56 protein-coding genes, 1 tRNA gene and 5 pseudogenes (1 of these 62 cut by a window edge) are annotated in these 55,066 nt (G+C 68.9%); 43 read left to right on the plus strand and 19 right to left on the minus strand.

Annotated elements, in window-relative coordinates; all coding sequences use genetic code 11:
* The first annotated feature begins 268 nt into the window (after positions 1-268).
* A complete protein-coding gene (locus ACIRO3_RS34305; protein WP_404143359.1) occupies positions 269-1,468 on the plus strand; it encodes a hypothetical protein in 1,200 nt (399 codons plus the stop codon).
* 156 nt (positions 1,469-1,624) lie between these two features.
* Here ACIRO3_RS34305 and ACIRO3_RS34310 read toward each other — a convergent pair whose 3' ends face one another.
* Entirely contained in the window at positions 1,625-2,647 is a 1,023-nt protein-coding gene (locus ACIRO3_RS34310) for a phosphotransferase (protein WP_404143360.1), read from the minus strand.
* Positions 2,648-2,832: 185 nt separating this feature from the next.
* Here ACIRO3_RS34310 and ACIRO3_RS34315 point away from each other — a divergent pair, with 185 nt between their 5' ends.
* The gene (locus ACIRO3_RS34315; protein ID WP_404143362.1) at positions 2,833-3,318 is read left to right on the plus strand and encodes a hypothetical protein; all 486 of its coding nucleotides are present in this window, start codon (positions 2,833-2,835) and stop codon (positions 3,316-3,318) included.
* A gap of 87 nt (positions 3,319-3,405) precedes the next feature.
* Positions 3,406-3,621: a DUF6233 domain-containing protein gene (locus tag ACIRO3_RS34320; RefSeq protein WP_404143364.1), complete on the plus strand. Its 216-nt coding sequence runs from the start codon at positions 3,406-3,408 to the stop codon at positions 3,619-3,621.
* A gap of 119 nt (positions 3,622-3,740) precedes the next feature.
* On the opposite strand, the gene ACIRO3_RS34325 is transcribed toward ACIRO3_RS34320, so the two are convergent.
* Positions 3,741-4,175, minus strand: coding sequence for a hypothetical protein (locus ACIRO3_RS34325; RefSeq protein WP_404143365.1), 435 nt, complete (start codon positions 4,173-4,175; stop codon positions 3,741-3,743).
* Between the two features lie 254 nt (positions 4,176-4,429).
* On the opposite strand from ACIRO3_RS34325, the gene ACIRO3_RS34330 reads away from it, so the two are divergent.
* A tRNA-Gly gene (locus tag ACIRO3_RS34330) sits at positions 4,430-4,549 on the plus strand.
* 710 nt (positions 4,550-5,259) lie between these two features.
* On the opposite strand, the gene ACIRO3_RS34335 is transcribed toward ACIRO3_RS34330, so the two are convergent.
* Positions 5,260-6,033, minus strand: a complete 774-nt coding sequence (locus ACIRO3_RS34335) for a glycosyltransferase family 2 protein (RefSeq protein ID WP_404143366.1) — start codon at positions 6,031-6,033, stop codon at positions 5,260-5,262.
* Between the two features lie 66 nt (positions 6,034-6,099).
* Between ACIRO3_RS34335 and ACIRO3_RS34340 the strand changes: the two genes are divergently transcribed.
* Positions 6,100-6,933 (plus strand): nucleotide sugar dehydrogenase, encoded by an 834-nt coding sequence (locus ACIRO3_RS34340; RefSeq protein WP_404143368.1) that lies wholly within the window; start codon positions 6,100-6,102, stop codon positions 6,931-6,933.
* Here the strand turns inward: ACIRO3_RS34340 and ACIRO3_RS34345 are convergent.
* Entirely contained in the window at positions 6,896-8,926 is a 2,031-nt protein-coding gene (locus ACIRO3_RS34345; RefSeq protein ID WP_404143370.1) for a DNA/RNA helicase domain-containing protein, read from the minus strand. The genes ACIRO3_RS34340 and ACIRO3_RS34345 overlap by 38 nt on opposite strands.
* A 218-nt stretch (positions 8,927-9,144) precedes the next feature.
* Here ACIRO3_RS34345 and ACIRO3_RS34350 point away from each other — a divergent pair, with 218 nt between their 5' ends.
* From ACIRO3_RS34350 to ACIRO3_RS34385, 8 genes and pseudogenes are all read left to right on the plus strand, one after another.
* Positions 9,145-10,110, plus strand: a complete 966-nt coding sequence (locus ACIRO3_RS34350) for a DUF3883 domain-containing protein (protein ID WP_404143372.1) — start codon at positions 9,145-9,147, stop codon at positions 10,108-10,110.
* A gap of 381 nt (positions 10,111-10,491) precedes the next feature.
* Positions 10,492-10,695, plus strand: a complete 204-nt coding sequence (locus ACIRO3_RS34355) for a hypothetical protein (RefSeq protein WP_404143374.1) — start codon at positions 10,492-10,494, stop codon at positions 10,693-10,695.
* A gap of 53 nt (positions 10,696-10,748) precedes the next feature.
* Positions 10,749-10,949 (plus strand): hypothetical protein, encoded by a 201-nt coding sequence (locus ACIRO3_RS34360; protein ID WP_404143376.1) that lies wholly within the window; start codon positions 10,749-10,751, stop codon positions 10,947-10,949.
* Positions 10,950-11,206: 257 nt separating this feature from the next.
* Positions 11,207-11,398 carry a hypothetical protein gene (locus ACIRO3_RS34365; protein WP_404143378.1) on the plus strand — a complete coding sequence of 64 codons (192 nt, stop codon included), beginning with the start codon at positions 11,207-11,209 and terminating at the stop codon, positions 11,396-11,398.
* A gap of 7 nt (positions 11,399-11,405) precedes the next feature.
* A pseudogene (locus tag ACIRO3_RS34370) lies at positions 11,406-12,223 on the plus strand (IS5 family transposase).
* 11 nt (positions 12,224-12,234) lie between these two features.
* A pseudogene (locus ACIRO3_RS34375) lies at positions 12,235-12,378 on the plus strand (DDE-type integrase/transposase/recombinase); the annotation flags it as partial.
* A gap of 87 nt (positions 12,379-12,465) precedes the next feature.
* Entirely contained in the window at positions 12,466-12,636 is a 171-nt protein-coding gene (locus tag ACIRO3_RS34380) for a hypothetical protein (RefSeq protein ID WP_404143380.1), read from the plus strand.
* 536 nt (positions 12,637-13,172) lie between these two features.
* Positions 13,173-13,907 carry a hypothetical protein gene (locus ACIRO3_RS34385; protein WP_404143382.1) on the plus strand — a complete coding sequence of 245 codons (735 nt, stop codon included), beginning with the start codon at positions 13,173-13,175 and terminating at the stop codon, positions 13,905-13,907.
* Here ACIRO3_RS34385 and ACIRO3_RS34390 read toward each other — a convergent pair.
* On the minus strand, positions 13,843-14,721 hold the full coding sequence (locus ACIRO3_RS34390) for a transposase (RefSeq protein ID WP_404143384.1): 879 nt from the start codon (positions 14,719-14,721) through the stop codon (positions 13,843-13,845). The two genes, ACIRO3_RS34385 and ACIRO3_RS34390, sit on opposite strands and share 65 nt — an antisense overlap.
* 38 nt (positions 14,722-14,759) lie before the next feature.
* A pseudogene (locus ACIRO3_RS34395) lies at positions 14,760-15,473 on the minus strand (ISL3 family transposase); the annotation flags it as partial.
* A 91-nt stretch (positions 15,474-15,564) separates the two neighbouring features.
* On the opposite strand from ACIRO3_RS34395, the gene ACIRO3_RS34400 reads away from it, so the two are divergent.
* Positions 15,565-15,897 carry a hypothetical protein gene (locus ACIRO3_RS34400; protein WP_404143386.1) on the plus strand — a complete coding sequence of 111 codons (333 nt, stop codon included), beginning with the start codon at positions 15,565-15,567 and terminating at the stop codon, positions 15,895-15,897.
* Between the two features lie 421 nt (positions 15,898-16,318).
* Positions 16,319-17,047: an NUDIX hydrolase gene (locus ACIRO3_RS34405; RefSeq protein ID WP_404143481.1), complete on the plus strand. Its 729-nt coding sequence runs from the start codon at positions 16,319-16,321 to the stop codon at positions 17,045-17,047.
* A 15-nt stretch (positions 17,048-17,062) separates the two neighbouring features.
* Here ACIRO3_RS34405 and ACIRO3_RS34410 read toward each other — a convergent pair whose 3' ends face one another.
* Positions 17,063-18,436, minus strand: a complete 1,374-nt coding sequence (locus ACIRO3_RS34410) for a hypothetical protein (RefSeq protein WP_404143388.1) — start codon at positions 18,434-18,436, stop codon at positions 17,063-17,065.
* 199 nt (positions 18,437-18,635) lie between these two features.
* Between ACIRO3_RS34410 and ACIRO3_RS34415 the strand changes: the two genes are divergently transcribed.
* From ACIRO3_RS34415 to ACIRO3_RS34460, 10 genes are all read left to right on the plus strand, one after another.
* Positions 18,636-19,427 (plus strand): 2-keto-4-pentenoate hydratase, encoded by a 792-nt coding sequence (locus ACIRO3_RS34415; protein ID WP_404143390.1) that lies wholly within the window; start codon positions 18,636-18,638, stop codon positions 19,425-19,427.
* A 61-nt stretch (positions 19,428-19,488) separates the two neighbouring features.
* The gene (locus tag ACIRO3_RS34420) at positions 19,489-20,352 is read left to right on the plus strand and encodes an acetaldehyde dehydrogenase (acetylating) (protein WP_404143392.1); all 864 of its coding nucleotides are present in this window, start codon (positions 19,489-19,491) and stop codon (positions 20,350-20,352) included.
* Between the two features lie 14 nt (positions 20,353-20,366).
* The gene (dmpG, locus tag ACIRO3_RS34425) at positions 20,367-21,395 is read left to right on the plus strand and encodes a 4-hydroxy-2-oxovalerate aldolase (protein ID WP_404143394.1); all 1,029 of its coding nucleotides are present in this window, start codon (positions 20,367-20,369) and stop codon (positions 21,393-21,395) included.
* Positions 21,392-22,372, plus strand: a complete 981-nt coding sequence (locus tag ACIRO3_RS34430; protein ID WP_404143396.1) for a beta-ketoacyl-ACP synthase 3 — start codon at positions 21,392-21,394, stop codon at positions 22,370-22,372. Before dmpG ends, ACIRO3_RS34430 begins: the two co-directional genes overlap by 4 nt.
* On the plus strand, positions 22,369-22,599 hold the full coding sequence (locus ACIRO3_RS34435; protein WP_404143398.1) for an acyl carrier protein: 231 nt from the start codon (positions 22,369-22,371) through the stop codon (positions 22,597-22,599). The genes ACIRO3_RS34430 and ACIRO3_RS34435 overlap by 4 nt, the downstream gene beginning before the upstream one ends.
* Before the next feature lie 7 nt (positions 22,600-22,606).
* A complete protein-coding gene (locus ACIRO3_RS34440; RefSeq protein ID WP_404143400.1) occupies positions 22,607-23,452 on the plus strand; it encodes an HpcH/HpaI aldolase/citrate lyase family protein in 846 nt (281 codons plus the stop codon).
* Entirely contained in the window at positions 23,449-23,979 is a 531-nt protein-coding gene (locus ACIRO3_RS34445; protein ID WP_404143402.1) for a MaoC family dehydratase, read from the plus strand. Before ACIRO3_RS34440 ends, ACIRO3_RS34445 begins: the two co-directional genes overlap by 4 nt.
* A 12-nt stretch (positions 23,980-23,991) precedes the next feature.
* The gene (gene eis, locus ACIRO3_RS34450; protein ID WP_404143404.1) at positions 23,992-25,164 is read left to right on the plus strand and encodes an enhanced intracellular survival protein Eis; all 1,173 of its coding nucleotides are present in this window, start codon (positions 23,992-23,994) and stop codon (positions 25,162-25,164) included.
* Between the two features lie 367 nt (positions 25,165-25,531).
* A complete protein-coding gene (locus ACIRO3_RS34455) occupies positions 25,532-26,446 on the plus strand; it encodes an IS982 family transposase (protein ID WP_404143406.1) in 915 nt (304 codons plus the stop codon).
* A 117-nt stretch (positions 26,447-26,563) separates the two neighbouring features.
* Entirely contained in the window at positions 26,564-27,274 is a 711-nt protein-coding gene (locus ACIRO3_RS34460) for an N-acyl homoserine lactonase family protein (protein WP_404143408.1), read from the plus strand.
* A 63-nt stretch (positions 27,275-27,337) separates the two neighbouring features.
* Here ACIRO3_RS34460 and ACIRO3_RS34465 read toward each other — a convergent pair whose 3' ends face one another.
* On the minus strand, positions 27,338-27,985 hold the full coding sequence (locus ACIRO3_RS34465; protein WP_404143410.1) for a hypothetical protein: 648 nt from the start codon (positions 27,983-27,985) through the stop codon (positions 27,338-27,340).
* 392 nt (positions 27,986-28,377) lie between these two features.
* On the opposite strand from ACIRO3_RS34465, the gene ACIRO3_RS34470 reads away from it, so the two are divergent.
* Positions 28,378-29,151, plus strand: coding sequence for a DUF6461 domain-containing protein (locus ACIRO3_RS34470; RefSeq protein WP_404143412.1), 774 nt, complete (start codon positions 28,378-28,380; stop codon positions 29,149-29,151).
* Between the two features lie 68 nt (positions 29,152-29,219).
* Here the strand turns inward: ACIRO3_RS34470 and ACIRO3_RS34475 are convergent, their stop codons facing one another.
* The gene (locus ACIRO3_RS34475; protein ID WP_404143414.1) at positions 29,220-29,510 is read right to left on the minus strand and encodes a hypothetical protein; all 291 of its coding nucleotides are present in this window, start codon (positions 29,508-29,510) and stop codon (positions 29,220-29,222) included.
* 118 nt (positions 29,511-29,628) lie between these two features.
* On the opposite strand from ACIRO3_RS34475, the gene ACIRO3_RS34480 reads away from it, so the two are divergent.
* Positions 29,629-29,976, plus strand: coding sequence for a hypothetical protein (locus ACIRO3_RS34480; RefSeq protein ID WP_404143416.1), 348 nt, complete (start codon positions 29,629-29,631; stop codon positions 29,974-29,976).
* A 699-nt stretch (positions 29,977-30,675) separates the two neighbouring features.
* Positions 30,676-31,716, plus strand: coding sequence for a hypothetical protein (locus tag ACIRO3_RS34485; protein ID WP_404143417.1), 1,041 nt, complete (start codon positions 30,676-30,678; stop codon positions 31,714-31,716).
* A gap of 57 nt (positions 31,717-31,773) precedes the next feature.
* Here the strand turns inward: ACIRO3_RS34485 and ACIRO3_RS34490 are convergent, their stop codons facing one another.
* Both ACIRO3_RS34490 and ACIRO3_RS34495 read right to left on the minus strand, forming a co-directional pair.
* Positions 31,774-31,959 (minus strand): hypothetical protein, encoded by a 186-nt coding sequence (locus tag ACIRO3_RS34490; protein WP_404143419.1) that lies wholly within the window; start codon positions 31,957-31,959, stop codon positions 31,774-31,776.
* 128 nt (positions 31,960-32,087) lie between these two features.
* Entirely contained in the window at positions 32,088-32,486 is a 399-nt protein-coding gene (locus ACIRO3_RS34495) for a hypothetical protein (RefSeq protein ID WP_266708734.1), read from the minus strand.
* A gap of 109 nt (positions 32,487-32,595) precedes the next feature.
* Here ACIRO3_RS34495 and ACIRO3_RS34500 point away from each other — a divergent pair, with 109 nt between their 5' ends.
* The 3 genes and pseudogenes from ACIRO3_RS34500 to ACIRO3_RS34510 all read left to right on the plus strand — a co-directional run bounded on the left by ACIRO3_RS34500 (position 32,596) and on the right by ACIRO3_RS34510 (position 35,495).
* Positions 32,596-33,447, plus strand: a complete 852-nt coding sequence (locus ACIRO3_RS34500) for an IS5 family transposase (protein WP_404143482.1) — start codon at positions 32,596-32,598, stop codon at positions 33,445-33,447.
* Positions 33,448-33,604: 157 nt separating this feature from the next.
* Positions 33,605-35,053 (plus strand): annotated as a pseudogene (locus tag ACIRO3_RS34505) (NF041680 family putative transposase); the annotation flags it as partial.
* A 70-nt stretch (positions 35,054-35,123) separates the two neighbouring features.
* Positions 35,124-35,495: a hypothetical protein gene (locus ACIRO3_RS34510; RefSeq protein ID WP_404143421.1), complete on the plus strand. Its 372-nt coding sequence runs from the start codon at positions 35,124-35,126 to the stop codon at positions 35,493-35,495.
* A 302-nt stretch (positions 35,496-35,797) separates the two neighbouring features.
* Here the strand turns inward: ACIRO3_RS34510 and ACIRO3_RS34515 are convergent.
* Positions 35,798-36,606 (minus strand): IS5 family transposase gene (locus ACIRO3_RS34515; protein ID WP_404143423.1). Its coding sequence is split into 2 segments (ribosomal slippage): positions 35,798-36,258 and positions 36,258-36,606, totalling 810 coding nucleotides; the frame shifts between segments, so codons are not numbered across the junction.
* Positions 36,607-36,714: 108 nt separating this feature from the next.
* Between ACIRO3_RS34515 and ACIRO3_RS34520 the strand changes: the two genes are divergently transcribed.
* The 3 genes from ACIRO3_RS34520 to ACIRO3_RS34530 all read left to right on the plus strand — a co-directional run bounded on the left by ACIRO3_RS34520 (position 36,715) and on the right by ACIRO3_RS34530 (position 40,651).
* Positions 36,715-37,935 carry a zinc-ribbon domain-containing protein gene (locus tag ACIRO3_RS34520; protein WP_404143424.1) on the plus strand — a complete coding sequence of 407 codons (1,221 nt, stop codon included), beginning with the start codon at positions 36,715-36,717 and terminating at the stop codon, positions 37,933-37,935.
* Positions 37,936-38,028: 93 nt separating this feature from the next.
* Positions 38,029-39,426: a hypothetical protein gene (locus ACIRO3_RS34525; RefSeq protein WP_404143425.1), complete on the plus strand. Its 1,398-nt coding sequence runs from the start codon at positions 38,029-38,031 to the stop codon at positions 39,424-39,426.
* A 289-nt stretch (positions 39,427-39,715) separates the two neighbouring features.
* Positions 39,716-40,651 carry a hypothetical protein gene (locus ACIRO3_RS34530; RefSeq protein WP_404143426.1) on the plus strand — a complete coding sequence of 312 codons (936 nt, stop codon included), beginning with the start codon at positions 39,716-39,718 and terminating at the stop codon, positions 40,649-40,651.
* A gap of 118 nt (positions 40,652-40,769) precedes the next feature.
* On the opposite strand, the gene ACIRO3_RS34535 is transcribed toward ACIRO3_RS34530, so the two are convergent.
* Positions 40,770-41,156: a hypothetical protein gene (locus ACIRO3_RS34535; RefSeq protein ID WP_404143428.1), complete on the minus strand. Its 387-nt coding sequence runs from the start codon at positions 41,154-41,156 to the stop codon at positions 40,770-40,772.
* A gap of 351 nt (positions 41,157-41,507) precedes the next feature.
* Here ACIRO3_RS34535 and ACIRO3_RS34540 point away from each other — a divergent pair, with 351 nt between their 5' ends.
* Positions 41,508-41,678: a hypothetical protein gene (locus tag ACIRO3_RS34540; RefSeq protein WP_404143429.1), complete on the plus strand. Its 171-nt coding sequence runs from the start codon at positions 41,508-41,510 to the stop codon at positions 41,676-41,678.
* Between the two features lie 10 nt (positions 41,679-41,688).
* Here ACIRO3_RS34540 and ACIRO3_RS34545 read toward each other — a convergent pair whose 3' ends face one another.
* Positions 41,689-41,904: a hypothetical protein gene (locus ACIRO3_RS34545; protein ID WP_404143430.1), complete on the minus strand. Its 216-nt coding sequence runs from the start codon at positions 41,902-41,904 to the stop codon at positions 41,689-41,691.
* Between the two features lie 23 nt (positions 41,905-41,927).
* Entirely contained in the window at positions 41,928-42,260 is a 333-nt protein-coding gene (locus ACIRO3_RS34550) for a DUF6233 domain-containing protein (protein ID WP_404143432.1), read from the minus strand.
* Between the two features lie 894 nt (positions 42,261-43,154).
* Between ACIRO3_RS34550 and ACIRO3_RS34555 the strand changes: the two are divergent.
* Positions 43,155-44,153, plus strand: a pseudogene (locus ACIRO3_RS34555) (ATP-dependent DNA ligase); the annotation flags it as partial.
* A complete protein-coding gene (locus tag ACIRO3_RS34560; RefSeq protein WP_404143434.1) occupies positions 44,150-44,464 on the plus strand; it encodes an STAS domain-containing protein in 315 nt (104 codons plus the stop codon). The pseudogene ACIRO3_RS34555 and the gene ACIRO3_RS34560, both read left to right, overlap by 4 nt.
* Positions 44,465-44,531: 67 nt before the next feature.
* On the opposite strand, the gene ACIRO3_RS34565 is transcribed toward ACIRO3_RS34560, so the two are convergent.
* Positions 44,532-45,110: a hypothetical protein gene (locus ACIRO3_RS34565; protein WP_404143436.1), complete on the minus strand. Its 579-nt coding sequence runs from the start codon at positions 45,108-45,110 to the stop codon at positions 44,532-44,534.
* 231 nt (positions 45,111-45,341) lie between these two features.
* On the minus strand, positions 45,342-45,902 hold the full coding sequence (locus ACIRO3_RS34570; RefSeq protein ID WP_404143438.1) for a DNA-binding protein: 561 nt from the start codon (positions 45,900-45,902) through the stop codon (positions 45,342-45,344).
* 687 nt (positions 45,903-46,589) lie between these two features.
* Between ACIRO3_RS34570 and ACIRO3_RS34575 the strand changes: the two genes are divergently transcribed.
* From ACIRO3_RS34575 to ACIRO3_RS34595, 5 genes are all read left to right on the plus strand, one after another.
* Positions 46,590-46,907, plus strand: a complete 318-nt coding sequence (locus ACIRO3_RS34575; protein ID WP_404143440.1) for a hypothetical protein — start codon at positions 46,590-46,592, stop codon at positions 46,905-46,907.
* A gap of 615 nt (positions 46,908-47,522) precedes the next feature.
* Entirely contained in the window at positions 47,523-47,768 is a 246-nt protein-coding gene (locus ACIRO3_RS34580; RefSeq protein ID WP_404143442.1) for a hypothetical protein, read from the plus strand.
* A 541-nt stretch (positions 47,769-48,309) separates the two neighbouring features.
* A complete protein-coding gene (locus ACIRO3_RS34585; RefSeq protein ID WP_404143484.1) occupies positions 48,310-49,044 on the plus strand; it encodes an HNH endonuclease family protein in 735 nt (244 codons plus the stop codon).
* Between the two features lie 205 nt (positions 49,045-49,249).
* Positions 49,250-50,452: a GTP-binding protein gene (locus ACIRO3_RS34590; RefSeq protein WP_404143444.1), complete on the plus strand. Its 1,203-nt coding sequence runs from the start codon at positions 49,250-49,252 to the stop codon at positions 50,450-50,452.
* A gap of 850 nt (positions 50,453-51,302) precedes the next feature.
* Complete coding sequence (locus tag ACIRO3_RS34595; protein WP_404143445.1) at positions 51,303-52,085, plus strand: IS5 family transposase; 783 nt, start codon at positions 51,303-51,305, stop codon at positions 52,083-52,085.
* Here the strand turns inward: ACIRO3_RS34595 and ACIRO3_RS34600 are convergent.
* Complete coding sequence (locus ACIRO3_RS34600; protein WP_404143447.1) at positions 52,051-52,536, minus strand: hypothetical protein; 486 nt, start codon at positions 52,534-52,536, stop codon at positions 52,051-52,053. The two genes, ACIRO3_RS34595 and ACIRO3_RS34600, sit on opposite strands and share 35 nt — an antisense overlap.
* A 579-nt stretch (positions 52,537-53,115) precedes the next feature.
* On the opposite strand from ACIRO3_RS34600, the gene ACIRO3_RS34605 reads away from it, so the two are divergent.
* Positions 53,116-54,045 (plus strand): replication-relaxation family protein, encoded by a 930-nt coding sequence (locus ACIRO3_RS34605; RefSeq protein WP_404143449.1) that lies wholly within the window; start codon positions 53,116-53,118, stop codon positions 54,043-54,045.
* A 545-nt stretch (positions 54,046-54,590) separates the two neighbouring features.
* Here the strand turns inward: ACIRO3_RS34605 and ACIRO3_RS34610 are convergent.
* Positions 54,591-55,066, minus strand: partial view of a hypothetical protein gene (locus tag ACIRO3_RS34610; RefSeq protein ID WP_404143451.1) — the 3' portion only. 1,312 nt of this gene lie beyond the right edge of the window; the window shows 476 of its 1,788 coding nt (coding positions 1,313-1,788); its start codon lies beyond the right edge, outside the window; its stop codon occupies positions 54,591-54,593.

The raw sequence follows: 55,066 nt of genomic DNA on the forward strand, positions 1-55,066 counted from the left end.
GCGGTCTTCTCACCCGCCGCGAACCGCTCGCCGGCCTGTAGCCGGATCCCCTCACGAAACGCCCGACGCTCAGCGGTCAGACCCCCACCCACCGGATAACGCATACCACCGGCATAGCGCAGGGATCATGAACCGTCACCACCCGACGACAACCCGCAATCCTCAGTAAGTTGTCAGTGGCGCCGAGTACCGTCGCCGCCGTACGACAGACTCGGAGGGGGTCGTTGACGTGTCGCGGAGGCTGTCTCCTGAGAGCGCTCGGGAGCGGATGATCAGCTACGGCATGACGCCGACAGAGCCGTATCCCGGCAGCGTCGACGAGCCATGGCCGGGGACCTGCAGGAGGTGCGGAACTCCCGGGAAGCCGACGTTGAGCAACGCGAAGCGCCAAGGGCCCTGCACACCCTGCGGCCGGGAGAAGCAAGCCGCAGCCCTCCGACTGCCTCTCGCGGACGTAGTTCGCGCCTTGGAAGCAAAAGGCCTCATCGTCATCGGGGACTACCAGTGCAACCGGGAGCGGATCGAGTCCGTCTGCCTCCGGTGCGGGGCGCTGGTGTATCCCACATACTCGAACGCGATGCGTGAAGGGGTCGGGGTCTGCGACCAGCAGTGCAAGAGGGACCGGATCAGCGACAGCAACCGCGGCGACGCCCAAGAAGCCGTCGCTGTGCTTCACGTCAACAACCTTCTTCCCCTTGCTCCATATCCCGGTACGGATACCCGATGGCCGATGGAGTGCATGCTGTGCGGCCACGTGGGTGAGAAAACAACCCTCAGCGCAGTGCGACAGCTTGGTCATGTCTGCGCGCGCTGTGGGCGGGAACGCACGGCGAACGCTCGACGGCTGGACGCGCTTGTTACCGTTCAGAGCATGAGGGATGCATTACTGGAGCCGGATGCCCCCTACCCGGGGACGGTCAGTGTCCCTTGGGCCTGCACGTGTATGAACTGCGGAACCCAACTCCGTCCAGGCCCAAGGCTCAACGACGTCCGCAACGGAGACCAGGGCGGCTGTACAACCTGCTCCGACACAAGCTTCAAGCAGACGGAGCCAGCACATGTCTACCTGGTTGTGAATCCACAGACGCGCTTCATCAAGTGGGGGAAGGCCAACAACCTCCAGAACCGGCTGGCGGAGCACGCCCGACAAGGATTTGACCAGGAGGTGAAGTGGTGGCCCTTCCCGACGGGGGCCGAGGCCACGGAGGTGGAGAAGAAAATTCGACCGCGAGTACGTGCGGTGGGAGCCACCACTCAGGCTGATAGGCGCCTCATGCGCTACAAGGGTCACACCGAAACTGCCAGCCTCACGGAGATCAGCATCGACGAGGTGATCACTATCGTCGAGCACCTGATCTCGCAAGCAGGAAGCGCCCTCAACATGGCTTCCACGATCAGCCGGACCGGCAGTATCCCCAGCCCTCAAGCCGGCCTGTCCAACCAAACCGTCCAACTGGGACTGTGGTGAAGCTGTAGCTGGAAACTGACAGCCAAGCCGACCGTTAACCCCATGGTCGGCCGCGACGAGGGCGGTGCGATAACGAGCGCGGCTACGTCCGTCTAAGCACGGCCGCAGCCGCCCCGTCCTCGTCGTCTGGTCCGAGCATGACCGACCGAACAAGTCCTAGCGGGCCGCGTAGGCGGCCTGGACCTCGTCTGCGCGGTCGGTCCACCAGTGCAGCAGGGCCTCGTCCGTCAGGAACATCACACGGAAGGTGGGGTCTTGGCGGTCGAGGTAGAACTCCAGCTGCCAGAAGTCGGTCATCCGCTTCCACCACAGCCGGGTGACCGCGTCGGCGAGGTCCGCTTCCGACAGGTTGATCACTGAGCGGTAGCCAGCGCAGAAGGCGGCGATGCGCTCGAGGTCGAAGACCCCGCCGATGCCGAACTGGACCTGCGCGGTCCGTGCGACCTCTTCCCCGTATGCGCGCACGCCAAGCCGGTCCCAGTCCAGGATCGCCACCACTTGGCCGCCGTCGCGCAGGAGGTTGCGGTATTGAAAGTCGCCGTGCGTCCACCCGAAGGGCCCGGCCGGGACATCGGTCTCCGGCCGGGCTTCGGCGTATCGGGTGATCAGGTCGCGGCGCTCGTGCAGGGCCTCCATGGCGGCTTTTGCGAAGTCGGTCACTGGGGTGGACCGGAGCCGGTCGATCAGGATGACGGCCGCTTGGTCGGCCTTGGCCGGGTCTCCGACCTTCGCTGCCGGGGGCTGTTCCGGGACCGGGCTGGGCGCATGGCGGCCCAGAGACTCGTGGAGTCGGGCCAGGACGCACCCAAGATCGCGAACTTGGTCAAGAGTGAGTCCAGTCCCCTCTACGTGCTCGCCGTCTACCCAGGGCAGGACGCAGTAGCCATGCCCGTCGATCTCCGCCACGAGATCGCCGCTGTCCGTAGCCAGCGGCGCGGGTGCCGGGATGCCGTCCCCGGCTAGGCCAGCGAGGACAGCGAGGTTTCTGCGGACCTTGGGCAGGGGGACGTCGGTGATCTCTTTCACCGCGTACGCACCTGAGTCTGTGTCCAGACGCCAGTTGCGGTTCATCAAGCCGTGGGCGAGGAACTGCCGGCGCCGTACTTCGCCCAGACCGAACACGCGGGACAGGGTCGGCAGGGCCGCCAACAGATCGTCTTCTCGAGTCGCATCCGTCACCCCCTGCACGGTACGCGGACCTCAAGCGCCGCATGGGGATTCGTCACCCGTGCGGGTCTGGGGCGGGGTCCCTCTCATCTGCCAACCTGCCTCACCCACAACGAAAAGCGTCCAAAGGGCACGCCGGAGATCACGGAGGTCTATGTTGGCTCGGGGTGCAGAAGTCTAACCAGCAGGGGGGGGTGATGGACGACTACGTGGCCGGCCTCAGAAGCCAGGATGTGCACCAGGGCCTGCGCAACATGGACCCTCACTCACCGGCGCTGGTTCCGCTCACCAAGACGCGTCTGGTCGGCAGTGCAGCCGATGTGGCTGCACTGATCCGCGGGCGGAACATCATCCAGGACGTGTCTGCACTCCAGTACATCGCGGTTCGCGAACTCGACCTGGCGCCAAGCTCGTTCGAACAGGTTCTGGACGTGCTGGAGAATGCTGGCTTCGTCGACATCAGCCGCAACTCCAGAGGCGAACCGGTCGGACTCACCGAGAACGTGCCCGTCTATCGGACACTCTACGAAGACCTGGGCAGGCGGGCGGCGGCCTTCGAGCGTCGACTGAGGCGGCTGGCCGGCCTGGTGATGGCTGACCCCTTTTGGGCGACGGTGGCGCGTGAGGACGTGGTCGAGGCGCGGATGGGACTCAAGCGCGCCCACCTGGTGCAAGGGGCGTAGTCGTGGACCTGGCGGGCGGGCCCAAGTGGCTCCCGCCGGACCTGGAGCGCCTGCGGATGGTGGAGACGCTCCTGTCGGCCCTCCTCGATGAGACCCGTGCCCGGATCGCCGCGGTGGAGGCTGAGGAGCGGGTGCGCGCGGACGCGGCCCGGCATCGGCCGCCGGTGGTGGAGCGGGTCATCGAGTACGGGCCGCTCCCGCCCGGCCACGCGCGCTCAGGCCGTCGAGGCGCTGCGGGACTCGATCGCGCGCGCCTGCGCGATCTGCCGGGTGGACTCCGCCCTGGGGCTCCTCGACGTATGAGCACACCACGGCACCGTACTAGGGCACCCCGGCGGCAGACCGAGATCATGGTCGAGGTGATCTGGCAGGCGGGCGACCCCGCCGGAGTGTCGCCGACTGTCCGGCCCGCCTCCATGACCTCATGGACGCCGGGATCCCTCAGAGGTGACAGGCGCGGGGGGCTGCCGCTTCTGAATCGCCGGGTCGGACTGCTCCGAACTGGCCTCATGAGCGGCGGCCTCGACGTCGCCCTGCGACTTGCGGCTCAGCTTCGACCGCAGGCCAGCCAAGCCGTTCCTCACGTGCGGCGCGGCCTTCGTGGCTGCCACGCCCAAGACGATGCCCGCTGTGACGCCCACGGCCGCGACCACCTTGACGACCTTGACCACGTCTTCCACGGATATCGCGTCGCCCCCAGCCGGATAGAGCACGGCATGCGTCACGAGCGCGTTGTCCTCATCGCGTACCAGAGCGCTGCGCCCCCCGGAAGTGCTCGACTGGGACAGGCGCGTATCGGTCGGATACTCGACGTACATCAGGTCCCGGGTCTTCCCGGTCAGGTCATCAGAGGACATGGCGCAACTGTAGAGATCGGTCGCGGTCCAGCGGTGGGAATGCCGCAAAACCGATGGCGCAGCAAGACTCGCGGTCGCTCGCGCCTTCACGGCGGGTGCTCGACTCATGTCTGGCTTTGTTCACGAGAACGGTTCTGGCACAACTTCTGTGGAGATGCGGCAACGGTAGCCAGCGACCTGAAAAGGATTCGTTCGCAGAGCGCGGTGTCTCTACGCTTGCCCGGAGCGGGAGTGCGCGCGTTTCCGCAGGTTGTGGTGCCGTGGCAGAGCGGTCTATTGCGATCGCCGTGGGCGAGGTCCCTCCCACGGCGACTGACGGGGACGGGGCGGACCTGCTCCCATCTGTCTCGCGGGTTCAAATCCCGTCGGCACCGCAGCCAACCAGGACGTAGTGCAACGCACGGACCTGCCACCTCACGTCAGGCCCACAGAAGTTGTGCCAGAGCCCGTTCTCGTGAACAAAGCCACATGTCTCCGGGCCGTCTCCACGTCACTCCACGACCTCGGGTCGGTCACGTCGAGCTCCCCGGCGTTCTCCATGCCGGCCGCGGTCACGTGGCGGGGTGTTCGGCGGTGAGCCGCGACGCGGCGGGGGCCCCCGCTCAGGTGCAGTCGGTGAGCACGGCCAGTCCGGTTCGCACAGCTCGCAGGTGCGGTACCGCTTGCCGCCTCGAGTGTCGGTGTGTTCCCCGATCCATGACGCGGCCTCGTGCCGCGGCAGGGCGGTGTACGGAGTCCAGAACGTGGTGGTGAGGCTGCCGTCGTGGGCGCAGTCGCGCAGGTCACGCCACACGCCAGGGAGGGGCATCCCCCGCGTTGACGCTGCGCACCTGATCCTGCCATGCCCTCGCTCCACAGTGGCCAGGAGACCGTCCCCGTCGGCGACCGGCGGCTGCTCCTCCAGCTGTTCCTGCGCGCGAGACCGGCAAAGGCTCGCCCGGGTAGCCGGCCGACGGCACCGGTGCCCGACCGAACCAGGCCCCCGAGTCACGCCGCCGAACACGCGGCACGGCCGCGGAGCGGGACCTGGTCGGTCACCGCTGGAAGCGGCCCCGCACCGGGCTCCACGGGCCCGAGCGCGGAGCTAGATGCGCGAGTTGCGCAGCGACTGCCATGCGGCGCCGACCAGCGCGCGCGCCGCCCGCGGGGCCGACAGATGCTCGTGCTCGCGGTAAAGGGCCCAGTTGTACTGCACGAGGGACAGCTTGTTGGAGGACAGCGATCCCGCCTGGTGGGCCCTGTATACCGCGAGCGGCTCAGCCAGGCCGCGGGCGTCGGCGCCGTCCCGCATGATCGACAGCCAGAGGGCGTAGTCCTGGCGCTTGCGCATTTCCGGCATCAGCCTCGTGCCCAGGGTGTTGCGGTCGTACATGGCGGTGAGAGCGCCGATGTGGTCCTGGACCAGCATCGCGCGGTAGTCCACGTGCTCGCGCGCACGGACCACCCGGCCGTTGGGGACCCAGTCGGTGCTTTCACCGTCGTAGCCTGCGTCCATCTTGAAGTACGAGGTGAACGTCAAAGGCGCACTGTCCTGCGCGGCGAAGGCGAGCTGCTTCTCGGTCTTGTCCGGAAGCCACATGTCGTCGCTGTCCAGGAAAGCGATGTAGTCCCCGCGGGCCCGCTCGATCGCGCGGTTGCGGGCCCGGCCGGCACCGCCCTGCTCGGGTGCCGACTCAGGCAGGACACGCTCGTCCTGCTCGGCAAACTCTCGGAGCAGGTCCATGGAGCCGTCGGTGGACTTGTCGTCGGTGACCAGCAACTCCAGGTCGCCGTGGGTCTGTGTGAGCACCGATCGGACGGCCGCGCCGAGAGTGGCGGCCGAGTTGTACACGGGCATCACGACAGACACCAAGGGCACAGCGCTTCTCCTTGCCAAACCAAGAACGAGGGTCCATTCAAGCACCGCAACCGAGTAGGAGCTGCCATGCACACAGTTATCGCTGGTCAGGGCTACGTAGGGCTGCCACTGGCCGTACGCGCCGCCGAGGTGGGCCACCGTGTCATCGGCTACGACACCGACCCGCACCGCGTCCAAGAGCTTGCCGCCGGCCAGTCCCACGTGGAGGACGTACCCTCCGACCGGCTGCTCGCGGTGCTGAACAGCGGCGCCTACTCAGCGACCGCCGACGCTGCTGAGCTGGCCGGCTACGACATCGCGGGGATCAGCGTGCCGACCCCGCTGCGGGACGGCGTGGCCGACCTGAGCCACATCGAGGCCTGTGCCCAGACGCTGGGCGAGCACCTGAGTCGCGGCGCGACGGTCGTCCTGGAGTCCACGACCTATCCGGGCACCACCGAGGAACTGCTGGTGCCGATCCTGGAGGCGGCATCGAGCGTCGAAGCCGGGGTGGACTTCTTTGCCGGATTCAGCCCCGAGCGCATCGCCCCGAACAACACGAAGGGGTGGTCGTTCGAGACGACGCCGAAGCTGGTGTCCGGAATCGACGCCGAGTCACTCGATGTGATCAAGGGCTTCTACGACGGCATCTTCGAGATCACGGTGCCGGTATCCGGGCCCAAGGTCGTCGAGCTGACCAAGCTGATCAAGAACACCTCTACGGTTTTGGAGGCGGCCGCTGGTCTCGGATCGGGTGCCCAGGCAGATGGGCGGGACGGGGAGGGCGGCGCCGGTTTCGGGCGCGGAGCACTGCTGAACTCGATCGGTTGGTGTGGGACTTGTTCTGCGCTTGGCTCGAAGCCTGCTGTTGGCGGTGGGGTGTTCACGGTTGGTTATCGGGGTGTGGGCTGCTGGGGTTGATGAGGGTGGTGAGGTGGCGGTGGGTTTCGGGGTCTGTGGCGTGGATGTGGGTGGTGTGGGTTCCGCGGGTGAGGAGGACGCGGTAGGTGTTGAGTGCGAGGGGGAGGTATTCGCGGGGTGTGAGGTTTTTCAGGCGGCTGTCGTGGCTTTCGCCGGGGTGGGCTGTCCACTGGTTGTCGCGCCAGGTGAGGTCGGGGCCGATGATGACGGCGGAGTGGTGGTATTCGAGGCCTTGGGCGGTGTAGACGCAGCCGACCTGCTGGTGGCCGCCGGTGTGACTCGCCCAGAGCTGGCTGGCTGGTGCCAGGGGCTCACCGTCGGGGGTGGTGAGTTGCTCGGAGGCGTTCCAGGCGGCCTGCCAGAGGCGGGGCTGTCCGGTGGATGGGGTGGTGGTGATGCGGATGTCCTGGGGCAGGGTGCTGGCGTTGCGTTTCGCCGGAGTCCATGGCCAGCAGAACCCGGCGGTGATGCGCGCGCTCCGGTCGGCGGCGGTGGCCCGTTCGACGCCTTCCTGGAGTGTGTGGGGGTCCTCGCACAGGGCGAGGTCGTAGACGGCGCGCCCGGTCCAGGGAGCCGGCGCTCCGTAGAAAAGTGCCTCGACCCAGTCGGTATAGGTCTTCGAGCCCTGACAGCGGAACGACCCGGTGAGCTCGAGGGCGTGATGGGTCCGGCCCGTCGCCCGCGCGAACGTGGCGATCTCCTCGACCGTGACGCCTTCGTTGGGGCGGATGACCTGGCGCTCGTCCAGGAACACCACCACCAGAGGGACGTGCTGGAGGACCGCGGCGAGTTCGGAGGCCATCCGTCCGCCGCTGCGCTTCATGCGCTGCGCCTCGTCGATGACGACGGCCCTCGAGCGTTGGGCGGTGCTGCGCAGGCTGGAGGCGGGAGGGAAGAGTTCGCGTGCGCCGGGGTGGCCGGAGGTGGCGTCCAGGAGGTGGGCGCGCAGGGTACCCGAGGGGGTGACGAAGGCGGGTGCGGCCTGGGGGTGGGCGTGCATGAAGTGGCTCAGGAGGCGGACTGCGAGCGCCGACTTGCCGCTGCCGGGCCCACCGCGGACGGTGATGATCGCCCCGCCCGCGCCGGCAGCCTGTGTTCCGTGCGGCGCGCCTTGCGGGGGGAGCGGTGAGCGCAGGATGGAGGTGGTCTTGTCCCGGATACGGACGAAGGCGTCCTGTTGGTCGCCGACCAGGGCGAAGGCGGGCTTCCCCGCGAGGAGGGTCCCGACATGGTCGAGGAGGCCAGCCGACGGCGACCAGCGGATCGCCTCGAACGTGGCGACGTGCCCCGCGGCCATGGGGCGTACGTCCTGGCAGCGCAGCATCCGGGACAGTGCCTCACGGGGCGCCGCGAGGTCGTCGGAGGTCAATACGGGGATATCGGCGAAGCCGGCCGCAGCGGAGACCAGGGCCGCTCCCTGCTCGGCGCTGGCATTGTGCAGGACCACCACGGCACGGAGGTCCAGCCGGGGAGCCGTCTCGGGGCGCCAGTACTGGAAGAAGCTGCGGTAGGCGGCGACCTGGTGGACGGGATGAGCGGTCACCAGCCCGTCGCTGCGCAGGACCCGGCCGCCGTTGAGGATCTGGCAGGTCTGCCACTGCTTGAGCTCGACGACCACCAGGACGAGGGATCCGTCCGGTGCCGCGCCGACCAGCAGGGCGTCCAGGCGCCGTCCTCCGCCTGGGGTCCCGTACTCCAGGTACACCTGCAGATCCGACAGCCCGGCCCGCAGCAGGGCTTCGAACAGGGGCGGCCAGCTCGCACACCAGCTCCGCACCTCGCCTTCGTCCGGCTCCCCGAACCCGGATGCGCGGTATCGCGCAACACACCGACCGATGAACGCGGGGCTGCCCATTAGCGAGGCGATCTCCCCGACCGAGCCAGCCGCCGCGCACGCGACGCCGGCCGGAGTATCGAACTCCTTGCGAGGGGCCGGTAACGGGGCGGGCAGGGAGATGTCGCCGTGCGGTGTCGTGGTATCTGCGGTGCTCATGTGCGTTCCCCGGATTCCTTCTGCCAGCGATTGCCGGCGGTTTTCCCCGGCTGGGGCCGGCGTGCCACAGCCGGCCCCGCCGACCGTCCGTCCTGATCAGACGTCAGGGAATGCCCTCACATTCTGAGTTGAACCTGCGGGCACCCAGTCGATCATGAGGCTACCAGAATGGCATAAGCTATCGACTGGTCGATAGTGAGCTGTTTATGATGCCCTGTATGAAGAGTTCGACGTTCGTCATGGTCCACGTAGGCCAAAGCACTGAGTCCCAGCGCAACCTCGTCCACGGCATTGAAACCCTCTCCTGGGGCTTCCCGGAGGAGAAGCCCGAGTACAAGGGCGCCCAGCCGCAGTTCGCAGTCCTGGCCACCGGGGCCTCCCCCCGCGTCCAGCTCACCGACTGGCTCCAGGACACTGCGACCCTGTACCTCTTCCAGGTCCGCGGCGGCTTCTACAAGGGCGAGGCCTGGCACTGGCCCGATGAGGAGGCAGAACGCCGTCTGAAGTACCCCCAGCGATTCGGCATCGAACCCCTCGCCAAGCTCGACAACATCCCCCTCGGCCCCGAAGGCCCGCTTACCGAGGCCGGCAGCGACGCCATCCGCCGCTCGGGCACCGACCGCGGCATGGGCAAGCTCGTCCAGATGCCCGCCCAACGCCTCCTGGAACTCGCCGGCATCCCCTTCGACCCCGACGAACCCGAAGACGTCCCCCTGGACCAGTCGCCCGGGTTCACCGCCGACCAGGTCGAGGGAAAGAAGAAGCCACAGCGCCGCCGCCGCGGCGCCGGCTACATCTCGGACCCCAAGAAGCGCAAGACCATCGAGGAGCACGCCGAACAACGGGCCATCACCCACTACCAGAACGACGGCTGGAGCGTCGAAAAGCTCGGCAAGCCCTACGACCTGCGCTGCACCCGCGCCAATGAGGAACGCCACGTCGAGGTCAAGGGCACCACAGGCGCCGCGACGAGTGTGGAGCTGACCATCAACGAAGTCCTCCACGCGCGGGACAAGGGCAACACGGTCGACCTCTACGTCGTGAGCGATATCAGGGTCGAGACCCACTCCGACCCCTACACGGCCAGCGGGGGAACCGTTTCCCACTACACCGACTGGGAGCCCGCCGACGAAGACCTGCGCCCCCGCAAGTACGAATACCGACTCCCAGAGATCACCCCGTGAGACGCACGCCGGTCACAGGAATGGTCGGCCACTGCGGGGCGCGCGGTTGATGAGTCTTCTGCAACGGTCGGGTCGTCAGTGCGGTGGCGCACGGCGTCATCGGCAGATGGTCTGCGAACAAGCAGTCCCGCCGCGCGAAAGGGAGTTCGCGGCTATCAGCCCGCCTTCGGGACGGGCGCCGGCCGAGATGGAGGAGAGGGCCGAGCTCGGCAGTGACTGGGCGAGGACCCGCCGATCCCGTTTCGTGTCCGGGAGCACCGGCCACATACCCGTATCCATCGCACGATGATCGCTCACTCGGCTCACGGGCCACGCATCCGGGGCCGGCGTGAACACCGTAACGTCTACTACCTTCCCGGGAGGACCCTAGGCCCGCTGCGCATGGACATGCGCCAGGAGGCGGCCGTCGCGGCCCTGGCCGCTCAGGGGTACACCGCCGAACTCGACGGGCACGGCCCGGGGTGGGACCCGGTGCGCTTCGCCAAGGAGGACACTCCGCTGAGCCGGGCGGCGGGGGAGTGCTACTTCCACGAGGACGGAGAGCTCGCCTACGTCCATGCCATGGTCGTCTCGGCCCTCAGGTGACCTGCGAGGGAATCCGGCTCATCGGTCGTGTCCCGTCATAGCTCGCGCAGGAGATGGAAGCCCACGCGATCAAGTACGACAACGGCCTGAGGTTCAGTCCCACGGGGGACATCTTCTGCGACGGCTTCCCACTCGAACTTGGTGCCCAGCGTGTCGGCGACCACGTCGTGTCCTGGGCCCTGTTCTTCGCCGCGGGAGACGATCACTCGATCACGCGAAACAGCGCCCCCGAAGTGGTCTGGCACCGTTGGTAGACGCCGCCACGCTCACCTCACCACGTTGAGCGCCCCTGACATGCGTTCGAGCGTCGGGTCCGCCAAGGTTGGCGAACCTCACCGCTCGAGCAGACGAAACGTTCGGCCCCGCCACGCGGGGCCCTACCGTTGAATGGATGAAGCGTCTGTTAGCGGGCCTATCGGTGGCTGCGGCCCTCCTTCTGCCCGCCCCGCCTCCGGCTGTCGTTGCCGCGCCATGCGTCCGGGGAGAGTCCGAATTCAGGTCGCACAGCTCGGTGGACGACGGCGAGATCAGATGGACGGCCGACACCGCCTACGCCGACGCGTACAAGCACGCCCTCAAGGCATGGCAGTACCCCGGCCACAAGATCAGGCTCGCCCCGGACTCGGCGACCACGGTCAACGACCTGCAGTTCGTGGACTACAACGACCCTAAGACCGTGTCCTATGTGGTGAAGTGTCGTTGACCGCCTCATGGGGCGGGGTACTTGGAGTTGGATTGTTCCGGACGGGTTGTGGGAGATCGCGGAGCCGCTGATCCCGCCGTCGAGGGTGCGGCGGCAGGGCGGCGGAACGCAAGGCACGCCTGATGAGACGCTGTTCGCGGCGATCGTCTACGTCCTGGTCAGCGGCTGCGCCTGGCGGGCCCTGCCGCCATGCTTCGGGATATCGAAGTCGACGGCCCACCGCCGGTTCCTGATCTGGTCGAGGGCGGGAGTGTGGGGCCGGCTGCACGAGGAGATCCTGCACCGCCTGGACGATGCCGGCTTGCTCGACCTGTCCCGCGCAGTCCTCGACTCCGCCCACGTCCGGGCGAAAAAGGAGGCGAACTCACAGGTCCGAGCCCCGTTGACCGGGGCAAGCCGGGCTCCAAGATGCACGTCCTGTCGGACGCGAACGGGCTGCCCCTCGTCGTCGGCCTTTCCGCGGGCAACACCCACGACAGCCAGGCTCTGAAGCCCATGGTGCTCGGTCACCAAACGAGACACGACCCCCACCGCGGCCGCCACTTCAAGCCGCAGCGTCTGCATGCCGACAAGGCCTACGACATACCTGAGCTGCGGAAATAGCTTCGAGGGAAGCGGATCGGGGCCCGTATCGCACGCAAGGGCATCGAGCCATCAGAGCGACTCGGGCGGCGCCGCTGGGTGATCGAGCGGACCATGTCCTGGCTGACCGGCTACCGCCGACTCAACCACCGCCACGAACGGCATCCCCGCAACTACCTGGCCTTTCTCGGCCTCGCCGCCGCCATCTGCTGCTACAAGCGGCTCATGCGCCTCACCACATAGGACATGGTCTCAATAGGAGGATCGTGGGCTACTCCATCGACGCACGGATGAAGTCCCGCCTGGCTGTGGCCGCCCTGGACAACGCCGTTGCCCGGCGTGAAGGCGTCGACGGATGCATCCTGCACAGCGATCGAGGATCGCAATTTCGGTCCCGGATTCGATGGGCGACCGTCCCGTGCGCCGGCCCGGGGACGCCGTACGAGCTGCGGTTCGGCAAGGATCCGTCCCCGACGTGCGGGCACATGTACACCCGCACGAGCGCGACGGCGCCGGGCGGCCGGTACCCGGTGACCGCCACCAGCACGTGGGACGTCCAGTGGGAGGGCGCGGGCCAGAGCGGGAGGCTGACGGTCACCCGCGCGAGTTCCACCAGCCTGGCGATCGGTGAACTCCAGGTCGTCGGCGCCGGCTGACGCCCCGGTACACATGGGGGGAAACAAGGGGGGAGACATCGGGGGAAACAAGGGGGGAACCATGGGGGGAGACATGGGGGGAAGCGGGGAGAACGCCCCCTCGGTGTCGTCCCTGGTCAGACCCGGTATCGCGGCCGGTGACTGGCCGGACTTACTTGTATGTGGGTTTGGGTTTGGTTGTTGGGGTCGGTCATCGGTTCTTCAGTCTGTGTCTGGGCGGTTGCCGGATGGTTCGGTTCGTCGGGCTTGGGTCTGGGCGGTTGCGGGTCCGGCTGTCGGACGGTGTGAGGGTGCGGTTCAGGTTCGTGGGGTTGTCGGTCGGTCTGCGAGTCGGCGTGCTGTCCGATGGGGTCTCTGAAAGTTCTTGGAGGGCCTGCGTGACATTTCGCGGCTTCCACCCCTGGCTTTGTTCACGACTTCCGGTTCTGGTCCAACTTCTGTGGAGCGGCGACGTTCAGTGTTGGTGAACAGGTCTGCGATGATGATGTGCCACCACGACTGACGGCGTGTCGGTGGGACAGTCGATAATGCCGGTCATGGCAGATCGCAGTCCGGTGCTCCGGATCATCACCTCAGCCGCGCGAGATTCCCTGAAACCGCTCGGCCTGGCCCAGCGCGGACGGTCGCGGCTGTGGATTGATGATCACGGATGGTGGCTCGGGGTTGTGGAGTTCACCCCGCCGCGGATTGCCGGCAGCGGACTGTACGTCGGTGCAATGTGGCTGTGGCACGACGTCGACCACCTTGCCTTTCACGTAGACGCAGTCCGAGTGGGCTCCGAGCTGTTTCGCACCGAAGAGCAGTTCACGCCGCTGGCACTGGACCTCAGCCGGCAGGCGGCTGCGAACGTGACCGCGCTGAGGGAGCAATTCCAGGCTCTGCCGGACATCGCCCGGCACCTGACGTCCAGGCCAGTGCGGCGGGGATTCCTCTGGGACAGCTTCGACTCTGGGATCGCAGCCGCTCTGGTTGGGGACCCGGACACGGCCCGCGATCACTTCGAACGAGTCCTTCGAGAGGACGCGCTGGCCCCGTGGATGGTCGAAGCCCAGGAGAAGGCACGTGATCTTCACGCGATCGCGGCAGATCGCGACGCCGTGACCGCCTGGGTCACACGGGCCGTCGACTCCTGCCGGAGCAAGCTGGGCCTGGATCTCGTGCCGTTTGCGATCGCTGACGGATCCCGCTCATCGAGCGACAGAGCGGTCAGGCAAGGAGGACTCGCTTCCGCAGCAGGCCGAAGCCGGCCCGGCCGTACATCTGGCGCTTGATCATTTTGATCCGGTTGACGTGACCTTCGACGATGCCGGAGTTCCTGGGCAGCGTGAGGCAGGCGGTGACGGCGGCGAGGTCCCGTTCGAGGCCGTTGACGAAGGTGTGGAGGCTGGGAAGGTCGTCGGCCCGAACCGCCCCGATCCATTGCGGGAGTTGGTCGCCCTGGAGCTGGGTGAGCATCTTTCCGAAAGCGCGGACGTGCCCGGTGAGGGCATCCAGTTCGGGGCAGTCGGCGAGGACGGATTTGAGCTTCAGATACTCGCTCTCCGGCAGGGTGTCGGGGTGAGTCAGGATCCATCCGGTGACCGTGCGTGGGGACGGAGGACGGGCTGCAGGTGCGGTCGGGGATGTGCGAAACGGCTGGAGGTAGGCACGGACGGCTCCGTAGCCGCCGGTGTAGCCGTGCGTCTTGATCTCTCCCCAGAGGTTCCAGGCGTTCGTGCAGCCCTCTGCCCATCGCTCCTGCAGGTACGGCTTGAAGTCGTCGAGCTTGGTCTGGCGGTTCTGCCACTGCCCCTGGAACAGGTCTTCCGGCCTTGCGGCGTCGGCCAGCCGTTGGACGGTGCGGTAGGTCATGCCGAGCTGGCGCTGGACCGAGCGTCGGCTGTGGCCGGCGGCCAGCAGCGCGTGGACGGCGGCGTGCTTGGCGCGAGTACGGTCGGCGAACCGGTGCCCGGTGGGCCATGGCGACCCTTTCTCGGCCAGTGCCAGAAACGGAACCTTCTCCGGCGCCGACTCGGTGAAGGACGCGCGGAGGCACGAGCGGTGCTGGGAGACACACCGCTCGGCCGCTTCGCCGAGGTTGCGCACAGGTGGAACCGGTCGGCGACCTGGACCGCGGTGGGCGCCCCGATGCTGGCGCCCTCGGCGAAGAATGGAGCGCGGTCGCGGCAGACAACCTCGATCCCCGGGCGCTCGGCCAGCCAGGCCGCGACAGTGCCCGCCTCTCGATCCGGCAGCAGGTCCACCGGCCTGCGGGTCTCGACGTCGACTAGCACGGTCCCGTAGACACGGCCCCTGCGCATCGCGTACTCGTACACGCCGACCACGCGCGGGACCTGTGGCTGGGGCTCCGGGAGGGCGTCGACCAGCCGCAGGACCGTATTCCGGCTGACCCTCGCCCCTAAGACGTCGGCCAGTCGGGCACCGGCACGGCCGGCCAACGCGAGGCCGACCTCGGCCAGCACTGACCGCATTCGTTCGGTTCGCTGGCTGTACCGCCGGGTCAGGCCGGCGACTTGCTCGACGAACGTCCGCCGCCCGCAGGCGAGGTCTTCGCACATGAAGCGCCGGACACGAAGACACAGCACCACCCGCCGTCCCACCACCGGGAGGTCAGCGGGGAACCGAAGGTAGGACCCGTGCACCCGTCCCGACCAGTGACCGCAGCCCGGACACCGAGCCTTGGCCGTCCGACATCGCACACCGACTCGGACCACCCTCCGTCGTCCTGCACCGACACCACCCTGATCTCCGGAGCCGACAGGAAGAGCAGCTCTTCCAGCCGGAGCAGTACCTCGCGCACAGCCCAGAACCATCAGCCCGGACGAGGCCGGCACCATCGTTTTCCAGACGACCTCGCGGAGCGGGCCAGCAAGATCAACGCTCACAGGGAGTAGGCACACCACAGAAGTTGGACCAGAACCGGAAGTCGTGAACAAAGCCAGGGGCGAGTTACGCGGCCCCACCCACCTCAACCCGCCCCGCAAGCGTCGGCACGCCCGGCCGGACGGGAACGTGATCGCGGGACTGCTGCTGACGACAGGCAACGTGCTTGGCTTGGCCGTCCTGGCGCTCTCCTGCGCCGACCAGGCCGACGGTGCCACCGTCCCCTCGATCACCGTCCCGGAACATGCACCCGCCGAAGTACAGCCGCCCCGCAGGCCGGCCAACGACACGGCGTACGCCGTCACCTCCGGACCGGCAGCCCGCACCACCGAATCGCGGGCCTGCCGCTGGGGATCCCGCACGCGCCCTACCCTTTGAGCTCCGGTGGCAGCGCGGCGCCCCTGGCCCGCGCTGTCACCGGCTGAAACCCCGGACCCGCCACCAGGACAGCATCAGCCGGACCGGGTCGCCGTCCCCGGCTGAACCACCCTGGACAGGTCGAGCAGCCGGGGACGGGCACCACAACGCACTGGTCGGCCATCCTCGCCACGGCCTCTTGCCCACAGGCAAACAGCCTGCACCGTACGGAAGTCCACCGCGTCCGTGCCCTTGACCGGATGGAGGCCGGAGCGCTGACGAGCGGTGCTCCGCGGGTGGTCGCCCGCCCGATCGGCGGCACGCCCCGGGGCGCACGTCCGCGCGCGAATGACGACCATGGTCGCTCTCACCGGGCCCGTCGGCTTATGCCGAATCTGCGAAGGTACAAGCGTCAGGGTTCTACGATGAATGGGTGCCCGAGATGCTGCCGCCCGTTGTTGGCGTCTTCGATGTCGAACGACTCCAGCTCACCGAAGCGGAGGAGCCGCGCCTGTCATCCTCGGATCAGGCGGCCAGAGATCGCGTGTGGGAGAAGGCGGTCCAGGCCAACCCGGCTCTCTTCGACGGACCCGTGGTGGCCTGCGCTGAACTGCAGCACGCAGGGCCGCGCGTCCTGAGTTTGTCCTGGGTGCGGGTCACCTACCGGCATTACGCCCTCCGCCGTGTTCCCGGCGCAACGGCGCTGCCCTCGTTGTTCGTGAATGTAGTTCAGCCGACCGACGGCGGCCGCGTGCTGGTTGCCAGGATGTCGTCTTCCACGGCTGCGCCTGGCCGCTGGCAGCTGCCTGGGGGATCTGTGGAACCGCCACAGGACGGGGAGCGGCTGGAGGAGGCAGCGTTGGCGGGTCAGGCCGCGCGGGAACTGGCCGAGGAGCTGGGGCTCGATGCCGGCGCAGAGGCGTTGAGGTTGTGGGCTGTTACCCGCGGGGAGAACGGCAGCGTGGGCCTGACCTACCTTGCGCCAGCTCTTGCGGAACCCGCAGTGCGTGCCGCCTTTGCCGACGCCGTGGCTGCCGAGCGCGCTCAGGGGCGTGAGCCCGAGCTCGACGACATCGCTCTGGTCAGCTCGCCGCAGGAGTTGGGCGGCCTGGCCGGACCTCACGCGGACTACCTGGAGCCCATCGTCCGACGCTTCGCCGACGAGGTCTGAAGGCCGACGCGCGGCTCAGGTACCGGCGAGGAACTCGCGGCCGCGTTCGTCGAGCTCGGTCACGCATCGCAGACCCCGGGCCCGGAAGCGCGCGAGGTCGCCGCGCATCCGGGAGACGGCCTTGCGGGTCCGTACGGAGCGGACGCCGCCCATGTGGTCGATGGCCCGGTGCCAGGTGGCGCACGCCTGCTCGATGCTGCCGCGCTTGAGGTGCATCTCGGCGCCCGCGACCAGGTCCAGAGCGACGATCCGCGCGTAGGTGGACGACGGGCGTGCTGTGGCGGCCAGCCCGTACTGCTCGGCGGCGGCGCGGTGGTCGCCGATGGTCTCGTGGACCTTGGCGGTGCGGGAGTACACGGATGCGGCCGGCGGCCCCCAGGCCAGCGCCCAAAACGGCACCTCGTCCCCGGGTGCGCTGGTCAGCAGGGTGCGGGCGTGTTCGGCGGCGGCCAGGGCGGCGCGGTGTTTGCCGCTCTTGGCGAGGGTGTGGGCGTGGACGACGCGGAAGAGGGCTTCGGTCTGGGCGTCGACGTGGCCTTTGGCCCGGTTCAGGCCGGTCTCCGCGAGGCCCAGGCAGTGCTCGGGGCGGTGGAGTTTGAGGCCCTGCATGGCCATGGTGCGCATTACGAAACCGTCGTGCCCGCGCAGGCCCGATTCGGTGGCCAGGGCATAGGACTGGAGGTAGTAGCGCTGGGCCAGTCCTTGCTGGCCGGCGTCGTAGGACTTCCAGCCGAGCAGGTGCACGCCGCGGCTGGCGGCAGAGAGCATGTGCTGTCGGACCTCGTCGGTACGGAACCGGGCGCGGCACAGCGGGGCGACGTCGTCGCGGAGGTAGGTGACGAGCGCGCTGCGGCCGTGCTGTCCGCCGTGACGTTCGTCCATTTCGGAGAACGCGGTGATCATGTCGCGGACGGCGGCGACCTCGGCCATGCCAACGGTGTGGCCGGTGCGTGCTGCGGCGGTGCGGGCGGCGATGTCCTGGACGTGGTGGAGGGGCAGGGCGGCGGCGGCCACGGAGTAGGCGGAGGCCGTCAGGAAGCGGCGGCGGTCCAACTCGTACCTCCACATGGGCAGCAGGGCGTCCAGCGGGTCGATCCCGAGGGACAGTCCGATGGTGTCACTTTCGGCCTCGGCTGTGGAGGGCAGTCCGAGGTCGGCGGGGGTCAGCAGGCGGCCCAGGCGCCGGGAGAGGGCGACCGCGAGCAAGCGGGGGGTGTCCCCGCGGGGGGCCGAGCCCGAGAGCCAGTGCTCGACGTTCGACTTGTTCGTGCGTAAGCGTGTGCCGCACTCGGCCGCGACGGCGCAGACCGCCTTGGCCAGCGCCTCGTAGGTGAGGTCGGATTCCGCAACGAGGGCCCTGAGCTGGTCGTTCGGCGTGCGCGTGGTCATGGCACCTGCCTGGGATATACGCGATATACCGCTTGGCCTGCCCGCCACCGTACCGCTGTACGGCTCCCGGCGGTTGACTCTTCATCAGGCCCGAGTCCGGCGGCCGGCATCCGTATTGACGCCGCCCCGGATCTGCTCCCGCGCCCACGTCTGCGAGCCCTACGGATGCTCCATGCCCCATGCCCTGGGAGGGATCTTCATGGATGAGCCTGATGACCGCTGGATCGCCGCCACTGCGGCGGCGCTGCTGGCTGCGGGGTACGAGAACGTGCCGGTCGAGCCGCTGACCTGGCGCCGGCCCGGCCTGCCGCTGGAGACCGCCTACCGCATCCAGGCGGCCACCGTGGCCCGGCACGTGGCGGGCGGTGCCAAGGTCGTCGGGTACAAGGCTGGCGCCACCTCCAAGGCCATCCAGGAACAGGCGGGGGTCGACGAGCCGGATTCCGGTGTCCTCCTGGACGACATGGTGCTGCCCACCGGCAGCACCGTGCACCGCTCCGTGCTGATGCAGCCGCGGGTGGAGGCGGAACTGGCCTTCCGGCTCGGCAGCGACCTGTACGGGCCCGGCGTCGCCCTGGAAGAGGCGCGGGAGGCGGTGAAGGAGGTGTTCCTCGCCTTGGAGGTGATCGACACCCGGTTCACCGGCTGGCAGATCACCATCGCGGACAGCATCGCTGACAACGCGTCCTGCGGGCGGGTGGTCACCGGCCCCCCGGTGCCCATGGACGCGGGCCTGGAGCTGGAGGCCGAGCCGCTCGTCGTGAGCGTCAACGGCACGGCCGTCGCCACGGGCGAGGGCCGGGCGGTCCTGGGGGACCCGCTGCTCGTCCTGGTTTGGCTCGCCGGACGGCTGCACCGCTTCGGCGAAGGTCTGCGGGCCGGTCAGTTGGTTCTGTCCGGCGCCGTGCACGCGAGCCTCCCGCTGGCGGCCGGAAGCACGGTCCGCGCCCAGTCGCCGCACCTGCCGCCGGTCGAGCTGCGCGTCCGGTAACAGCCGGGCGGCACCACTGCTCTGCGCATCCTCCCTTCTCCTCTCAACGAAGGAGCGGCCGATGGCTGCTGAGAAACGAAGGCGCGTCGCCGTACTCGGCGCGGGTCTGATCGGGGTCGACCTCGCGGGCAAGATCGCCCGGTCGTCGTCGCTGGAGCTGGCCCTGGTGGCTGGCCGCAGCCGCGACAGTCTGGGCCTGCGCCGGGTGGCACAGATGGGCTACCCGACGGCCGCGGGCGGTGTCCGTGCCGTAGTGGAAGCGGGGGCATTCGACGTCGTCTTCGACGCCACCAACGCCGAGAGCCACGCCGAGCACTGGGCGGCGCTGGCTCCGACCGGCACCACCTTGGTCGACCTGACCCCCACGGGTCTGGGCACGGTCACCGTGCCGGGGGTCACGGGGCACAGCTCGGCGGCTCACCGGCACCTCAACCTCGTCAGCTGCGGCGGGCAAGCCTCCATCCCGATCCTCCACGCCATCGCCCAGCGCTGCACCCCGGCCTACATCGAGGTGGTCTCTACGGGAGCGAGCGCGAGCGCCGGGCCGGCCACGCGCCTCAACCTCGACCAGTACATCGCCACCACCTCGGCCGCGATCCGGTCCTGCACCGGCACCCGGGAGGCGAAGGTGATGGTGAACATCTCCCCCGCCCGGCCCGCCCCGCCGTTCCGGGTGGCCATGACCGTCCTGGCCGACAACTTCCGCCCGGCGCCGGTGCGGACGAGCATCGCGGCCGCCGCCGACGCCGTCCGCGCGTACGTGCCCGGGTTCAAGGTGACGTCCCTCGCGGTGGACCCCAGCCGGATCCAGGTCGTGGTGGAAGTGACCCCCTCCGGCCGCCACCTGCCCCGGCACGCCGGAAGCGTCGACATCATCAACGCCGCTGCCGTCCTGCTCGCCGAGCAGTCCGCAGCCTCCCGATGAAGGGAACCACGCCCGTGACCAGCACGCCGAACGATCCCCGGCCCCCCGTCGTGATCCACGACCCGACCCTGCGCGACGGGCACCACGCGGTCGGCCACCAGCTCGACGCCGACCAGCTCCGCGCCTACGCCACCGCCGCGAACGCCGCCCGGGTGCCGGTCGTGGAAGTCGGCCACGGCAACGGTCTGGGCGCCTCCAGCCTCCAGATCGGCCGCGCCCTCCTCGACGACACCACGATGCTCACCACCGTCCGCGAAGCCCTCACCTCCTCGAAGATGGGTGTCTTCATGGCCCCCGGCTGGGGCACCTCCGAGGACCTGACGGCCGCCGTCCACCTCGGCGCCGACGTCGTACGCATCGCCGCGCACTGCACCGAGGCCGACGTCACCGAACGCCACCTCGGAACCGCCCGCGACATCGGCGCCGAAGCGCAAGGCGTCCTGCTCATGAGCCACATGGCCAGCCCCGAACGCCTCGCCGAGCAGTGCGCCCTCATGGTGAAGTACGGCGCGCAGGCCGTCGGCATCATGGACTCCGCCGGCCACTACCTCCCCGGCGACGTCGCCGAGCGGATCCACGCCATCGCCTCGGCTGTGGACGTCCCGGTCATCTTCCACGGCCACAACAACCTGGGCCTGGCCGTGGCGAACTCGCTGGCCGCCGTGGACGCGGGGGCGTCCGTCATCGACGCGACCGCCCGCGGGTTCGGTGCCGGAGCGGGCAACACTCAGCTCGAAGCCCTCGTGGCCGTCCTCGACCGGCGCGGCTTCGACACCGGGATCGGCCTGCGCGAGATCCTGTCCGCCGCCGACGTCGCCGCCGACCACCTGATGAAGGCCCCGCCCTCCATCGACTCCATCGCGGTCGCCGGCGGGCTGGCCGGGGTGTTCTCCGGGTTCAAGCGCCCCGTCCTGGAAGCCGCCCGCGCTGAAGGCGTCGACGCCATCGACCTGTTCCTCGCCCTCGGGGAGCGGCAGATCGTCGCGGGGCAGGAAGACTTGATCGGTGATGTCGCCCGGCAGCTCAAGGCGGCCAGCCGATGACCCGGGCCGCCGTGGTGGCCGCGGTCGGCTCCGCGCTCCCTGCGTCCGTCGTCTCCAACGAGGACCTGACCGCGCGCCTGGACACCACTGACGAGTGGATCCGCTCGCGGACCGGCATTACCCGCAGGCACGTCGCCGGTGCGGATCAGTCCACCGCCGACCTCGCCGTCCGGGCCGCCACGCAGGCCCTGACCAGTAACGAGCCGGAGAGCGCGGACGCCTTGGTCCTCGCCACGACCACGCCGGACCGCTGTTGCCCGGCCACCGCGCCCACCGTCGCCACGCGCCTGGGCCTCATCGGGATCCCCGCGTTCGACCTGGCCGCCGGCTGCACCGGCTTCCTCTACGCCCTGGCCGCCGGCGCCGGGCTCATCGCCGCCGGAACCGCGCGGACGGTCCTCGTCATCGGGGTGGACCGCCTGGCCAGTCTCCCTCGCTTCGACGACCGCACCACCGTTCCCCTGTTCGGCGACGGCGCCGGCGCCCTGCTCCTGCGGCGCGGCACCCGCGACGAGCCGGGGGCGCTCGGCCCGGTCGTGCTGGGCAGCGACGGCACCGGCGCGGACCTGATCCGCGCCGACCGGCCCGGCGCCCTCCACATGGACGGAGCCGTCGTCTTCCGCCACGCCGTCGACCGCATGGCCACCGCCTCCCGGCAGGCCGCCAACGCCGCCGGATGGGACCTCGGTGACGTCGACCGGCTGGTCCCGCACCAGGCCAACAGCCGCATCACGGGCTTCGTCGCCCGCCAGCTCGGCGTCCCCGCCGACCGACAGCTCGGCAACGTGGCCGAGGTCGGCAACACCGGCGCGGCCTCCATCCCCCTGCTGCTGGACCGCGCCTCGTCCGACGGACACCTCAAGCCCGGACACCGCACGCTGCTCACCGCGTTCGGCGCCGGGCTGACCTGGGGCGCCCTCACCCTCACCTGGCCCAACCTCACCCGGGCCCGCCGCCTGGAAGGAGTCCCGGCATGACCGGCGACCTCGCCCGCATCCTGACCGACGACCTGGGGCTGCCCGCCGACCAGCTGACCGACGACGCCAGCCTCGACCACGCCGGCTTCGACTCCCTCGCCATCGTCGAGCTCTCGGTCCTCCTCACCGACCGGTACGGCATCGACGTCACGGACAGCGACATCACGAGCGCCGCCACCCTCGGCCAGCTCGACCTGCTCATCACCAGCAAGCGCACCGGAAGGTAGACCACCCATGACCGACAGCAGCCGCCGGCCCGGACGGGCCTGGATCATCACCCCCGGCCTGCGCACCGACCGCTTCGAGACCGCCCGATCCTCCGGGGCCTCCGTCGCCGTCGTCGACATCGAGGACTCCGTCGCCCTGGCCGACAAGGAGACCGCCCGCACCGCCTCCGAAGCCTTCTTCGCGCTCCCCGACCCGCCGTGCACGCTCGGGATCCGCATGAACAGTCTCACCACCCGCGACGGCATCAAGGACCTCGTCGCCCTCGCCGCCTACGCCTCCCGCCCCGACCTGATCGTGGTCCCCAAGGTGGAATCCGCCCGCGACGTCGAGCTCGTGGCCGCCGCCCTGGACGCCGACGGCTACACCCCCGACATCTGGGCCCTGATCGAAACCCCCCGTGCCCTGAACGCGCTCCCCGAGATCACGCACGCGCCCCGACTGGGCGGCGTCATCTTCGGCTCCGCCGACTACGCCGCCTCCGTCCGCTGCGCCCTGGACTGGGACTCCCTGCGCTACGCCCGCTCGACCCTCATCAACGCCGCCACCGCCGCGAACATCCCCGCCATCGACGCCCCCACCTGGGAAATCGACGACCCCAACGCCCTGCGTCGCGACGCCGAACGCGCCAAGGAACTCGGCTTCTACGGCAAGGGCTGCGTGCACCCCCGTCACGTGAAGGTGATCGACGACGTCTTCACCCCCACCGCCCAGGAGATCGCCGAGGCCCGCGCCATCGTCGCGGCCGCCGACGCCAGCGGCGGCTCGGTCACCACCGTCGACGGCCACATGCGCGGCACCCCCTTCTTCAACGCAGCCCGCGCGCTGGTCGCCGAAGCGGACCGGATCTCATGAGCACCTCGCTGCCCCACGGATACCGCGCCATCAGCGACGACCGGATCCGCGAGAGCGTCGGCCTCTCCTACGGCGAGCTCACCCCCGGCCTGGTCGTCGAGCACCGGCCCGGCCGGACCGTCACCGAACTCGACAGCCTCCTCGGCGCCGCCCTGAGCGGCAACGTCGCCCCCATCCACACCGACGCCCACTACAGCAGCCAGACCCAGTGGGGCCGGATCCTGGTCTGCTCCGGCGTCACCCTCAACCTCGTCGCCGGCATGACCGTCCGCAGCATCAGCGGCTTGACCACCGCCAACCTCGCCGTCGACCGCGTCCGCTTCACCGCACCCGTCCACATCGGTGACACCCTCTACGCCGAAACCAGGATCCTCACCCGCCGCCCCTCGGAGAGCAGCCCCGGCAACGGCGTCATCACCTGCCACACCATCGCGCGCAACCAGACGGACACCGACGTGATGGCCTTCAACCGGACCTTCCTGGTCCCCCTGGACGCCGACACCGTCCGCGACGCCACCAACTACTAGAAGGGCGGGCCCATGAACCATCAGCTGACCTTCACCGCGGCCGATAACGGCCTGTGGGAGCAGTACGACCAGCTCGCCGCCCGCGCCTACGGACACCCGATCTCCGACGTCATCCACCTGCGCGAGCACGCCGACCTCCAGGTCGCCCTCCGCGGCGGCCGTGTCGTCGCGGGCGGCCTCGGCCTCCTCGTCGACCAGTTCTTCGGCGGCGCCCCCGTACCCAGCGCCTGCCTCGGCGACGGCTGCGTGGCCCCGGAAGAACGGGGCGAGCACCTGGCCACCGACATGGCCACCGAACGCCTGCGACCCCTCATCGACCGCGGGGCGGTGATCTCCACCATCGTCACCTCCTCCACCGGCTACGCCCGGCGCCTCGGCTGGGAGGCCCCGGTCGACGTCCTCGCCTGGGCCGTGGCCACCGACGACCTCAAGAGGGCCTTCACCGGCGAGGACTTCGAAGTCGAGCACGGACTCACCGACGAAGCCGAAGACCTCCAGCACCAGCTCGCCCGGCAGTGGAACGGACCCGTCCACCGCCCCGCCTGGTGGACCCGGTGGAAGCAGGAGAAGAGCAACCTCACCACCTACCGCTTCGCCCGCCCGGGCCTGCCCACCGCCGGCCTGCTCACCCTGGCGACCAAACGGCACGAACGCCACGGCATGAGCCTGGTCGTCCACGACTTCTGGGCCGCCAGCCAACCCACCGCCGCCGCGATGCTCGCCTTCCTCGGCCGCCACAACACCCGTGCCCGCACCATCAACTTCCGCCGCGGCGCCCTCCCGCCCTACCCCACCCTTCTCCACGGCCTCCGCCACCACCGCGCCACCGCAGAGTCCTGGCACCCCTGGATGCTCCGCATCCTCGACGCACCCGAAGCCATCCGACTGCGCGGCTGGCCCGCCGACCTCACCACCACGATCCACGTCGAGATCGAGAACCCGACCGGCGACGGCTGGGACCGCTGGCTGCTCCACATCAAGGACGGGTCCGCGGAACTCACCCCCACCTCCGTACCCGGTGAAGTGACGCTCAGCCGGAAGCAGCTCGCGGTCTGGTACGCCGGTGGGTACCGGTCCACCACCTCAGCGCGCATGGCCGGGGTCCATGCCAAATCGGATAAGGCTCTCGCGGCCCTTGTCCACAGCGCCGCCCTCTTCGAGCCTTGGCTGCCCGACCACTTTTAGTAGCCGGGTGTCGCGGCGCTTCACGCAACTCGCTGCGGCATTGGCTGGGTGCCGCCGGGCGGCGGTCGCCCTCGGCCTGCTCGTTCCCCTCCGGTAAGCCACCCTGGTGATCTGCAGGGTGATGGCTCACGCCCGGGGAGGCCACGATGCAGCTCTGCCTGCTGCGGTCCGCCCGGTCGACGTGCGAAGGGCTCCCGGGCGGACTCCCTTCACCACGTTGCCCCCTCGACCGCCGCAGCGTGTGCACCACCACCGCGCATGACCTGTTTGGAGCATGCTGCGGCGGCCGAGGGGGCAGCTGGCGCTCTAGATGATTGATTCCAAGGGATAGCTGCGTGAACAGGGTGAGGGCGTCCAAGGTCATTGTGTGACAAACGACTTGGACACCCTCGCTACCGCGCTGTATGTCAAGACCGATGACCTGCTGAAGGCTTCGCCGCAGCTCACCCCGTGGCGGCCGAAGGTCGGTATATCGCCGCAGCTGAGCGACGCCGAGCTGGTCACACTGTCTGTGATGCAGGCGCTCCTCGGCTTCCCCGGAGAGGCTCGCTGGCTGCGTTACGCACGCTCGCATCTGCGGCACCTGTTCCCGTACCTGCCGCAGCAGAGCGGCTACAACAAGCGGCTGCGCAGGTCAGCCGGCCTCATCCGACACTTGGTGCGGGCGCTGGCCACCGACACCTCCGCGTGGACGGACGACGTGTGGGTGGTGGACTCCACCCCGGTGGAGTGCGGCCGGTCCCGGGAGACGGTCAAGCGGTCCGACCTGGCCGGGTGGGCCGAGTACGGCTACTGCGCCAGCCACTCGCGCTACTTCTGGGGCCTTCGCCTGCACCTCGTATGCACACTCAGCGGCCTGCCGGTCGCCTTCGCCTTGGCCGGGGCGAAGGCCAACGAACAGCAGACCCTGCTGGAGATCTTCGCGGTGGAGCCCGGGCTGCTGGCCGAACGCCCTGGTCAGACGCTGATCGGTGACAAGAACTACTTCGGTGCCGAGTTCGAAGCGCAGTTGGCGGACGCCGGCGTGCACCACCTGAAGCCCGCACGCAAGGGCGAGACGGAGCGAGCGGGAGCGGGGCTGTTTAAGCCACTTCGGCAAGTCATCGAGTCGATCAACCAGACTCTCAAAGGGCAGCTTGACCTGGAACGACATGGCGGCCGGACCGTCACCGGAGTGGCGGTCCGCGTCCTGCAGCGCATCCTGGCGCTCACCGCCGCTGTCTGGCACAACGCGAACGTCGGCGAGCCGGTCCTCCGCTCACTGACCGCCTACGACCACTGACCGTGGAGCGCATCGTGCCTGACGGTGACTCAGGCCAGCTGCCTTCGCTGTGAGCCCGCCGTGTCCGCTGTCGGTGGACAACCCGGAAAGAACACAACGGTGCGTCATCATGACCGGATGGAGCAGAACATGGCGGTGCATCGACTCGACCTGGGGTACTTCATCCGACCTGCATCCGAGACCGGCGGCCCTCAGCCGCGGGTTGAACCCGTGCTCGCCTATTTGGTGCGGCGCGATGAAGGACTGATCCTCTTCGACACCGGTGTCGGATCTGCCGATCCCGAGACCGAGGCCCACTACCGCCCCCAACGACGGCCGCTGGAGGGCGCCCTCGCGGAGGTCGGCGTCGCCCTCGCTGATGTCTCCCTGGTCGTGAACTGCCACCTTCACTTCGACCACTGCGGCGGGAACCCCTTGCTGGCCAGAAAGCCGATCCTGGTACAGGCCGTGGAGCTGGCCACTGCTCGCCAAGGCGACTACACGATTGACGAACTCATCGACTTCCCCGGTGCGACCTACGAGGAGATCGGCGGCGAAGCCGAGGTCTGGCCTGGAGTGTGGATCATTCAGACCCCCGGGCATACCGACGGGCATCAGTCGCTGGTGGTCAGGAAGAGCGATGGGACGGTGGTCCTCGCCGGTCAGGCGCACGACTTGGCGTCCCATTTTGCGTCGGATCACCTCGCACGCCAGGCCACGCTCCAAGGTCTGGAGCAGCCGCTTCCAACCTATCAAGGATGGCTGGAGCGGCTCACCGACTTCGACCCCCGACGCGTGCTCTTCGCACACGACTGCTCGGTCTGGGAACCGCCCCGTCACAGCGGCTGAGAACATCCACCCCAGGCGTTACCTGGCTACCCAGGACAGGACTGGACCCTTGGAATCAATCATCTAGAAGGGGAGTCCGACCAGGCCCCATCCCCGGGCGCCGGCCTCCGTGGCGACATCGCCCCATTCGCGCAGCAGCGCCGAGGCCGCGTCGAAGCCGTCGGGCCGGCCCGCCCAGCCGGCGGCCCCGGCTTCGAAGGGCCCGCGCAGTTCCTCCAGTCGGGGCGCGGCCACCTGCCAGGAGCGGACGAGCTCCGACACCTCGTCGGGGGCGCTGAGCAGGAGCACCCGGGGGCGCCATGGAGCGGGGTCGTCGGGGAGACCGCGCGCGGCGGGCCGTGCGTCCTCCGCGGTGGCCATGGGGTCCGTCCCCGTGGGGTCGTCCGGGTCGTCCCAGAACAGGCCGCGCAGGAAGTGGTCCAGGGCGTGCCGCAGTTCGGGCGCTACTGAGGCCCGGACGTCCTGCCAGGCATTGGCCAACCGGGGATGGAAGCCGTAGGAGCCGGTGGTTCCGTGGAAGCGGTACTCGGCGCACCAGGACACCTGCCGCTGCCACACCCAGCCGTCCGTCACGGCGTAGGCGGCGTCTTCGCACGCCTCGCAGCAGAAGTCGGGGCACGCTGCATCGCCCAGTACGTTGACCCTGTCGTCCGCCGGTATCCGCGCCAGGTGCCCCCAGTCGACCATGAGCACGGTGATGTCGAGTCCCATTGGGAGAGGCTAGTCGGTGGTCCCGGTGGGCCGGGAGGCGCCGCATCCGTCTCAGAGTCGGTCGAACGGTTGGGGCCTACCTGTTCGTCTGCCCCGCCCATGTCTCCACACGGCCTTGGGCGAGGTGCGCGGCGTTGCAAAGAGCCGTTGGCAGGTCGAAGTACAGGCCGTCGGTGACGAGCACGCCTGGGCGTCGTCGCGGCCGATGATCAAGCGGACCACGGCGGCGGGGGGCTTAGCTCAACTGGGACGACACCATCTCCGTGTGCGTGGCCCGCTCCGGATCCACCGTCTATGCCTCACATTTCGTGGAGGTGGGTGGGCTCAGGACTGTCAGTGTCTATGGCTAGGTTTCTTCAGCAGGGGTGGCTTCGACCAGGCGGAGGGGTGCCATGACTGATGGGATCAAGTGGCTGTCGGATTTGGGTAGCCATGTGGAGGGTGTGGTCTTCGCGCGGGGTCTGTCCGCCGGGGATCTTGCAGTACGCATGGGAGGCGACCCACGCGAGGCGACCGAGCCGATCGTCGACGGCGAGGTGGAGCACCTGGGCATGAGGGGTGGCACCTACGGCGTGCGCGGCGACGGGGTCGTGCGGGTCGGGGAGGCGGAGGGGTGGGCTTTCGCCCTGGAGTACGGGGACTCCACCGGTATGGATCGGTTGGAGGCGATCGCGTCCGACGGCGTCGAGGCAGTCCATTATCTGCCGATGAGCGCACGTCCGCCCGCCAGGTTCCACTATGTCAAGAACGGTGTGCTGACCTGCAGTTTCGGAGTCGGGGAGGAGCACCGTCGCTGGGGCGCGGAGCCGGACTTCCTCCTGCCAGAACTCATTGACGCACAGGTACTTCATCCCGACGGCAGCAAGAACTTCCCGCCCTCCAGGGAGCACTTCGCGGCCTACCGCAAGCGCACCCTCGGCGTCCTTGAGCAGCGGTTCCACCTCTCGCTGCCGCGCACCGTCATCGGCGAGCGACGCCTGCCCGCATACGCTGTCCGCGGCACACCCGCCATGCGCGTCGGGCAAGATCCCGACCACCAGCAGATCAAGGCATGGGCGGTCGCTCAGGGCCTCACCTGGGACGACAACAGCGGTGGCATCCGTTCCGACATTCGAGAGACCTGGGACGACCACATTGTTCGACAAGATCCGAGAGGAACAGCCTGAGCCGGCCATCGGCACGCCTCACCGGTCCGCCCCAGCGTCATGGGCCGAAAAACCAACGCCACACGGCACTATCGCAGGACGGGGCAGTTCGCGGCCTCGTACTCGTCCGCGATGGTGAACACGCTGCCACAACCCGGGCACTCGGCCTTGCCGAAGAGATGGGAGATGCCCTCGGCGAGTACGGCTTTCCCATCGCGTACCGCGATCTCGTACATCCATCGGCCGACGCGCGAAAGTTCCTCGGCAGGACTCGGCCGCAGGTCACGCCGCTCGATGTCGCCCAGGTGCCAGTCCCGGATTGCCGCATAGCGGCCATGGCCGCCGATGGCGATGGTCACCTTCACCGTGCAGTGGGGCACGCCAGCTCATAGAAGTCGTCGGCGAAGTCCCCCGGGACATTCGCCCAGTGGTACTGCTCCCGGTGACGGCCAGTAGCGCGCGGAAGGTGACCAGGTAGTCGGCCGGCCGCGTCTGCAAGTGCCGGTCAAGGAGGGCGCCGAACTCGGCGATCACTTCTGCACTGTCGGCGAGCTGTTCGTCGCCGTCGTGGTGACTCGCCGCGCGTTCCATGATTGCTCCGGCCAGGCGTCGCGCCTGCGTGCTCCCCTCGGCAAGGCGCACCAGCCGGGGCAGGGCCGCGAGGCTGGCCGGCGAAAGCAGGTCATGCTCAAGGACCAGCCGGTATCCCAGCTCGGTCCATGCTTCGGCGTCGTCCTCACGCTCCACCAGAGCCAGAAGCTCGGGTACGCGATCTACGTCGGAGTAGCAGTCGTACATCCGTGCCCAGTTCACCACCCCGGCATTGAACCGTCCCATGGGCTGTGAGTCTACCCAAGCCTCGCTACCCCTGCGGTGCATTGCCAACTTGACGCCCCGGTCGCGGTGGCGGCATGTGTGGCGGTCGCCGGCTCCGGAGAGCGTCAAACCGTGCTCAGCGCGAGGTACCGGCCGATGGCGCCCTTGACCACTCGGGGCGGCCCGCATCCTCCACGAGCCGGCCCCGTTCCCAACTGAGTGTGCAACGAAGCGGCGGCATGAGCGAGGTCGGGGAGGATCGCGGCTCGTGCCCAACGACGTGCGGTGCCGTTGCCCGGCAGGCCTTGCGTCGGCGACGGCCGGTGTGGGCGAGGGCGGTCGGTAAGCTGGCGTGGCTCATGGACGAGCGGCCCGGACGCCGAACGCGGCCGCCTTCTCGTACAGCTCGGCCTCCGCAGCGACATCAGCTCCCGGCCCCAGGCCGCCTTGCCGGAGCGCGCCCTCTTCGGAGCCAGCTCTTCCTCCTCGCGCGCTACCCGGGCACCCGGGGAGGCGGCCCTGTCTCCGATGTCGGCCCCTGGCCCGCTCAACACTGGCCTGCAGGGCCTCCATTTTGCCCTCGGCGCGGCCCCACAGGTCCTCATGTGCTCGGCCACGGGCTGGATGTCAGCGGAGCCTCGTATGGTCACTCCGTGATCAACGGGCGGAAGTTGCCTGTGGCCAGGGCGTGTGGAGGGTGCCGGGGTGGCGTGGGGGCGTAGGGAGTTGGTGGCGCGGCCACGGTGGGTGCTGGATCCGCTGGCCGGTGTGGGGCCGGTCCGGTTCGGGATGAGCCAGAGCGGGGTGGAGGCCGTGCTTACCTTCCCGGAGCTCACTGAGACCCGGTGGTCGGGCGGCGGCGGGTTCTGGACGCGGTACCGGGGCGAGTGGGAGGGGATGACGTTGATCCACGGCCAGGACGGGCTGCTGGCCGCGGTTGCGGTGGACGCCCTGCGCGGCCCGCGCGTATGGATCGACGACGTCGAGTTGGTCGATCGGGTGCCGTCCCGGGTACAGGAGGACATTCACCGCCTCGCTGGCGAGCAGAGCGTGGAGGTTCGGGTGAACTTCAGCGGCGACCCGGAGGTTCCGGCGTGGGGGGTGTCGATGGGTACCGAGGCTGACTGCGGCCTGGACGGTACTCGCAGGGACGGGCTGGTGACCTCGGCGCTGCTTTGCGGGCCGGGTATCGCCGAGGACCCTTACGAGTCCGCGCCGATCATTCACTGGCGCGACGTCGACAGCAGTATCCCGCCCCGCAGCCCCGGCGTGTGGCCGGTGATCCGCGACGAGGAGCGGCCGCAGTGGGAGTGGACGCCGATGCAGCAGGTCGGGCCGCTCGTCTTCGGGATGAGCCCGCACGAGGTCGCCGCCGTCCTGGGCGAGCAACCTGCCCACCGGGAAGGCGCGTTCCCGTCCTGGTTCTGGAAGAAGTCCGGCGTATGGGATCTGAGGACGGATCATTTTCCGGGGGCCGGGGTCAGCGCCCACTACGGAGGGCCGGTGCCCCGGCTCGGCGGCGTCACCATCCACGGGCGGACCGGGCCTCAGCTCCACCACTGGGGGATCGCGCTTACCGGCATCTCGCCGACCGTGCTGGACGCCGCGATCATGCAGTACGCCGAGGACACCCCGGATGCCTGGCTGAGGTTCTCTTCCAGCGGCGCCGCGGTCCCGGCCGACGTCCAGCTGTCCATCGGCATCGCCCGGACCGGTGACACCTGCGTCAGCGAGCCCAGCTTCTACCAGGCGGACTGGGACATGTTCTGATTCGGCCGCAGGGTTCAGTCTGCCTCCAGCGCGTGGATGACCACGAGGGCGGGCGGGTCAGGTTCGGGTGACGCCGTAGCCGGTGTCGTTGAGGGCGGCCGTCCAGACCTCGCGGTTGAACCACTTGGTGATGTCGCATTGCATCATGGTGATGGTGTCCATCCGGGCCTGCCAGTCGGTGCCGGTGGGTCGCTTGTCCTGGCAACCGGTGCAGCCGTCCTCGCCGTGGATGTGGCCGTCCATCCAGGTGTTGACGGAGGGGACATTCTTAGAGCGACCGCCACTTGATGGTCAGTGAGGGTTTCAGGTTGCTGGCAGGTCGGCGTGATGCGTGCAACCGGTTCAACATCGGCGCTTGCCTGGGTGGCGGGTCAGGACTCGTCGGCCCGAGCGAGGATCGCCTCGATGCAGGCCGCGGCCTGGCGCCAGACGGTGAGGAATTCTCTGCTGTCTACCTGTGCTTCGCGCCACTGCGAATTCTCGTCGTGGGAGCGGAAGCTGAACAGGATCGCGCGGTCGGTCATCTCGGCGTCGACCTGCATGTGGTCGAAGGTGTCACCCAGAATCAGCTGAAACCGCTCATGCGGTTCGCCACTCTCGACCAGTCGGGCGAGATCTTGCAGGTCGCAGTAGTGCGGATAGAAGGCCGTTGTGGTTCCGTCACCTATCGGCCAGCCGCTGAGCAGGATCTGGAAGAGACCGAAGCGCCGCAGTGGCATGTACTCGAGTACCACGATCTGGAAGCCGCCCGGCTCTCCGAATATGCCCACAGACTCTCAAACTCCAGGGTACCGGCCAGTTACGGCCTCAAGGGATGACTCGTGAGAACGACCTGTAGCGATCATGAAGATCTCAAGCTCAGCGATCGCCGGAGGATTCGTGCCTACCGTCCCATCATCCCTGTTTGACCCGCTGTGGGACCAGTTCAGCGCGCTGATTCCTGACCGGCCCGAGTTCGATCCGGCGCATCCATGGGGGTGCCACCGCCGCCGGGTGCCCGACCGAGTCGTCTTCCGCCACGTCGTAGACGCCCTGGTCCACGGCTCGGGTTTTGAGCGGGTCGCCAGCAACGAGTGCTCGGCCACTACGATCCGACGCCGGGTCAGGGAATGGGCCCACCTCGGACTGGCCACGCGGCTGCACGCGATCGCCCTGGCCGCTTACGACACGATGATCGGCCTGAACCTCGATGATTTGTCTGCTGACGGCTGTCACACCAAGGCACCTTGCGTCGGCGCCAAAGCCGGACCGTCACCGGTCGACCGTGCGAAGCAGGGACTCAAACGCTCCACTTTGGTCGATGCCAATGGAGTCCCGCTGGGCATTGCGTCGGCCGGCGCGAACCGGCACGACTCGAAACTGCTGGAGCCGACCATCGAAGCGGCCGAATATCAGCTCGGAGCCCTACCCGGGAACGCCGTAATCCACCTGGACTCTGCGTACCACGGGCGAGCCTGCCGTCGAATACTGGACGATCACAGGCTGATCGGTGAGATAGCCGTGAAGGGCATCCCGGCCCCGATCCAAGTTGGCAAGCGTTGGGTGGTCGAACGTACGCAGTCATGGATGAACGGCTACGGCAAGATCCGCAGGTGCTTCGAACGCGACGGCGAGGTCGTCGATTTCTACCTCTACCTCGCCGCCGCGTTCGTCACCGTCCGCGCGCTGATTCGCCGAGCACGCAAGCTCTATCGCTGGAGCACGCGGCCAACAGCCCGCCGCCTCCGCTGACCATCAAGTGGCGGTCGCTCTTAGCTTGTCGTTTAACGTCCGGCGTCGAACGGGGATCGCACTTGCCCGGAGTTTTCCCAGTTCATCGGTCGTCCTAGAGGTCTGGGCCTGATCCTGTGCTCAGGGTTGGTCCAGTACGGAAGCCGGGATCGTGGGACTGGTCGAGCAAAATGAACGAGACGCGTTGACGAAGGTGTCGGAATTCCGGGCGGAGCTGTACGCCTGCCTGACGTCGCGGGCGGATGCCCTGTTCGACTTGTGTGACGCTCTGCTGTGCACCGATGGACCAGTCCGCACCCTCGTGGATCTGGCACTCGCGCCGGAACACCGACGGGGGCACGGGGCTTTGTACTCCGGGATCAACCGGGGCCGGATCGACGTCGCCCGGCTACGCCGCGCGTTGGCGGGTGTGCCGCTGCCTCGGGCAAGCGACGGGCGCCTGGTGCTGGCTGTGGACGTGTCCCCGTGGCTTCGGCCGGACGCGGATACCTGCTCGGACCGCTCGTTCTGTCACACCTTCGGCCGCGGCCTGGGCAAGCACCAGATGGTCCCCGGCTGGCCGTACTCGATCGTCGCCGCGCTGGAGACCGGCCGCACCTCATGGACGGCTCTCCTGGATACCATCCGGCTGGAGCCCGGTGCCGACTTGGCCGCGGTCACCGCCGATCAGGTCCGCGACGTCGTCGACCGCCTTGTGGAGGCCAGCCAGTAACAACCGGGGGCGCCTAACATCTTGGTCGTGTTGGACGCCGGCTACGACGCGCCCCGCATCGCTCACTTGCTGAATGACCTGCCGGTCGAGGTGCTGGGCCGACTGCGCTCGGACCGGGTGATGCGCAAGCCCGTGCCGGTGCCGTGGATCTGCCCGCCTCAGGGCGGTCGCCCGCCCAAACATGGCGGTGAGTTCGTCTTCGGACGGCCTGAGACCTGGGGCGAGGTCACCGAGGTGACCGTCACCAACACCAACCGGTACGGGTCGGCGACCGCGCAGGCGTGGGACCGGCTCCATCCCCGACTGACTCGCCGTGCCGCGTGGCTCGACCACGTAGGCCCGCTGCCCATCATCGAGGGCACCGTGATCCGCCTGAAGGTCGAGAAACTGCCTAGCGGCGGGGTGAACAAGCCAGTGTGGCTGTGGTGGTCGGGCACCGGCGCCCGCTCCGAGGACGTCGACCGGTGCTGGCAGTCCTTTCTCCGGCGCTTCGACGTGGAGCACACCTTCCGTCTCCTCAAGCAGACCCTCGGCTGGACCAAGCCGAAGCTGCGGGACTCACGATCCGCCGACCGCTGGACCTGGCTCGTCCTGGCCGCTCACGCACAGCTTCGCCTGGCTCGCCCGCTCGCACGGGATCTGCGCCGGCCATGGGAGCGGCCAGCGAAACCGAACAGACTCACCCCTGCCCGGGTCCGCCGCGGGTTCAGGAACCTGCGGGCGAAGACCGGAACGCCAGCCGGTGCACCCAAACCAACCCGCCCCGGCCCCGGACGCCCACTCGGCTCGAAGAACCGCCGCCCCGCTACCCGTCATGACGTGGGCCGGATCCTTGCGACCGGCGAGGCATACAAACTACCCGCCCACCACACGGTCGGCACGAAACCTCGACGTGTCACGCCGGTTCCCATCGACAAGCGTCCGCCTACATCCGGTCCTGACGCCATCAAGCAGGATGGGCAGCATGGACGCGAACAGAAGTCGGCCCCTCCAAGACCTCGTGCGCTGGAACGGTGAGCTCTCCGAACTCATCAAAGATTCCCAGCACAGCGAGCCGACATCAACTGTCACCTTCCGGCGGGCCCACGCCGTATCCGCCGTTGAGAAGGTCATTGCAGGGGTCGCCAGCCCAGGTCAGCTCGTCGACTGGGGACAGGCCCTGCACTTCGAGGAACAGGTGGACGTCGAGGAAGCACACCGGGACCTGCTGACCCAGTTCCTCGTCGAAATCTCGACCCCTGAGCTGTTCGAACCAGTTACCCGTGCTGCCTGCCAACGGTGGCTAAGCGTCCTACAGACGTCGATGGCCTCCGATGCCGACGCGACCGGCCGTTAAACGACAAGCTTAGGCCCGCGGCCAGCTCTTCCGGCTGGGCGGAGCCGTAGAACCGGCACGCCGCTTCGAACAAAGTCCAGGCTTTCTGCCGGTGCTCCGGAAGACGTGGCCGCCGCCTGCCCTCTGGGACGGTTCCGTACCGCCGTGCGAGCTCGTCGTACAGCTCCGAGCGGTCGACAACATCACGCATGTCCATGCTGCAGCCATATCGCAGAGCAGCCACACCATGGGCTAGGCCCCGCCGGTAGCCAGCCAACGTTCACAGTGCCGGAAGGGACCGGCACGGCTTCTTAAAAGTCATCTCATTTGGTCATTCTGCGGTAGCAGATGAGGGTGCAGGCGATGGCGGCGAAGGCGAGGAAGTGCTCGGCTTTGCGTTCGTAGCGGCGGTGGAGTCGGCGGCAGCCGGCGAGCCAGGCCATGGTGCGCTCGACGGTCCAGCGGTGTCGGCCCAGGCGTTGGGAGGACTCGATGCCGCGGCGAGCGATGCGGTGGGTGATGCCACGTCCGCGTAACCATCGACGCAGGTGGGCATAGTCGTAGCCTTTGTCCGCGTGGAGCTTGCCAGGGCGCCGCCGACGGGGACCGCGCCGTGACCGGATCGGCGGGATGCCCCGCACGAGAGGTTCAAGACCGAGGCTGTCATGCATGTTCGCGCCGGAGATCCCGACGGAGAGGGGCAGACCGGTCCGCTCGGTGACCAAATGAATCTTCGACCCGAACTTGCCCCTATCTACAGGATTCGGACCCGTCAGGTCCCCCTTTTCAAGGCCCGCATGTTCACGGAGTCGATCGCGCAGCGCGACCAGTCCAGCTCGCCGCTGGCGCCGCGCTCGTCGAGGACCAGGCGGTGAAGCTTGGCCCACACCCTGGCCTTCGACCACTCGGAAAAGCGCCGATGGGCAGTCGCGCCGGACGGTCCGAAAGACGCCGTAGGCAGTTGCTGCCAGGTGCAACCCGAGGTCGCGACGAACACGATCGCCGCGAGCACTTCCCGGTCACCGTGCCGACGCCGGCCGCCTCCCTGAGGCCGGGACGGCGCCTCGGGCACCACCCGCTGGAACATGTCCCACAGCTCATCCGGCACCAGCCGCTCCACGATCCCCACCATGAAGGACAGGGTACCCAGAAAGCCAAATGAGATGACCTCTTAGCCTCGGGCTTCGACGCCCACGCTCGCCGGCCCCCCGTTGTCGGTGGCGACTGATAGATCAGGGTCGTGACTGATCGATCTGATGCTTTCCCTGACCGCAGCGCGCCATTTCCTCGGCCGCCGGACGAGCTGGACGAGGAAGCGCGGGTGCGTGAACATGCCGTCGCGCGCACGTGGCTGTGGGCCCAGGAAGAACAATTGAGCGAAGTGTTCCTCGCGGAAGGCCGCAGCGACCTGCCGGTGGAGGACTACGCAGCGTGGCGCCAAGGGCAGCAGCGCCGGCTCGGAGATGCGCGCGTGGAATGGCAGGCCGCGCTGCGTGAGGCGGGTTGGCGGCTGGGTGGGGAGGGGAGTCGATCCCTCGCGTACCTGCGGCCTGACCTGATGGACGAGTACGACTCTGACCACGAGGGCAACCCGGCAGATCTTCCGTACGGGGGGACCCTGACCTCCACGCTCAGCGTGTGGTGGCGCTGCACGCGGGATGAACGGCACCGGTGGAGAACGTCCATCAGCAACCGGCACGCCGTCGGAACCGGCTGCCCGAGATGCGCGAAGCGCGGTGTTTCACGTCGGGAGCAGGACATCTTCACGGCGTTGAAGGACACGCTTCCGGATCTGATAAGCCCGGGTGTCGTTCCACGTACCACCGCAGGTGAGGGGAGTCGCCAGCAGCGTGCCTGGCGAGTGGACATGTACCTTCCAGGAGCGCTACCCGTGGTCGTCGAGTACGACGGCGCCTACTGGCACAGGGACCGCTTCCAGCAGGACGCCGCCAAGACGGCGGACCTGTCAGCCTCTGGCCACGTGGTCATCCGAATACGCGAGAACCCGTTGGAAGTCGTGACGCCCAACGACATCGAGTGCCCCGCAGACCTGCCGGCCGCAGAAGTGGCGGCACGGGTGCGCCGCCGGATAGCTGAGCTGACCCAAGCTGCAGGTTCTGCCGCTCCACAAGAGACGGAGGAACAGCTGGATCTGTTCCCGGCCAACCGCCTGCTCTCCCACGGGCCAGCTCCCACCACCGACCACGTCGCCGGTGCGTCCGAGCGCAGGCTCCTGGCGGCATGGAGCCGTGAAGCTCTCCTCGCGGTTCACCGAGCTGACGTGCTTGGCGACGGATACGCCAGACCACTCGGCGATGGTGTTCACCTCTCCGTCGCCCGCACTGCCGGTTTGGTGATGCGTGAACTCGGCGCCGCGGAAGCTCTGCTCAGGGTCATGATGGGGGACCGTGCACTGCCGCGGGACTCCACACGGTCGTCACCGTATTCGCTCGCCCCCTGAGACTGGGTTTGACGGAGCCTGCCCTGTGCAGGGATGGGGGAAGCCTCCGGCGTCCGCCGCAAGGGGCCCGAATGCTGCAAGGGAGAAGCCATCGTGCACGTGATACACCCGGTCGCCAATGGCCTGCGCACCGATCACCCTGTGCCGGGCCTGCCGTTCATCAACGACGAGCGGCTGCCCCTGGACAACCCGGACGCGATCGAGCGCACCGGACGTAACCAGGGCGAAGGCCTGTGGGGTCGCACCGACTCCTTACGGGACGGCGGCTGGGTGGCGTTCACCACCGAACCGAAGAACCGTTCGTACGCCTGGGCCGTCCACCACCACCCCGAATACGGCCGCACCGTCCTGCTGATCCACGACCAGGACATGAGCGACCTCCACCACGACTGGATGTACGGGCACAGCGGATTCCTCTACCGGCACGGCGGCTACTGGTGGGACGGCACCGCCTGGCACAGGCCAGGCCAGGTCCTCGACCGCGCCTTCGAGCACTACGACCCCCGCCCGGTCCGAGCCGCCACCACAGTCACCGCCGCGGACCTCCTGGCGCAGGCCGCCACACCGGACAACGTCCACGTCTCAAAGATCGCCGACTTCACGGCTTCCAAAACGCCGCTGCCCAACTGGCTCGATCACCTTGCCCTGTGGGCCCAACAGCGCCACCGCCTGCCCGCACCCCAGCCGCTCGACCAGTGCGTCGTCGACCTGCGGGCTCCCGAGCTGGAGCCGGCCCGCCTTGTGGACCGGGCAGGCCTGGCGAAGATCGCAGGTATCGCCCTTAACGATCTTCCTCATCCGGAACGGGGGCGGCGCCACCTGCCTCCGCCCCAGGTCGATGCCCCGGAGGGCCCGCGCTGGTCGGAACCCGTTGCCCGCGATTGGGCGGAGCAGCGCCGCAGCGCCGATGGCCCGGCAGCCCTCCTCGCCGGCACCACAACCTTCGGTACATCTCAGCCCTGCGGACTCGTCACCGACCACAACCTCCTGACCAAGATCATCAAGGACAGCCTCGAAGACGAGGACACCAGAAGCATCAAACGGCGCTTCGCCAAGACCGACGAGAAGCGCACTCAGGAGACAGCCGCAACCCTCGCATGGTGGCCGGCAGTCGCCCTCAGCGAAGGCCCCGGAAGCCTCTTCCCGATGTCCGCGCTGCGCACGACGCTGATCGAGGCCGTCGTCGGCGGTCTCGCCGACGACGTGGCAAGGGCCCGGAAATGGGAGAAGGATGAGCTATCTCTCGGGGACATCAGGACCGACGTGGTGAAACTCCTCGACTGGTTCATCCTGAGGAATCCGGACGCTACACCGGGGCTCTTTGGCGACATCTTGCTGATCGCCCGCACCCGCCTCGATCTGGCACCCGAACAGGTCGGCAGCCTGCTCCGGCGATCTTTCCATCTGGACAGCGAACTGGACGGTGAGACCATCGACACCCTGCTCGACATGGCGCTGCCACCTTCTGCGAAGCGCGCCGACGACCGTTGAGGCCGGTTACCCCGCAGGGTTGGCTGCCGCCATCGGATTCGGAAGAGGTGCTGCGCCGGTACAGCTGAGCCAAGCGCCGCTGGAGCCTGAGGGTCGAGGAGCTGGACGGGACTGCCTCCTGCGCATCGCGGCGGGTTGCGGCGGCCCAGCCTGGCAAGCGCAGTAGCACTCCCCCGGACAGATGGGTCCGGGAGCGTGCTGCTTCGCTAGGCCTTGGTCGAAGCGGACAAGGTGGAGCTCGTCTGGGCAACCGGCTGTGCCCGGGCGACAGGTCGGGAATGATCGGGGCATGACCGATGGCCTCCCCGACGGTCCGGCCCCCGAGCCGGCTCCGCGCGACCACCGCCAGGACGACCTCAGCACGTTGGCGGCTGCGCGCCGGCGCACCGTGGACGAGCACATGTTCACCTCGCCCGGGCTGCCGGGGGCGTTCCGACTGCAGCTGTTCACTGCCCCCGGGGCGCGCTCCGTCGCCGTGGTCACCCAGCACGCCGGCGAGGGAATGAGCCTGCTGAACGGCGCGGAGAGATTCGCGGCCGCGGTGTGGGAGCGGCACTGCTCCGAGGAGGCCCTCCCCCCGGTGTGGGTGGAGCGCCAGCTGTGGCGGGAGGGCTCGGTCCAGGAGACCCGCTTCCGACGGGTGGTGTTCGCCGAGGGCAGCCGCTACCGATTGCGTCGCCCGCGGTGGTCTGCAATCACTCAGGAGCAGCTCGACGCCCTGGTCGGGGGCACAGTCGAGACCGGCCGCGGCGCCGGCTACGTGCCGCGCCTCGCCGAGCCCGAGCCTCAGATGATGTTCGAGGAGTTCGCTGTAACCCGCCTTGCTCGCCCCCGCCCGTTCCGCGAGCCTCACTGCATGCCGGCCGGGGTGCCCTGGTGGCGGCGCTGGGTGCGGCAGGTAGTGCCGCGGGATGCCACCCGTACGTGCTGCTGGTACCACGGCGGAGACTGGCACCGGGTCAACGCGATGGCGCTGCAGGTGCTCCGCGATGCCCGCGCGCAATCCGTGGGAGCCGAGGACGCGCAGGAGCTCGCCGTGGCGTACGCAGCATCGGTCGGCGCCACGGACTGGGAGACCGAGGCCCTGGCCACCCTGTTCAGCACGTGGGACGCGATCCAGCCCGACAGTGAGGGGGGCTACATCAACGGGCAACACCGCTCCCAGGCCATGTTGGAGGCGGGCGTACGCCGCACTGTCGTCCTGCACCACGTCTACGAGGCCTAGCCCCGCTTGGGGCGCCAGGCTGCGGCTATTCCGCGCTGCGCCAGCCGACTGACCCCGGCACTCTGCCTGCCGGGGTCGGGGCGTAGAGACATGTGATGCCTGCGCGGGGCGTGATCGCTTATGCGTCGGTGCTCTCGCCGGGGGTCAGCGTCTCCGTGGTTTGGGGCGCGGGCTTGACGACGGCGCGGCGCGCGTGCCACTTGTCGTAGAGTACGGTCCCGGCCACGCCGGCGCCGGTGAGGGCGGCGCCCATGATCATGCCTTGTCTGCTGGAGAAGTACCGCAGCGCGTGGGTGCTGCCTCGCCTGCTGGCTCCCTTGACGGCGGTGTTTATGATGGCGCCGCCTTGTTCGCGGTAGAAGTTACGGAGGCCTTCAGGGCCGCCTAGCAGGCCGGCTTCCTTGGCGAGTGCCGCGTAGTCCCACATGATGCTGCCCCTGTTCGTGTCGCTGGAAAAGAGGGTTCGATGATCCCAGGGCAGCGGCATCTGGGTGGAGTAGTTCATGACATCTGTCCGTGATGGGTATGCGTGCCTTCGTAGCGCCGCTCTCCTCAAGGTGTGGGCATGGGCGGGTTGGTGAGGTAGCGAGGGCGCGGGCCGGGTGGTCCGGTGTTCGGGCCCGCCTTCGTGGCCGTCCGCGCGTTCCGCTTCGCGCGGCCCCGGCCCCGCTGTCGGCGCCCGGCGTCGGGTCCAGTTCGGCGTCCGTTGCTGTGTTGGCCGTGTCCGGTCCGGCCTGTGGTGGCGCCGTGCTGGGCGTGGCCCAGCTCCGATGGGAAGGCGTCAACGAGGGGCAACTTCGCGGCTAGGCCATTTCGTTTGGCTCCGCGGAACCAGCGCGTACGAAGGAGTCCGACCGTGACCAGTCACCCCACCCCCGAAGTCCTGCGCGAGGTCATCGAGGGGGCGGTCGTCGCCTACTTCGAGGTCATCGACGCCGAGGACCAGGACGTGGACACCGGGGACCTGACGGAGACGATCGCCCGCGACGTCGAGCGACTGCTGGAAGGCCGGCGCCGCCCGGTGTGAAGCGCCCGGGCTATGCCCGGTGCCAGGTGGCGGGGCCGCCGCCGCGCCACTCGATGAGCCCGGTCCCGGTGAGGGTGACGTCGTCGGGGTCGAGGCCTGCCCGGCGCAGGAATTCGCGGACGTCTTCGGGGCCGAAGGCGCGGCCGAGGATCTCCCCGTCACAGCGGACGCGCCGCCCGCCCTCGGCATCGGGCGGGTAGACGACCACGCGCAGGTCAGGGCTCATGCCACCAGCCTGCCGCCGGCCGGTCAGTCCAGCACGCCGAGCGCGACGTGTGGCCGGCAGTGCGGGCAGCCGGGTACACCCTCGGCCAGGGCCCGGCGCGCCTGCTCGACCTCGACCGGCGAGCAGCGGTTGCGTGTGTCCCAGCACCCGCCGACGTGGACGCGGATGAGCGGCCGACCCGCGCCGATGCCGTGTTCGATCAACCACGCGGGCGGCTCGGGCAACGGACGCCGACCCGCGTCCAGGGACGCCTGTGTCTCCGCGACGGCGAGGGCCTGTTCGGCCCGGCCGAGGGCTGCCCGCAGGTAGGTGACGACGGTGCGCAGGCGCGCCAGGTCAGGCGGGAGATCGGACACGTGTTCTATTCTATGTCCGAGTGCAGGCACCCCACCAGACGGGACCCCGATGGACACACCCGCCCCGCCGCGCCCCACGCTAGCGACCTGGTCGCCCTCCCAGACCGGCCCGTGCGCACGTTGCCACCAGCCCTGTTGCAGGTACGGCCACGGTGCTTCACCCCTGTGTCAGGGCTGTAAGGCCGTGCGGTCCGCCGCCGGCTGATGAGCACGCCGGAGCCGGTGGCGTCATGGCCGTGGAGGCCGGAGGACGGGCCGGAGCCCCGGGTGTGGACGTGGCCGGCAAGCCGCCAGAGGGCACTTCGTGGTCGTCGACCTGGGCTCGTACGCTGTCAGCGTCGAGGTGTAGTTCGTAGACGGTGGAGCAGTCTGCTGCCAGTGTGGCGACCGGCTGTCCGCAGGGGCAGGCGTGGTTGAGGCCCGAGTCGCCGAGGGGGCCTGTGCAGCAGCCCAAACCCGTATCCACCAACATGACCAACCTCGGGGCGTCCTCAGGGTGGAGGACGATGTTGTTGCGGGGGCCGGCCGACTTGAGAAACCCTCGCACGTCCGCCTTCAAGCCCGAGCGGGGCTGCGCGGGGCCTTCTTCCTCATCGTCTCGAAACGCCACAAAGGGCGCCCCCCACGGCTCGGGCTCGATCGCGTAGTGCCCTGCGGGCACTGTGGCGGGGGACTGCCGATCACCCCCCTCCTCATACGGTGGCGGTTGCGGTACCGCCTCCAGACGTGCCAGATCGGGGGTCAGAGCTGCTCCGCACCTTAGGCAGCAGAAGATCGTCATCCCTCGTTCTATCCCGCCGATAGCGCGACGCGCATCCGGGTTTTCGGGCGCTGCGAAGCTCCACGGACAACCCTCCGCGGACAGCCAACAAGGCATAACAGAAGTTCGACGGTCACCGGGCGATCTTGTTCACCTCGGCCGGGCCGGGCGGGCGGGTGCTGCTCCAGACCCGTCGGGGCTCTCTCGTCCAGGACCGGTTCCCCGACCTCGTGGCGGCGGCGGAGGCGCAGTTGCCGGGCGGCCTGGTCCTCGACGGCGAGTTGCTCGTCTGGGATCCGGAGGCGGGCCGGCTCAGCTTCGAGGCGTTGCAGCGCCGGGCCGCCGCCCGCGCCCGCAGCGCCGCCACCCCCGCGGTGGGCCTCCCCGCCTACTACGTCGTCTTCGACGTCCTCCAGGCCGACGGCGTTGAGTTGCTCGCGTTGCCGTACCGGGAGCGCCGCCGGCGCCTGGAAGTCCTCTTCACGGCCCGGGGCCTGACGGCCCCGTGGACGCTGTGCCCGATGACCACGGATCCGGTGAAGGCTCGGGAGTGGTTGGAGGACTGGACCGATGTGTCAGGGGTGGAGGGCCTGGTCGTCAAGCGGACGAGTCAGCGCTACCTGCCCGGCGCGCGCGCCTGGACCAAGATCCGACGCCGCGACACCACCGAAGCGATCATCGGAGCCATCACGGGTACCCTCGCCCGCCCGCAGCTCCTGGTCCTGGGCCGCCACGATCAGGCCGGGCGCCTCCACAGCATCGGCCGCACCGTCCCTCTGCGCCCGGACGCGGCCCGCCTGGTCGCCGAGCACCTGGCACCCGCCGAGCCGGGGCACCCGTGGGCGGGGGTGCGGTTCGCCTCGACCTGGGGCTCACGCGACACCCTGGACACGACCCTGGTTCGCCCCGAGCTGGTCGCGGAGATCAGCGCCGACACTTCCGTCGACCGAGGCGGCGCCTACCGCCACCCCCTGCGCTTCAAGCGGCTGCGCCTGGACGTCACGACGGCGGACGTCCCCCGGTTCGGGGCCGGTCGGGCCGGCTTCTGCCGGGTGAGGTCCGCCGTACGGCTTCCTGTGTTTTGGATCATGGACGGCCCTTGCCTTGTGCGCACTGTTTCGTGGGTACGGTGACCCGAAACCGGGCGCGGCAGCGCGAGAACGGAGTCCGCGTCATCATCTGCGTGGGCGACTTCGACGCGGAGACCCTCGGCGGCCTCAAGGCGGCCATCGCCCACCCCGAGGTACGACGGCTCGTCCTGGACGTCACCACCGTAACCTTCGCCGACTCCTCCATGCTCAACGTGATGATCCTCCTGCTGCGCACCGGCCGTCTGGTCCTGACCGGCCCGATAGCCGCCCAGTTGGGCCGGCTCCTGGACCTCACCGGGGCCGGCCCGCTGTTCCCGACGGCCGACACCGTCGAGGCGGCGCGCGTCCTGTAGCGCGGCCCGCAGGTATGTGAGGAACGTGAGATACAGGGCAGCGGGGCGCCGAGTTCCTGGTGTGCCGTCAACCGCACGCCTCTATCGCCGCGTAGCGGAACTGTTTGTCGCTCAGACCGGCGGTGTTCGTGTAGTCGGCCCTTTCGGAGATACGCCCGATCGTTCGCTGATGGTTGAGCTTCCAACTGTGGCCACGGTGGTCCGTGAGGCTGAGCTCAGCGTGCATGGTCGGCTGCTTGTTGATCTCTTGGATTGCCGCGACCTCCAGATCAGCTCGCTTGCAGGCCATGAGGTCACCAACGGCTCCGCTCCGTACGATCGCGCCGCCGGAATCCACGAGGTCGAACCTGACGTTGTAGACGGCACTGAGGCTCCGGTTCTCGATCCACAAACGCGTGGCTACGCCCTCGGCGTCCAGGTCGTACCACCAGCCGACCTTGCTCACCACGGCGAAGACCACTTCCTGGTCAAGCCTTTCCGTCTGAAGCTGCTGCGCCTCGACGCCTTGCCAGGAGAAAAACAGGGATGCGAACGAGGCGACCACGGCCAAAGCGGTGAAGGCGTTGCTACACCGTCGCCCGCGTCTCCTGCGAGTGGACGTGCCGGTCGGTGGCGTGCCGATGCCTTGCGGAGGCCGGTCGGTCATGGGGGGCTCCTGTGCCCAACGTCTCTGCCGACACGACGGGGTGCCTGCGCCACACGCCGGGAAGCGCCGGGTCTCACCGGGGTGTAGCCCGAGGACGGCGGCTCGCACGTGACGTCGTGCCGACGGGGCGCCCGCGCAGACGTGCCGCGCCGGGCGCTTCCAGTATCCGTCCGCGCGGGCGACCGCGCGCGACGTGCCGAGGACCGGCCGAACCTCGATGCGGGCGGTGTGTCAGGGCGTGCCGGTTTGCTCGTCGCCGAGTTGTCGTGCGGCTTGGATGCGGCGGCGGGCGGTGCGGGTGCTGATCTGGTCGCGGGCGGCGAGTTCGGCCGCGCTGGGTGTCGCGTTGTCGGGTCCGGCGAGTTCGGCGGCCAGGTCGCGGACGGCGGTTTCGCGGGGGGTGCTGCGCTGGTCGCCGGCCGCACGGCGGGCGTCGACGTCGCGGCGGGTCCACCAGCGGCGCCCGTACAGCTCCAAGCCGGAAGGCAGGTATCCGGTGGTGGCGTAGGCGCGGACGGTCTGGTGCGCGATGCCGAGGGCGTCGGCGGCCTCACGGTCGGTCAGCAGATCGCCGGGATGGGGGCCTTCGCAGGGCGGTGCCGGCAGGGGACGGCCGGCCAGGTAGGCGGTCACCTGTGCGCGGTCGTAGAGGCGTAGTCGGTCGCCGGGGTTGACCACGGGCACCCGGGCACGGAAGTTCTCGCCGTCGCGCCGGCGCCAGGTTTTCAGGTCCTGGCCCAGGGCTTCGGCGATGTCGGCCTCGGTCATGGCGGGGCGGCCGTGGGGGATCACGGTGGTGTGCTCCTGTCGGGTGCGGGGCGGGTGCGGTCATAGACTGCCGTAGTCGCCTTCGGGTGCTGACGGGTCGGGGCCGGTGGGTATCGACCACGCACACGTGCGTGGGCCGCCGGCCCCATCGTCATGTCCGGCCACCGCGGCTTGACGCGGAAGACCGCCGCGGCTTCACCGGGGAAACTCACCGCGGACGCACGCCGGCTTGTGGGTCGGTCGTCCTTGGGTGTGACGGCCTGGTCCTCGCGGACGATCGGGCGGGCGGCGCCGTGTTGCTCGCGTTGCGCTTGCGGATCAGGGCCTCCACAGAATCGGCGCTGTTCTCGTGTAGCTACGGCCAGGTGGTGTGTAGCACTGAGTAGTTGAAGAGGGGCGAGGCCGGGGTGTGCTGCCTGGAGCCTTTCCGGCGGGCGGCGATGGCCTGTTCCACCGGGTCCGGGCGCCGCGCTCATCGCGGGCAGTGATGTCCGCGGCGGCCTGCCAGACACGTGCGTTGGACATCGAAAGTGGACTCTGGCCGCGAGTGTCGCAGTCCCGGATCCCCTGTCCATGAATCGATCGGTTCATGGACAGCCCCCGGTTACATCCAGGATGGCCGGGGGGAAAAATTCCGTCGCCCCGTGACTGATCCCGGCATGCGTAGTTGATCTTCCCGTTGATCAATTTCCATCCGAGGAGATCCTGACCATGAAGCTGTCTGCCAAGTTCGCCGGCGCCGCCGGTGCGGTCGCGCTGCTTACCGGAGTGGCCCTCGCCGCGCAGCCTGTGGCTGCCGCGGATGACCCGTACACGATCGAAACGTCGTCAACGGCCAAGTACGACGGGATCTACACCGTGGTTGAGGTCGACTGTCCGGCAGGCTCCAAGGTGACCGGCGGGGGCTACGAGCTCGGCTCCGGTACCGAGGTCCTCTCCAACCGGCCCACCTCCGGGCGCGGTGCGTGGACGGTGGGCGTGAGTGGTAAGAACCCCGTCACCGCCTATGCCATCTGCACCAGGGTGTAGCCGATCGCCGCGGGTGAAGTCCTTGGTTACCCACACGCGGCTCGCCGAGATCGAGAAATGACCTGATCCGGGCCGGGGAGGAGCAGTGGCTCGGCGAGATCGAGGGCATCGACATGACCTTGACCAGGGGCCGCCCGATAGCCAGCCAGGTCCAGAGGCGGGTCGGACTGTCCAGGTGTGGATGCCACCATCTGAGCGGACGGATCTGGGCAACCGGGACGGTCTTGGTAGGCCCGGCCGCTGTCCGTGTGTGAGGGCAGCGAGGTGCTAATCGAGCAGATCGTTTCGGCGGTGAAGGCTGGCGATGATCAAGAGATCCGATGGGGTGTAGCTGATGGCGTACTCGGCGGGCAGGGGCGGCTTCCCGGCCCCGGGCTGGCAGGCGGGCCGGGCGATCGGATCGCGTAGCCGTCACACGGCCGGTTCCGCCGAGCGCTGCCGGTGGCGCATTCTCCCTGCGGCTGTGAGGCAGTGGCCGGAACAGAATGCCTGGTCAGAGTGGGTGAAGTAGCCGGGCGCCAGCCGATGGCCGCACATGGCAGCCGGGACCGGTCCCGATCGTGTGGGCGGCCATGAGGTCAAGGCCGCGACCGTAACGGCGGTATCGCCGGAACCATGCGGACTTGCACGCGGCCGAGCAGTACCGGCGCCGCGGCGCTAGGCGTCCGGGCTGCGCTGGTGTCGACGTCGGCGGGGACGGCGGCCGAGCGATTGACCGCCGCCCTCGGCGGCCTCCTTCCGCCGCTGCGCCCGGCGGTCACCGCCCGCATGATCGGCGACCTGACGCGGGCGGGCGTCCTGCTGCGCCTGAAGGGTCCGGCGGACGCCCCTGTCGTGCACGTGGACAGGTCGCGGCCCTGACCCGCCGCCGCGACCTCCCGGCGCTCTTGGACCGCCACATTCTCTACGGCCCCGACCAAGCCGCCGTCCGCCTCGGCCTACGCCGCACCGAACTCGACCACCTCACCTGCTGCACCCTGTTGCGGCCGGTGCGCACGGTGGCTGTCGACCCCGGCAAGGCCCGGGGCGGCGAAGTCGACGTGACATCGACTGGGCGGCACTGCGGACGCTCAGGTCGAGGCCGGGGGAGAGATGGCCGCTGGTGGCGTAGGCGCGAACGGTCTGGTGGCCGATGCCGAGGACACTGCCGGCCTCGGCGTCCGTCAGGAGGTCGCCGGGGTGTTCACCGGGTGGGGGAAGCGCGGCAGTCGGCGCCCGTCGGCCCCCCTGCTTGAAGACCGCAACAAGACCTGCGAAGTCCCCGGGGCAGGTACGGTCGTTCGATGGCAGTGCCGTGATCGTTTCTTCGGTGAATCTCGCCGACCAGCCGGGTGACCTCCACCCTTGGCTCCTTCCGGTAGGGCTGTCCGCCCGCTACAACCCGGGGGTGATCAACAACCTGCTGCGCCGCGGTCTGCCCGCGTTCGCTCTCGCCGCTCTGCCCCTTCTCGCCACCACCTTCCCGGCTGTCGCCGACACCGCACCGGTCCGCGAGGTTTCCTTCACCCGCGGCACGCCCCATCCCGGTGCCGCGGGCGCTTCGGGCGGGGCCGCGGTCTGGGCACCGTTGGCGTTGTTCGAGGCGGTGGACCGGTTGCCGGTCGCTGCGGAGCATCGGGCGGGTTACAAGCGGGATTTGTACAAGCACTGGAACCGGGGCCTGAAGGCCACGGACGGCTGCGACACCCGCCGGGAAGTGATCTTGGCGGAGGCGGTGGAGGCGCCGCAGGTCGCGGCGGGCTGCAAGCTGACGGGCGGGCTCTGGCGCAGTGCCTACGACGACGTGGTCATCACCGACGCCGGCCGCATCGACGTCGACCACTTTGTCCCGCTCGCCGAGGTGTTCGACTCTGAACAAACCCCGTGGTCCGCGGCTCGTCGGGAGGCGTACGCGAACGACCAGAACAGCCCCGACACACTGATCGCCGTCTCGGCCGCCTCCAACCGCTCGAAGGCGGACAAGGATCCGGCCGAGTGGCTGCCGTCGGACGGCTCCTACCACTGCACGTACGCCGCGACCTGGGTGGGCACCAAGTTGCGCTGGGACCTGGCCGTCGACGAGGCGGAGCGCCAGGCACTCCTCGGTCTCGCGGAGGACTGCCCAATGACCACCGTGGTCTACGAGAGGGCCCCGTAACCCGCCCGCACGGCTTTGATGCCTCCCCCCGCCGGGATCCCAGCGCGTACACCGCTGGGATCCCGTGGCGGCGGGGACGCGGTTCTTCTTCAGGCTCGGTTGGGCGGTCTGCCGTCCAGGGCTCGGAGCGTAGTGAATCAAGGAAGCAGCGGACGGCGGCGGGACATCTGTCGTGCCGTCGTTCCGCCATTTGAGGAGGTATCTGGTGGAGCAGAAGAAGTCCGGTCGGGTCGTCCCGCAGGTCACGGTTGTGGTCCTCGGTAATGCGAGGCTGGGCAAGACGACGTTGGCGGCCGCCGTCTCCAAGGTGGTCCACGAGAAGAGTCCGCAAGCGGCGTCGCTCCGCTCGTTCGCGGACATCGCCAACGCCCCCAAGCAGGACTACCAGGGTGCGCAGATCGCCTACGCCCAGGTCGCCTATGAGGCGAAGGGGAGCCGGTTCACACTGATCGACTGCCCTTCCGCGGACGACTACCGCAAGCTGCTGGTCACCGGTGCGGTCCGCCCGGACGGCGCGCTCTTGGTCGTCGACGCCGTCGACGGCGTCGACGAGCAGGCCAAGCAGTACCTGGACCTGGCCCACAAGGCAGGGATCCGACCCCTCGTGGTCGTGTTGAACAGGGCCGAGCGGCTCGACCAGGACGGTGACGAGGCAATCCTGGAGTTCACGGCCAAGCAGGTCGGTGAAGTCCTCCACGATTACGGCTTCTCGACGCAGGATATTCCCGTGGTCGCGGCTTCCGCGCTGAAGGCTCTGGAGGGCGACAAGGACTGGAGTGGGCGCCTCCAGAACCTCCTGGACACGATCGCGGAGACGATCCCGCCGGCGGTGGAACCTGACCAGTTCGCTTTCCTGCTGCCCATCGAGACCGCGAAAGCCGCGCCGGACACGGGTTTCACGGTCACCGGGCGGGTGGAGACGGGCGTGGTGGAAAAGAACGGGGACGTGTTCGTCTACGGCGACCGGCCCCAGAGGATTCGTGCCCGTGTCGCGGGAATCGAGATCGGCGGGAAGCCCGCCGACACCTGCCGGGCCGGCGACAGCGTCACCCTGCTAATCCACAACGTCGACGAGAGTGTCATCGCCCGCGGGCAGTGCGTCGGCGGTTACTCCTGGGTGGAGCCGGTGAAGAAGTTCACCGGCTCCCTGTACCTCTACTCGGCGGCGGAAGGCGGCCGTACCGCCCCCCTGCCCACCGGCCACCAGGCCCGGTTCCACATCCGCACCGCGGAGGCGGCCGGCACCCTCACCCTCGCCACACCCGCCACCTCGGTGAGCCCCGGGCAGATCGCGGAAGTCACCGTCACCCTCGACCGGGAAGTCCTGATGGACTTCAACGTGCCCTTCACCGTCCATGAGAACGGCCACACCATCGCCGCCGGCCGGATCAAAACCAACCCCGCCTAGAAACAGCCTGACCAACCCCCGTCTGGAAACAGCCTGCACGCGAACGACCAGGATCCCGCCTGGCGGCCTTCGCCCGCATCACGGAAGGGGGATACGGCCGCCCGAAGGACTGCCAGGACCCGATCGGCGTGCAGCTCCTGGAAGCCAATCCCACCAAGGTCCGCTGCGCCAAATGCCATATGCGAAAGGACCTCTTCGGCCAACTGCACACCCGCCGGCCTGTGCCCCTCCCGATCGGCGGGGGCACAGGCGGTTTTACCTGCCGAGTGGGCCGCGCCACTCAAGGTTCGATGACACGCGACCGAGGTTCGATGAGACAGGGCAACCGGTGTCCTGTGCCATCGCGCTTTGAGCGGCGTGAGGCCGCTTGGGCGGTGCGGAGCTCGGCCCAAGGCAGGGGTGGTGGCTGTCGCCTTGCCGATGTTGTCTGGTTTTGGGCTGCTGTGAGCCGGTGATCCATTAGTGTCCGTCCTGGCCTCAGCGTGTGCGGGGTCGCGGTGTGTACGCCGGCACTGCGTCCGCGTTGCAGGGTGCCAACGGCTTTCCGAGAGGGAGTTCCTACATGAGCGTCAGTCCTAAGTAGCCGTTGCTCTATCGATCTTGGTGGGCGTGAGTTCGAGGTTGCCGACTCGGTCGGGTGATCTTCTGGTCGGCTGGGCATGAAGGTGGGGCCTCCCGAACAGCTCGTGGGTGTCGAATCCAACCGAGCAACAGGAGGCCCCTGGTGCTGCAGTCTTCCGTCCCGGCGCCGTTGTCGTCCAACTCGGCCGCTCTGTCGTGTGATTGCCTCGCTCACCGGTTCGGGAACGCCGGGGATCGCCCGCACAGGCGACCGAGGTACCCCTCCGACATGAGCGACGCGGAGTGGGGCATCGTGCGTGACACGATGCCTGTCCCCGCCTGGCTGGAGGGAAGGGGCGGGCAGCCGGAGGGCTACTGCCACCGGCAGCTGGTCGACGCCGTGCGCTACCTCGTCGCGGGCGGCATCGCCTGGAGGGCGGTGCCCTCGGACTTCCCCGCTTGGGACCGCGTCTATGCCTTCTTCCGGCGCTGGCGTGACAAGGGCCTGGTCGTCGAGTTCCACGACCGGCTGCGCGACCGGGTCCGCCAGGCCGCGGACCGTGATCCGGAGCCGACCGCCGGGATCATCGACGCGCAGTCGGTGAAGGGGGCCGCGTCGGTGCCGGCCGCGAGCCGGGGATTCGACGGCGGGAAGAAGGTGAACGGCCGCAAGCGGCACATCGTGGTGGACACCCTCGGACTGCTGCTGGTCGTGATGGTCACCGCCGCCTGCGTCACCGACCGCGAAGCCGGACAGACGCTGCTGGCCCGACTTCGCCAACGGCACTGGCGCATCACGCTGGTGTGGGCCGACGGCGGATACACCGGGCGCCTGGTCGACATCGCCCGTGACGTCCTGCGGATCGCACTGACCGTGGTCAAACGCACCGACGACACCACCGGCTTCGTAGTGCTGCCCAAAAGGTGGCTGGTGGAACGGACGTTCGCCTGGCTGATGCACTCACGCCGACTCGCCCGCGACTACGAGACCCGCACCGACACCTCGGAAGCGATGATCCGGTGGTCGATGAGCATGGTCATGAGCCGCCGACTCGCCCGGCGACCACACTGAACATTCCCGGGCGCTCTTCCGCGAGCCAGCCCCGCGCGGCCAGGCGCTTCGCCTTCGACCGCACTCCCTCGACCTTCGCCGCGACCACCTCCAGCCCCAGTGCCGCCGCGAGTTGCCGGCAGTCCATCGCCTCCCCGCCTTCTTCGGCCAGGACCTCCACGAGCCGCTGATAGTCCGGCGCCAGCACCGACGCCACGAGCCCCTCCTGCCACCGCGGCACCACCGAACCGGGCACCGCCCCGGCGACCCACATCGGCCGTTCGCCCGTCACCACGGCCGGCGGCGCCTCCTCGCTTGCGCGAGGTTCTGCCAGTACCTCGGCCACCGTCTCCCGGGCGATCACGACCCGCTCCCACACGGCCTCCGCTTCACTCAGCTCGGCCTGCAGGGCCTCCACCCGCTGCCGAGCGACACGCTCACGCTCCTCCAACAGCCCCATCACCGACGGCATCCGGCACCTCCACCGAAGAGACGACACGACACCTCGTCTCTTCCGTCGAGGAACCGACCCTATGCCTGACCAGCGGAAACGCATCCGTCGCTCTCGGAAAGACAACGGCTTCTAAAACCGCCCCGTTTTCCAGCTCGCGAAGTGGCCGTCGACGCAGGCCGCCTGCCCCTTGTCCAGGTCCGCGGCCCGCCCGGGCACGCCACGTTTCCCCTTGACACCCCTGGCTGCCGGCCGCGATCAGACCGCGGTCAAGGGGTCGCTTTGCACGATGACGCCTGCCCTGGCACGCACGGCACCCTTTCCCGGTGCGCGCCGGGCCCACGTCCCTCGTCCGAGGGGTGCGGAGCCGACCGCAGGAGAAGAACACCCGTGACGACCACCGCCCACATCACGCCCGAGCCGACCCGGACGCAGCCGCACGACCGATCCCGGGCCCCGGAGCCGGCGTCCGGACAGGGACACACTCAGGGACCCGTTCACGGGCTCACTGCCGGACTCACAGCCGACGCGGGCCCCGAGGGCGTTGTGCCTGCTCGCAAGGGGGTTTCCCCCTTCGCCCGGGGCGTCGACTCCTCTCTGGTGCCTGCTTCCAGCGAGTACGGAGTGGAACATGATCTGCGGATACTGCAGCTGCTCGCCTGCACCCGGGTAGCCACGCCCCACCAGCTCCACACATGGCTGACTCCGATAGCGACGGACTCCAGCACCATCCGCAAGCATCTGCGCGGCCTGGCGAAGGACGGCCTGGTGGCCGCGAACGAGAAGCGGCGGCCGCACATCTGGTTCCTCACCGACGCCGGCCTGAGCGAGGCGCGCCGCGCGGGGCTCGCCGAGCACCGCACCACGACGGTGACCGGTGAGCACGTCGCTGCCTCCCCGGCCTTCGCGCACGCCCTGGCCGTCACGGACACGGCCATCGCGTTCTCCCGCAACCTTCAGCCGGACACCGAGTACGGCACGGCCCTGGGCGAAGTCGGCGACTGGGAGGTCGAAGTCGCCCACCCGCTGGGAGCCGGCGGCCTGCTCGTCCCGGACGCCGTGCTCCACCTGCCCTACTCGAACCTGCCGCACGCCTTTCTCGAACTGGACCGCGCCACCATGTCGCTGGGCAAGCTGATCAACAAGGTCGCCGCCTACGACCGCTACCGCCACTACGCCCACCGCCCCACCGGCCCGAGCCCCGCCCGCGCTTCCGGGGCAGCCCCCGCCGGGCTGCCGCACTGGTACACCCGCTACCCCCGGGCCGCAGCACAGACGAAGTTCCCACCCCTGCTGATCGTCCTGGCCGACAAGAAGAAGACCACCCTGGACAACCGGACCGCCGACACCCTCGCGGGCATCCGCACCCTGCGCGGCATCCACCGCCGCGAACTCGCCGTCGGCATCACCACCCTCCCCACCCTCCAGGAGCACGGCCCCCTCAACCCGATCTGGCACAGCGCCACCAACGACAAACCGCAGCGCCTGGCCGCGCTCATCAACGGACGGCGGGAGCACGGCGGCGGGTGAGGCCCGTTCGGAGAGCGGCCGCGGTTCCACGAACGGAACTCCTGGGGCACCAGCGGTCAGGGTGATCGTGTTCAAGTTCCCCCTGGGGAACTTCACCGAGGAGTGGCGTTGACGGCCGCGAACGCGGCCCGGAGGGCCCTGTGTCCCAGGGTAGCGAGAAGCCTCGGCCCGGGAATCAGGAACAGGCGGCCCGGCGGCGGCGAGCGGGTGGTGCTGGGGTGCGGCCCCCGTCGCGGCCTGGCTGGCCAAGGCCGCACCCCGTACGACGAACATACCCGCGCACCGAAAGCCACCCGTCAGAGCTGCGGGTCAGCCGGTCATGCCGAGCGGGTTGTCGGGGCTGCAGAACGGGGGGTAACCGACCAAATGGGGCCGGTTCAGGCGGCAGTATGGCGCTTTGATTGGCTTTGTTGGTGTGCTGAACGTGGTCTGGCCCTCTGCGGGTTGGCAGAGGGCCAGACCTGTCTGTACTGCTCAGGTGGGGTTTGGGGGTTGGGGGTTGATCAGATGCCCTGGGGATTGGAGTCGCGCGGGGGTGGCGGGGGTCAGATGGTGATGGTGGCGGAGGACTTGCTGAGCTGGATTTGGGTGTAGTACTCGTTGCCGGCCTTACGGTCCCTCTGTTCCGCATCCGACCAGGTCTGCCGCCAGTAGCCGCCGGTCTTGGTGCTGGTGCTGGAGCCGATGGCGATCTCGTAGGTACCGGATTCCAGTCCGGTGATGAGGACCTCGGCGCGGAACCGGTCGCCGAACGGGCCGTTGTCGAAGGTGGCGCCGGCGAAGTCGACGTGCTTCACGGGCAGGCCGTTCTTCCAGACCCGGAAGGTCCCGCCGCTGAGCCTGGCCACGTCGCGAACAGTGGAGGTCTCCGGGTAGTAGCCGAAGCCCCAGTAGTACTGGGCCCACGCCTCCACGATGGCGATCACCCCGGTGCTGCCGTCCTTCAGCTTGGCGGGGACCAGCAGGACCTGGTGCGTGACGCGGGACCAGCTGCCGGGTCCGTAGTCCTCCACGATCTTGC

The sequence above is a fragment of the Streptomyces sp. NPDC102278 genome (assembly GCF_044766345.1).
In the GTDB taxonomy this organism is placed as follows: Bacteria; Actinomycetota; Actinomycetes; order Streptomycetales; family Streptomycetaceae; genus Streptomyces.

Bases quoted from the DNA above. Each gene is read 5' to 3' on its own strand.
- ACIRO3_RS34320 (WP_404143364.1), top strand. From the start codon at position 3,406: ATGAGACCCGTGCCCGGATCGCCGCGGTGGAGGCTGAGGAGCGGGTGC.
- ACIRO3_RS34530 (WP_404143426.1), top strand. From the start codon at position 39,716: ATGACCGATGGCCTCCCCGACGGTCCGGCCCCCGAGCCGGCTCCGCGC.
- ACIRO3_RS34535 (WP_404143428.1), bottom strand. From the start codon at position 41,156: ATGAACTACTCCACCCAGATGCCGCTGCCCTGGGATCATCGAACCCTC.
- ACIRO3_RS34580 (WP_404143442.1), top strand. From the start codon at position 47,523: ATGCGGACTTGCACGCGGCCGAGCAGTACCGGCGCCGCGGCGCTAGGC.
- ACIRO3_RS34345 (WP_404143370.1), bottom strand. From the start codon at position 8,926: ATGAGCACCGCAGATACCACGACACCGCACGGCGACATCTCCCTGCCC.
- ACIRO3_RS34340 (WP_404143368.1), top strand. From the start codon at position 6,100: ATGCACACAGTTATCGCTGGTCAGGGCTACGTAGGGCTGCCACTGGCC.
- eis (WP_404143404.1), top strand. From the start codon at position 23,992: ATGAACCATCAGCTGACCTTCACCGCGGCCGATAACGGCCTGTGGGAG.
- ACIRO3_RS34435 (WP_404143398.1), top strand. From the start codon at position 22,369: ATGACCGGCGACCTCGCCCGCATCCTGACCGACGACCTGGGGCTGCCC.
- ACIRO3_RS34415 (WP_404143390.1), top strand. From the start codon at position 18,636: ATGGATGAGCCTGATGACCGCTGGATCGCCGCCACTGCGGCGGCGCTG.
- ACIRO3_RS34315 (WP_404143362.1), top strand. From the start codon at position 2,833: ATGGACGACTACGTGGCCGGCCTCAGAAGCCAGGATGTGCACCAGGGC.
- ACIRO3_RS34465 (WP_404143410.1), bottom strand. From the start codon at position 27,985: ATGGGACTCGACATCACCGTGCTCATGGTCGACTGGGGGCACCTGGCG.
- ACIRO3_RS34410 (WP_404143388.1), bottom strand. From the start codon at position 18,436: ATGACCACGCGCACGCCGAACGACCAGCTCAGGGCCCTCGTTGCGGAA.
- ACIRO3_RS34420 (WP_404143392.1), top strand. From the start codon at position 19,489: ATGGCTGCTGAGAAACGAAGGCGCGTCGCCGTACTCGGCGCGGGTCTG.
- ACIRO3_RS34470 (WP_404143412.1), top strand. From the start codon at position 28,378: ATGACTGATGGGATCAAGTGGCTGTCGGATTTGGGTAGCCATGTGGAG.
- ACIRO3_RS34360 (WP_404143376.1), top strand. From the start codon at position 10,749: ATGGAAGCCCACGCGATCAAGTACGACAACGGCCTGAGGTTCAGTCCC.
- ACIRO3_RS34305 (WP_404143359.1), top strand. From the start codon at position 269: ATGATCAGCTACGGCATGACGCCGACAGAGCCGTATCCCGGCAGCGTC.
- ACIRO3_RS34490 (WP_404143419.1), bottom strand. From the start codon at position 31,959: ATGGACGGCCACATCCACGGCGAGGACGGCTGCACCGGTTGCCAGGAC.
- ACIRO3_RS34350 (WP_404143372.1), top strand. From the start codon at position 9,145: ATGAAGAGTTCGACGTTCGTCATGGTCCACGTAGGCCAAAGCACTGAG.
- ACIRO3_RS34460 (WP_404143408.1), top strand. From the start codon at position 26,564: ATGGAGCAGAACATGGCGGTGCATCGACTCGACCTGGGGTACTTCATC.
- ACIRO3_RS34430 (WP_404143396.1), top strand. From the start codon at position 21,392: ATGACCCGGGCCGCCGTGGTGGCCGCGGTCGGCTCCGCGCTCCCTGCG.
- ACIRO3_RS34445 (WP_404143402.1), top strand. From the start codon at position 23,449: ATGAGCACCTCGCTGCCCCACGGATACCGCGCCATCAGCGACGACCGG.
- ACIRO3_RS34545 (WP_404143430.1), bottom strand. From the start codon at position 41,904: ATGAGCCCTGACCTGCGCGTGGTCGTCTACCCGCCCGATGCCGAGGGC.
- ACIRO3_RS34355 (WP_404143374.1), top strand. From the start codon at position 10,492: ATGGACATGCGCCAGGAGGCGGCCGTCGCGGCCCTGGCCGCTCAGGGG.
- ACIRO3_RS34595 (WP_404143445.1), top strand. From the start codon at position 51,303: ATGAGCGACGCGGAGTGGGGCATCGTGCGTGACACGATGCCTGTCCCC.
- ACIRO3_RS34380 (WP_404143380.1), top strand. From the start codon at position 12,466: ATGTACACCCGCACGAGCGCGACGGCGCCGGGCGGCCGGTACCCGGTG.
- ACIRO3_RS34565 (WP_404143436.1), bottom strand. From the start codon at position 45,110: ATGACCGACCGGCCTCCGCAAGGCATCGGCACGCCACCGACCGGCACG.
- ACIRO3_RS34440 (WP_404143400.1), top strand. From the start codon at position 22,607: ATGACCGACAGCAGCCGCCGGCCCGGACGGGCCTGGATCATCACCCCC.
- ACIRO3_RS34385 (WP_404143382.1), top strand. From the start codon at position 13,173: ATGGCAGATCGCAGTCCGGTGCTCCGGATCATCACCTCAGCCGCGCGA.
- ACIRO3_RS34405 (WP_404143481.1), top strand. From the start codon at position 16,319: ATGCTGCCGCCCGTTGTTGGCGTCTTCGATGTCGAACGACTCCAGCTC.
- ACIRO3_RS34600 (WP_404143447.1), bottom strand. From the start codon at position 52,536: ATGCCGTCGGTGATGGGGCTGTTGGAGGAGCGTGAGCGTGTCGCTCGG.
- ACIRO3_RS34325 (WP_404143365.1), bottom strand. From the start codon at position 4,175: ATGTCCTCTGATGACCTGACCGGGAAGACCCGGGACCTGATGTACGTC.
- ACIRO3_RS34510 (WP_404143421.1), top strand. From the start codon at position 35,124: ATGGACGCGAACAGAAGTCGGCCCCTCCAAGACCTCGTGCGCTGGAAC.
- ACIRO3_RS34575 (WP_404143440.1), top strand. From the start codon at position 46,590: ATGAAGCTGTCTGCCAAGTTCGCCGGCGCCGCCGGTGCGGTCGCGCTG.